At 37.2% G+C, this 57,671-nt stretch carries 39 protein-coding genes, 2 rRNA genes and 1 pseudogene (2 of these 42 running past the window's edge); 19 read left to right on the top strand and 23 right to left on the bottom strand.

Annotated elements, in window-relative coordinates; translation table 11 throughout:
* Window positions 1-887 carry the 5' end (the start) of a serine/threonine-protein kinase gene (locus UABAM_RS18280; protein ID WP_151969451.1) on the bottom strand. 1,243 nt of this gene lie to the left of the window's left edge, so 887 of the gene's 2,130 nt are visible here — the first part of the coding sequence; it begins with the start codon at window positions 885-887; the stop codon falls past the left edge of the window.
* Between the two features lie 128 nt (window positions 888-1,015).
* Here UABAM_RS18280 and UABAM_RS18275 point away from each other — a divergent pair, with 128 nt between their 5' ends.
* Both UABAM_RS18275 and UABAM_RS18270 read left to right on the top strand, forming a co-directional pair.
* The gene (locus UABAM_RS18275; RefSeq protein ID WP_151969450.1) at window positions 1,016-2,101 is read left to right on the top strand and encodes a glycoside hydrolase family 3 N-terminal domain-containing protein; all 1,086 of its coding nucleotides are present in this window, start codon (window positions 1,016-1,018) and stop codon (window positions 2,099-2,101) included.
* A gap of 84 nt (window positions 2,102-2,185) precedes the next feature.
* Window positions 2,186-3,277 carry a leucine-rich repeat domain-containing protein gene (locus UABAM_RS18270; protein ID WP_151969449.1) on the top strand — a complete coding sequence of 364 codons (1,092 nt, stop codon included), beginning with the start codon at window positions 2,186-2,188 and terminating at the stop codon, window positions 3,275-3,277.
* A gap of 105 nt (window positions 3,278-3,382) precedes the next feature.
* Here UABAM_RS18270 and UABAM_RS18265 read toward each other — a convergent pair whose 3' ends face one another.
* The 3 genes from UABAM_RS18265 to UABAM_RS18255 all read right to left on the bottom strand — a co-directional run bounded on the left by UABAM_RS18265 (window position 3,383) and on the right by UABAM_RS18255 (window position 5,822).
* Window positions 3,383-4,351, bottom strand: a complete 969-nt coding sequence (locus UABAM_RS18265) for a hypothetical protein (protein WP_151969448.1) — start codon at window positions 4,349-4,351, stop codon at window positions 3,383-3,385.
* A gap of 122 nt (window positions 4,352-4,473) precedes the next feature.
* A complete protein-coding gene (locus tag UABAM_RS18260) occupies window positions 4,474-5,388 on the bottom strand; it encodes an ORF6N domain-containing protein (protein WP_151969447.1) in 915 nt (304 codons plus the stop codon).
* Window positions 5,389-5,483: 95 nt separating this feature from the next.
* Complete coding sequence (locus tag UABAM_RS18255; protein WP_151969446.1) at window positions 5,484-5,822, bottom strand: hypothetical protein; 339 nt, start codon at window positions 5,820-5,822, stop codon at window positions 5,484-5,486.
* Between the two features lie 99 nt (window positions 5,823-5,921).
* On the opposite strand from UABAM_RS18255, the gene UABAM_RS18250 reads away from it, so the two are divergent.
* Window positions 5,922-7,073: a hypothetical protein gene (locus tag UABAM_RS18250; protein WP_151969445.1), complete on the top strand. Its 1,152-nt coding sequence runs from the start codon at window positions 5,922-5,924 to the stop codon at window positions 7,071-7,073.
* 68 nt (window positions 7,074-7,141) lie between these two features.
* Here UABAM_RS18250 and UABAM_RS18245 read toward each other — a convergent pair whose 3' ends face one another.
* From UABAM_RS18245 to UABAM_RS18230, 4 genes are all read right to left on the bottom strand, one after another.
* A complete protein-coding gene (locus UABAM_RS18245; protein WP_151969444.1) occupies window positions 7,142-7,708 on the bottom strand; it encodes a hypothetical protein in 567 nt (188 codons plus the stop codon).
* A gap of 23 nt (window positions 7,709-7,731) precedes the next feature.
* Entirely contained in the window at window positions 7,732-8,175 is a 444-nt protein-coding gene (locus UABAM_RS18240) for a MarR family winged helix-turn-helix transcriptional regulator (protein ID WP_173013401.1), read from the bottom strand.
* On the bottom strand, window positions 8,172-8,756 hold the full coding sequence (locus UABAM_RS18235; protein ID WP_151969442.1) for an NAD(P)H-dependent oxidoreductase: 585 nt from the start codon (window positions 8,754-8,756) through the stop codon (window positions 8,172-8,174). The genes UABAM_RS18240 and UABAM_RS18235 overlap by 4 nt, the downstream gene beginning before the upstream one ends.
* Window positions 8,757-8,935: 179 nt before the next feature.
* Entirely contained in the window at window positions 8,936-9,940 is a 1,005-nt protein-coding gene (locus UABAM_RS18230; RefSeq protein ID WP_151969441.1) for a hypothetical protein, read from the bottom strand.
* Between the two features lie 175 nt (window positions 9,941-10,115).
* Between UABAM_RS18230 and UABAM_RS34215 the strand changes: the two are divergent.
* The 3 genes and pseudogenes from UABAM_RS34215 to UABAM_RS33980 form a co-directional block, all read left to right on the top strand.
* Window positions 10,116-10,238 (top strand): annotated as a pseudogene (locus UABAM_RS34215) (hypothetical protein); the annotation flags it as partial.
* A gap of 111 nt (window positions 10,239-10,349) precedes the next feature.
* On the top strand, window positions 10,350-13,445 hold the full coding sequence (locus UABAM_RS18220) for a bifunctional serine/threonine-protein kinase/formylglycine-generating enzyme family protein (protein WP_151969440.1): 3,096 nt from the start codon (window positions 10,350-10,352) through the stop codon (window positions 13,443-13,445).
* Window positions 13,446-13,459: 14 nt separating this feature from the next.
* Window positions 13,460-13,588 carry a hypothetical protein gene (locus tag UABAM_RS33980; protein ID WP_261343887.1) on the top strand — a complete coding sequence of 43 codons (129 nt, stop codon included), beginning with the start codon at window positions 13,460-13,462 and terminating at the stop codon, window positions 13,586-13,588.
* 133 nt (window positions 13,589-13,721) lie between these two features.
* Here UABAM_RS33980 and UABAM_RS18215 read toward each other — a convergent pair whose 3' ends face one another.
* Window positions 13,722-14,351 carry a PEP-CTERM sorting domain-containing protein gene (locus UABAM_RS18215; protein WP_151969439.1) on the bottom strand — a complete coding sequence of 210 codons (630 nt, stop codon included), beginning with the start codon at window positions 14,349-14,351 and terminating at the stop codon, window positions 13,722-13,724.
* A gap of 295 nt (window positions 14,352-14,646) precedes the next feature.
* On the opposite strand from UABAM_RS18215, the gene UABAM_RS18210 reads away from it, so the two are divergent.
* A complete protein-coding gene (locus tag UABAM_RS18210; RefSeq protein WP_151969438.1) occupies window positions 14,647-18,597 on the top strand; it encodes a serine/threonine-protein kinase in 3,951 nt (1,316 codons plus the stop codon).
* Window positions 18,598-18,691: 94 nt separating this feature from the next.
* Here the strand turns inward: UABAM_RS18210 and UABAM_RS18205 are convergent, their stop codons facing one another.
* The 6 genes from UABAM_RS18205 to UABAM_RS18180 all read right to left on the bottom strand — a co-directional run bounded on the left by UABAM_RS18205 (window position 18,692) and on the right by UABAM_RS18180 (window position 25,168).
* A complete protein-coding gene (locus UABAM_RS18205; protein WP_151969437.1) occupies window positions 18,692-19,597 on the bottom strand; it encodes a regulator of G-protein signaling domain-containing protein in 906 nt (301 codons plus the stop codon).
* Window positions 19,598-20,157: 560 nt separating this feature from the next.
* Complete coding sequence (locus UABAM_RS18200; RefSeq protein ID WP_151969436.1) at window positions 20,158-20,910, bottom strand: thioredoxin domain-containing protein; 753 nt, start codon at window positions 20,908-20,910, stop codon at window positions 20,158-20,160.
* A 27-nt stretch (window positions 20,911-20,937) separates the two neighbouring features.
* Window positions 20,938-21,117: a hypothetical protein gene (locus UABAM_RS18195; protein WP_151969435.1), complete on the bottom strand. Its 180-nt coding sequence runs from the start codon at window positions 21,115-21,117 to the stop codon at window positions 20,938-20,940.
* Window positions 21,118-21,166: 49 nt separating this feature from the next.
* A complete protein-coding gene (locus UABAM_RS18190; RefSeq protein ID WP_151969434.1) occupies window positions 21,167-21,832 on the bottom strand; it encodes a hypothetical protein in 666 nt (221 codons plus the stop codon).
* A 10-nt stretch (window positions 21,833-21,842) separates the two neighbouring features.
* Window positions 21,843-24,116: an NAD-dependent epimerase/dehydratase family protein gene (locus UABAM_RS18185; RefSeq protein ID WP_151969433.1), complete on the bottom strand. Its 2,274-nt coding sequence runs from the start codon at window positions 24,114-24,116 to the stop codon at window positions 21,843-21,845.
* 38 nt (window positions 24,117-24,154) lie between these two features.
* Entirely contained in the window at window positions 24,155-25,168 is a 1,014-nt protein-coding gene (locus UABAM_RS18180; protein ID WP_151969432.1) for a hypothetical protein, read from the bottom strand.
* A 362-nt stretch (window positions 25,169-25,530) separates the two neighbouring features.
* Here UABAM_RS18180 and UABAM_RS18175 point away from each other — a divergent pair, with 362 nt between their 5' ends.
* From UABAM_RS18175 to UABAM_RS18145, 7 genes are all read left to right on the top strand, one after another.
* Window positions 25,531-28,149, top strand: coding sequence for an SUMF1/EgtB/PvdO family nonheme iron enzyme (locus UABAM_RS18175; RefSeq protein ID WP_151969431.1), 2,619 nt, complete (start codon window positions 25,531-25,533; stop codon window positions 28,147-28,149).
* A complete protein-coding gene (locus tag UABAM_RS18170; RefSeq protein WP_151969430.1) occupies window positions 28,142-29,152 on the top strand; it encodes a fatty acid desaturase family protein in 1,011 nt (336 codons plus the stop codon). Before UABAM_RS18175 ends, UABAM_RS18170 begins: the two co-directional genes overlap by 8 nt.
* A 175-nt stretch (window positions 29,153-29,327) precedes the next feature.
* Window positions 29,328-32,264: a tetratricopeptide repeat protein gene (locus UABAM_RS18165; RefSeq protein WP_151969429.1), complete on the top strand. Its 2,937-nt coding sequence runs from the start codon at window positions 29,328-29,330 to the stop codon at window positions 32,262-32,264.
* Between the two features lie 13 nt (window positions 32,265-32,277).
* Complete coding sequence (locus tag UABAM_RS18160) at window positions 32,278-33,831, top strand: hypothetical protein (RefSeq protein ID WP_151969428.1); 1,554 nt, start codon at window positions 32,278-32,280, stop codon at window positions 33,829-33,831.
* A gap of 2 nt (window positions 33,832-33,833) precedes the next feature.
* Window positions 33,834-34,550: an RsmE family RNA methyltransferase gene (locus tag UABAM_RS18155; RefSeq protein ID WP_151969427.1), complete on the top strand. Its 717-nt coding sequence runs from the start codon at window positions 33,834-33,836 to the stop codon at window positions 34,548-34,550.
* A gap of 4 nt (window positions 34,551-34,554) precedes the next feature.
* A complete protein-coding gene (locus tag UABAM_RS18150; RefSeq protein WP_151969426.1) occupies window positions 34,555-35,268 on the top strand; it encodes a hypothetical protein in 714 nt (237 codons plus the stop codon).
* A 29-nt stretch (window positions 35,269-35,297) separates the two neighbouring features.
* Window positions 35,298-36,596, top strand: coding sequence for a hypothetical protein (locus tag UABAM_RS18145; protein WP_151969425.1), 1,299 nt, complete (start codon window positions 35,298-35,300; stop codon window positions 36,594-36,596).
* Between the two features lie 5 nt (window positions 36,597-36,601).
* Here UABAM_RS18145 and UABAM_RS18140 read toward each other — a convergent pair whose 3' ends face one another.
* The 4 genes from UABAM_RS18140 to UABAM_RS18125 form a co-directional block, all read right to left on the bottom strand.
* The gene (locus tag UABAM_RS18140; protein WP_151969424.1) at window positions 36,602-38,371 is read right to left on the bottom strand and encodes a hypothetical protein; all 1,770 of its coding nucleotides are present in this window, start codon (window positions 38,369-38,371) and stop codon (window positions 36,602-36,604) included.
* Between the two features lie 9 nt (window positions 38,372-38,380).
* The gene (locus UABAM_RS18135) at window positions 38,381-41,794 is read right to left on the bottom strand and encodes a T-complex 10 C-terminal domain-containing protein (RefSeq protein ID WP_151969423.1); all 3,414 of its coding nucleotides are present in this window, start codon (window positions 41,792-41,794) and stop codon (window positions 38,381-38,383) included.
* 15 nt (window positions 41,795-41,809) lie between these two features.
* Complete coding sequence (locus UABAM_RS18130) at window positions 41,810-44,620, bottom strand: serine/threonine-protein kinase (protein WP_151969422.1); 2,811 nt, start codon at window positions 44,618-44,620, stop codon at window positions 41,810-41,812.
* Between the two features lie 764 nt (window positions 44,621-45,384).
* On the bottom strand, window positions 45,385-46,122 hold the full coding sequence (locus tag UABAM_RS18125) for a bacteriorhodopsin (RefSeq protein WP_151969421.1): 738 nt from the start codon (window positions 46,120-46,122) through the stop codon (window positions 45,385-45,387).
* Between the two features lie 546 nt (window positions 46,123-46,668).
* On the opposite strand from UABAM_RS18125, the gene crtY reads away from it, so the two are divergent.
* Genes crtY through UABAM_RS18110 form a run of 3 tightly spaced genes read left to right on the top strand, consistent with a single transcriptional unit; the run spans window position 46,669 to window position 50,269 of the window.
* Window positions 46,669-47,811 carry a lycopene beta-cyclase CrtY gene (gene crtY, locus UABAM_RS18120; RefSeq protein ID WP_151969420.1) on the top strand — a complete coding sequence of 381 codons (1,143 nt, stop codon included), beginning with the start codon at window positions 46,669-46,671 and terminating at the stop codon, window positions 47,809-47,811.
* Window positions 47,808-49,301, top strand: a complete 1,494-nt coding sequence (locus tag UABAM_RS18115; protein ID WP_151969419.1) for a phytoene desaturase — start codon at window positions 47,808-47,810, stop codon at window positions 49,299-49,301. The genes crtY and UABAM_RS18115 overlap by 4 nt, the downstream gene beginning before the upstream one ends.
* 5 nt (window positions 49,302-49,306) lie before the next feature.
* A complete protein-coding gene (locus UABAM_RS18110) occupies window positions 49,307-50,269 on the top strand; it encodes a phytoene/squalene synthase family protein (protein ID WP_151969418.1) in 963 nt (320 codons plus the stop codon).
* Here the strand turns inward: UABAM_RS18110 and UABAM_RS18105 are convergent.
* Window positions 50,187-51,521, bottom strand: coding sequence for a carotenoid oxygenase family protein (locus tag UABAM_RS18105; protein ID WP_151969417.1), 1,335 nt, complete (start codon window positions 51,519-51,521; stop codon window positions 50,187-50,189). The two genes, UABAM_RS18110 and UABAM_RS18105, sit on opposite strands and share 83 nt — an antisense overlap.
* 236 nt (window positions 51,522-51,757) lie before the next feature.
* Here UABAM_RS18105 and UABAM_RS18100 point away from each other — a divergent pair, with 236 nt between their 5' ends.
* Together UABAM_RS18100 and UABAM_RS18095 are read left to right on the top strand one after the other, a co-directional pair.
* Window positions 51,758-52,807 carry a polyprenyl synthetase family protein gene (locus UABAM_RS18100; RefSeq protein ID WP_151969416.1) on the top strand — a complete coding sequence of 350 codons (1,050 nt, stop codon included), beginning with the start codon at window positions 51,758-51,760 and terminating at the stop codon, window positions 52,805-52,807.
* A gap of 231 nt (window positions 52,808-53,038) precedes the next feature.
* A complete protein-coding gene (locus tag UABAM_RS18095) occupies window positions 53,039-55,624 on the top strand; it encodes a serine/threonine-protein kinase (RefSeq protein ID WP_151969415.1) in 2,586 nt (861 codons plus the stop codon).
* Window positions 55,625-55,680: 56 nt separating this feature from the next.
* On the opposite strand, the gene UABAM_RS18090 is transcribed toward UABAM_RS18095, so the two are convergent.
* The 3 genes from UABAM_RS18090 to UABAM_RS18080 all read right to left on the bottom strand — a co-directional run.
* Window positions 55,681-56,628, bottom strand: coding sequence for a pentapeptide repeat-containing protein (locus UABAM_RS18090; protein WP_173013400.1), 948 nt, complete (start codon window positions 56,626-56,628; stop codon window positions 55,681-55,683).
* A gap of 378 nt (window positions 56,629-57,006) precedes the next feature.
* Window positions 57,007-57,116, bottom strand: a 5S ribosomal RNA gene (rrf, locus tag UABAM_RS18085).
* A gap of 93 nt (window positions 57,117-57,209) precedes the next feature.
* Window positions 57,210-57,671: ribosomal RNA gene (locus tag UABAM_RS18080) — 23S ribosomal RNA — on the bottom strand (it continues 2,572 nt past the right edge of the window).

Below are 57,671 nucleotides of genomic sequence, written 5' to 3'. Positions count from 1 at the left end.
CATACCACTTTGTGCTTATACAAAATATTCTTTAGCAAATCCCAAGACGTATATCTTTTGGCGAGTATCGGTTTATGAGCCTTGAAGTTCTCAAATTCCTTAGCCAACTGCAAAAAATTCCCGTATCTTTTGTGTGGATTGCGCTGTAAACATTTCAGACAAATGGCTTCCAAATAAACAGAAATATCCGGATTTAATTGCCGTGGTGGAATGGGTGTACTGTTGGTGATTTGGTAGATCACATTAATTTCCAATGCTCCCTGATATACTGGACGATAGGTCAAACACTCGTACAAAGATGCCCCCAGCGCATAAATATCGCTTTTCATATCGGTATGTCCTTCTACCTGCTCGGGGGCCATGTAGTGTAAAGTGCCGAGCATTTGCCCAGATTTTGACAATTGTTTTGTCACATCGGAACGTCGTGCGAGACCAAAATCCATCACCTTTACACCGTTTTTTCCCACCATAATATTGCTGGGCTTGATATCACGATGGGTAATCTTATTTTTGTGCATGTAATGTAGTGCTTGACAAACAGAAATCATCACTTCCACTAAATATGCCTCGGAAACGTTGCGTTCCTTGATTTGTTGCGTCAAAGTCGTTCCTTCGACATACTCCATCGTAAAATAAGGACGCGGAGTATAACCGTACTCATAAAAGCGTACAATATTCGGGTGATTGAGTTTGGCCACTGTGGTGATTTCACGAAAAAAGCGCTCCAAGTCCTCTCGGTTGTTCCCTAAAATCACTTTAAGCGCCACAATACAACGCAATTGTGTATCATACGCTTTATAAACAACGCCCATGCCACCACGCCCTAACTCCTCGTGAAGTTGATAGCGACCAAATGTCGTTGACACTCCATATTTTTTGTCTGTCATAACTCGATTCCATTCCAAAGTGTTACATGAATATTACATTTTCCTAAAAAATCTATTTTTTTACAAGCCGCTTCCCTATAATATTCAGAATAACATGTATACACAGAACTCTTCATGATGGAGTATTTATGAACCCCCATAAGCGTCTAATCACAGGTATCTCGACAACCAAACTAACCAACGAAGAAAAAACTATTTTACAAGATATACAGCCAGGAGGGGTCATACTATTTGGCCGCAATATCGAATCGCAACAACAACTCGCCGACCTCATCGCCGAAATTTACGACATTCTAAAAACACCACTCATTGCTATTGACCAAGAAGGTGGACGAGTTGCAAGACTGAGAGAAATAGGCGTAGAACCGCCTTCGGCACTAGAACTACGTACCCATGGCAATACACATCACATCACCCAACACGGCAAACTAACCGGTCAGTTACTACAACAATGGAATATCAATCTAGATCTCTGCCCTGTAGTAGACCTTTCTTACCAAGGAGACCAGCACAACTCCCTAAAAAATCGCACTTGGGGTGAAGACTTTCTCACGGTAATTCAAAATGCGCAAGCCTTTATCACAGGATTACAGCAAAGTAATGTTCTGTGTTGTGCCAAGCATTTCCCGAGCTATTCCCAAGCAAAAATAGATCCCCACCATCAACTACCCACAATGCACCCCACCTACGAAGAGATGCGCAACAACCATTGGCAGCCGTATATCCAACTCAAAGACCACTACGACTCGATCATGGTCGGACACGCTTTTTATCCGCATTTGGACAACTCAGGTGTTCCATCCTCTCTATCTAAAAAAATCAACAATTACATTCGCGAAGATGTGGGATTTGAAGGTGTGGTCGTCAGCGACGACTTGGACATGGGAGCAATTATCGAGAACTACGATTACAAAGAGGCCGTAGACATGGCCCTAAAGGCAGGAAATGATTTACTACTACTTTGCCATCAATTTGACAAGCTAGAACTTGCCGCAAACGTCGCACAACAACAGTCGAAGGAAGAAAATGAAGCCTCACTACACAGAATAGACAAGTTGTTGAGTCGCGTCGCACCATTCACAACAACAAATTTTTCGATTGTTGAACAAATTAACCAAGAAACCTTTGAGCTAAGAGCTTCGTTAATTGGTGCAGAAAAGGCCAAACAGCACAGTCCTGAAGACGCCAATCGCTCACCAGTGGAAGATTTTTAGACAAAAAATCTTATGAGATTATGCTAAAGCTTGTTATGAAAAAGTCACTACAATAAAATTTACACTGAAAAATGGATATTCAAAATGCAAGTAAAATCGAAGTCGCTACAAACAATAGAAAATAACACTTCATATTATGGCTGCGCTTTCTTTCTAAAAGAAAAAGCCTCTCAGATAGAGGGGTGTATTTTTGAAAATTGCAGTTTTCGTACCGATGCTGATTTTCAAAAAATAAAAAACTGTCAATTTATCAATTGTAATTTTTCTAATCGCTTTCGGTTGGAAATAACAGAGTTGTCTGAAGAAATCGGGCAACTGACCTCTCTTACAGAATTACATTTGTCTGGCCCAAGAATAAAAGAATTACCAAAAGAAATGTTTCAACTACCTTCTCTTACTCACTTATATTTAACTCACACACGTATAGAAAAATTGCCTAAAAAGATTGGGCTACTCACTTCTCTTACTAAATTACATTGTTTTTTTGCCAAAATAACAGAGTTACCAAAAGAGATCGGGCTACTCACTTCTCTTGCTCACTTAAATTTGACCCATGAACCAATAACAGAATTGCCTAAAGAAATCGGGCTACTCACTTCTCTTACTTACTTAAATTTATACAACACCAAAATAACAGAATTGCCTAAGGAGATTGGGCAACTCTCTTCTCTTACGGAACTAGATTTGAGTATCACAGAAATAACAAAGTTACCAAAAGAGATTGGGCAACTACATTCTCTCACCCAATTAGATTTGAGCAACACGAAAATAACAGAGTTACCAAAAGAGATCGGACAACTCTCTTCTCTCACTCAATTAAATTTGAGTGACACAAAAATAACAAAGTTACCAAAAGAGATCGCGCTACTACCTTCTCTTGCTCGCTTAAATTTGCGTAACACCGAAATAACAGAATTACCAAAAGAAATCGCGTTACTACCTTCTCTTACTCACTTAAATTTGAATGACACGAAAATAACAAAGTTACCAAAAGAGATCGCGCAACTATCTTCTCTCACTCAATTAGATTTACATGGTGCAAAAATAACAGAGTTGCCAAAAGAGATCGCGCTACTGCCTTCGCTTACTAAATTAAATTTGAGCAACACGAAAATAACAAAGCTACCAAAAGAGATCGAACGATTACTTTCTCTTACTTACTTCGATTTGATATAAATCTATATTTAACTACAATATTCGTTATCCGTGGTTTCTTCAAGCCGGAACGGTTAACTCCAATAATAATATATCGTTGCTTTCCAGCAACGATAGACACAAAATCTACGATGTTCTAAAGTCGAATGTCTTGTTGAATGAATCTAAAAAAAGTTGTAGATTTTTATCTTTGGCATACTCTACCCGGTCAACAACGATTTCAATGGTCAATGCGACTTGTCTTTTTGTATATGTTAGCACCTTCACCCAAAACTTTTTATTGTCATTTTCCCCGTGCAAGTAGTAAAGCTTTGCTTCTTTCCCGCGCAAATTCTGTTTTCCATTTAACGACTTATAGGTAATCTTATCTATACTGTGTTGTTTCTTTATCGATTCAATCATATTGCGTACAATTTCAGATTTTGACTTTACCACAAAATTACGGCTTAATTTTGCCCAACGGATAAACACATATATCTTTCGTCCTTCGACAAGTATGACACTACGATGTTCGGGCTGTGATCCCGTTGTTAATTTTTGACTGTCAACAACCTTTACAACATCAGGATATACAAAAGAATATTTTGGATTGGCAAATTTTTTCATCCTGATTCTTCTGGGCTTGTTCTTTTCCCGTTTAGGTTTTACGTCTTCTTTTGGCTTTGCGTCTTCCTTTGGTTTTGGATCTTCCTTTGGCTTGGGTTCTTCCTTTGATTTTGATTTGTTGCTTTCTTTTTGAGCACTTGTTTGAGAATCACCTTCAGGAAAAAAAGTCTGCTTGACGATATATAAAAGTAAATCTTTTCTCATTTTCAAACGAATGATAATACGATGACTTTTCTCGGAGTATTGCAGTATCTCCGGCGTCCCCATTAAATAAGAACGCCAATTCTTTTTGACATACTTACTGATGTCTCGTTCCTTTGCCTTAAAATTCTCCTTCAGATTCTTTGCGAGAAATTTCATCATCGCTTTGTGCACCGCTTTCTGAGCAGCACTCTTTTTACTCGATCCCTTCGCTGCCGATATTGTCTCACCGTAAACTACAGTACCTAACAAGGTGCAAATCACAGCCGTAATAAAAAATTTTCTCATAGTAATCCCCTAATAATTACGTGGTATTTTATTTGGTTAACTTCTCGTAAAGTACAAAATAGAAACAAACTGCACCGTACTTTCTATTCTCAAAATTAATTGCGCCACAATTGCGCCAAGTGCTATCTCGATTCGTTTTGCAAATGTGACATGACATAATGTACACTTCTGCCTTTACCTTCTTTTACAAAAACACCTTTATTAACCAAGCTATTCAAATCTCGAAGAGCCGTTCTTCTTGGAATATCAAACAATTCTCTGTAGTTTTTATTTGTAATACGCCCATGTTTTTCCACATAACAAACCACTTGTTTTTCTCTATCTGTAAGATCCATTTTCTCTGTGATTAGAGAGGTAGTCGTAAAGTTATCCACACGCAAGTTGTCTTTATCCACAATGACTTTTGTAAACTCATCTTTGATTTGTAGCAAATCGTCTTCCATTTTAGAAATACAGTTCGTTAGGGAAACATTGACTTCGCGGATTTCTTCTATTCTACTACTGTTTGCGCGCTCCTCACTCATTTGAACAGAACACTCTTTTTCTATATTTGCAATTCTATCTTCGACAGAGGTAATTCTTCGATCAAAAGATATGCGAACATCATCCAAGCGATTGTTAATAGCAGCGATTATCTTTGCCGTAATAATATCCCACTTGTCATCTCGAACACCTGTATTTTCTAGCTCTGTAAAGGCACGAATGATATCCACCGAACGCTTAACCGCCACTTCTGACTTCAGCAAAGTCGATAGCATATTCATCCCTTTTGCTGTAAAAGCTTTGGGAGCAAAACCTCTGTCCCAGAAGAGGTGCCAAATTGGCACCTCTTTCAAAAGCCTTATTTCTTCTCGGGTTAATTCGAAGTAAAAGTCACTTGGAAACCGCTCTCGGTGTCTAAGGACAACTCTATTTACTTGTTTTGTCTCTGTTTGATAAATTTCGGCAGCTGTTCTATCCAAAATCGCTTTAGGTCTACCAGGTAGAGTTAGTATGGGATAGTACCGCTCACCTACTGATATTGCAAGGCTTTGCATAGTATTTCCTTTTGTGTTCTAAAAGAATTACGTCTAATTGCGCCACATTATATTATAAATTGCGCCAACACCACATCAACCGTGAGCAGTTTCACTTACAGCGGCAACACGGTTTTATTCATGTATTTTGCTCCCAAGAAACCAAGAATAGCCCCAGGTATCAGGCTTATTCGTACTACAATATATTGCAAGCTGCTATCCGGAAAAAATAACACTACGATTGATCCGGCAATTGCTCCGACAAAAACAGCAAAAGTAGGAATGAAGAAAACATACCTCAAAAAAATTTTTGCACGAATACTTATTTGAATTTTTGCAAAACAACTGTATAAAACTGCACCAAAAATCATTCCCAATAACAAACCAATCACTATATTTATCTGAACTTCCACATAGTGAATCAAAGACATACTTATCAACGCACAGATAAACATACATTTCCAACATACGTAATAATTAAAATTTGAATTTCCGATAACCGTATCTTTCTGTAAAATGGATTTCATCAAAAAAAGTGGCAAGTAACTTTAGATATGATAACAACTATTTTTATTGTTGTGGGGGAAAAAATGATACGCTACCGTCACGGAAAATTTAAAGCGTTTTTAGTCGGATATGATTGGAACAAAATGTTTCAGGCAATCACAACGATACTCATAGGCATAGGTGCGGGACTATACCAACATGAGCAAGGAGAATTTCTCCAAAAATCACGCCCATTTCTTTTGATAGGAGGGGCGCTTTTAGTTACATGTCTACTTATCAAAATCGCTCTTTATCTAGGATTATGGGATGCCAACAAATTAAAAGGAGCTGTAACCGGTAAAAAACAACGCAAAAAGAAACGAGGTATTGATATCAATGGGATTTTACAAGAAATTCTCACCGTTCTTTTAGGTATTGGTATCGGAATGTGCTCGACACCAGTTGTCAATAACGTGGTGATCTTTGAAAGCACCGAGTATCCCGACCCCACCCCTGGACTTATTCTAATTGCCGTTTGTGTCTTTCTACAAATTATTCTTTACTCCAAAGCTCTTGACTTTAGCCAAACAAGCTTTCTACAACTAGGAAAGATCAAAACCTTTTTAGCCCGCTACAATTGGAATAGTGTCACCCATGAAATTTCCTCTACCATGATTGGTATTGGCGTCGGTTTTTACATGTACGAAGCCGGATTTAAATTGATTTTTGATAAATGGTTTCCAGGTCTAACGGAAAAACTTTGGGGAAGTGGAGTGGCCCAATCTTACTTAGCCGATGAGTTGGGAATTTTTGGTATTTTTGCCTCAAACCAACTCGATGATATGTTCACAACAAAAAAACCACTCGTCATGACCGGCCTCATCATCATTGGGGTATGTGTTCTCGTTAAAATTTTATTGTATCTCCGGCAACTCAATATGAACAAAGTACGCGATAGCTTACTACGCCAACGCGCAACAAAAAAAGCAAGTAGCGTAGATTATAGAGGGATTGCCGACGAAATGGTGAGCTTGGCCTTCACTTTATTTCTGGGCGTTCTACTAACACCTTATATCAAAAATGCCGTAGGAGAAAGCGACCCTTATGGATACCAAGTTTTTGGTATTTGTGGCACCATTCTTTTTGGATGGATGAAGTTGGCCCTTATTGTAGGTGCTTTACAATTTGGACAACGGCGGAAGTCTAGAAGTAAACGTTAACAAAAGACATACAATATTCAAAAAAGGGAGCTGTAACGAAGCTCCCCAGAAACTCAATAGATTTGAAATCATACAAAATAATCTCCAAGATAATGACTTGGAGAAATTGTCTCATTACGAACCTCAGTAATATTGTATTTCTCATCAAGTCTCACAGTAACAAGATATTCATTATCTGAAAATAAATTCGAATAAAATTTAGACCTTGGCATTCTTGTAAAGTTGAGCGGATAACTTAGATAAAGACCTCGAATATAGCCTCCATACAATAGTGTTGGTAGTTTATGTAATTTTTCATAGGGAAGCTCTATAAGCTTTTGTAACTTAGGATACCCTGCAAAAGCTTTTGTAATTTCTTCACTTTGTCGCAAAACACAAGAGATAACCTTCCACTGGTTCGCGGTCATCTCAAATTTATCTAAAAATACACTCAAATTGACATTGACAAAATTATTCACAAGGTCCATTTTCACCAGTCGTTCCAATTCATCTAAAGGAATACCTATTTTGAAACCTGTTCCGTCTGATAGAGAAAATGAAGTACACAAACCTTGACTTTCCACTTTTGTCACATGACAACCTTCTTTGTCCCAATAAAAATTTATAGGCATTTCTAAACTTTCCAGTAAAAACATCCAGCACATTTCTTCAACAAGTATTACTTTTCCAATTTATTGAGTTTGACAATCATATCATTTAGCAATTTAGCGTTCTTCTCGCCATATACTTCATTATAACGATGAAACAATTGCTTCCAGCACTTATGAATACGAGGGATGAGATCACGTCCTTCGGGAGTAATTGAGGTATAAGAAACACGCCCCTTTAATTCCCGAACACAAAACCCCTCTTTTTCCAGTTTGTCAATAAAACGCGTAATCGTAGAAGGTGCTAGTCCAAGTAATTCAGATAAATAACTCGCTGTACACATTTCATTCTCATTAAGCGCCATTAACAAAAAAGCATGACTGGGGACTAAATTAATTTCGGAAAAAATATCCTTGGCCAATTTGTTTATATGCCTTTGTAAACGAGACAGTGAAAAATACAAGCAACCATCGAAATAATCGTCGATTTTAGCATCGATGTTTTTATCACTCATGTTAGTTTTACCGCTTTTTCTTCGGCTTTTCTTTGAACAGCCCATGGATCAGAGCGGTCTGGATCATCTAAAATCTCAAGCCACTTTTTTCCTGTATTCTCAATATCTTCATAACTGGCTGCCACAGAATCATGCATCCAAAGAGCAGGTAAGAATTTCATACGGCAAAGTGTCGCCGTCTGTTGCAACGGCTTTAAAAATTCCTGAATAGAAAAACTATTATAACCTCCAGGCATATAGGATTCGCTGGGTCCGCCAACGGAGATCATTAGCTGAAGCTCTTTGTCCATAAGCTTATCTCCTTTTGTTCCATATGCAAAATTGTAAGTCAAAACATCGTCCATCCATTTTTTCAATAGCGGAGGAACGGAATACCAATAAAATGGATATTGCACAATGATACGATCATGTGCGACTAAATCCGCTTGTTCCTTTTCAACATCAATGCAAAAATCAGGATATTCTTCGTAAACATCCCGCGACTTATTCACTTTACCACTATCTTCTATCTGTTGTTTCCATGTTTTATTGACACGAGACTTAGATAAGTTTGGATGAAAAACTAAGTGTAAAATTTTCATAGTCATCCTCATAATTTCGTATAGATATGTATAAGAAAACGTACATTCGTGCAACACTATGTTTTCTTCGACTTGCCAAAACACTTGTATATACAAATATAAAATACCAGAAAAGATTGTATATACAAATGTTTTTTGAATTATTTTTCCACAAAGGAAAGATACGATGGTTTACGAAGTCAGTGTTTAATTGAACTTAGTCTTGATTTCACTCCTGCCAAATTTTCTTCTAATACCTCTTCTAAATACTCTAAACCACTTCGATTGTTTTCATAGATTACGGCTCGATGCGTTCTCCAATCAAAAGGTAAAGAATCTACAAGTTGAGATAAAATAAGTAGCGGTTTCTTTTTTAATTTTGCATATGTTGCTTCGGTAACAACATTTGGATTGGGATGTTTTGATGCAGAATCAGGAGAGAAGTCGACAATAACAATATCTGAATTATCAATCTCTTGAAAAATAGTATCGTGAATATTATCAATCTGAGGAAGTTGATCTACACGACAGCAGTCTAAATCATTCGCTTTGCAAGTCTTTTTAATCACTCTCCATACAGGCAAAAAAACAGGATTAAAAGGCATTGCTACAAAGACTTTTACATCACTTGATTGGTTCAAGGACTCTTGGTTTGTGCAGCGTTCTTTTTTCTCTTTTTTTGGCCTTATATTTTTTTCAGGTTTGTCGTTTGTTTCTACTACCTGATCTTTATTGAATTCGGTGGAAAGTCCTAAACTATCTAAGATATCATCGTGCGTTGATTGCGGAAAATAACAATTTAAAACTTCTTTAATCACTTGATGGCAAAAATGTTGATCTTCAGATAATAGCCGATGAATTTCTTTGGGAAAACCCGCCATTATGCTTTTCGCTGCAAAATAAGATTTAGAGGGACATTTTTTGGGATATTTATCTCTGTTTTCGATTTCCCACACACCATCATTTGCTAAATGCCAAAATGGTAACTCTGGATAGTATGATTGACGTTTAGGGCCGAACTCTTTGAGTAGTTCTACAAGTTTCTTAGAAATATCTGAAAGTAAAAATTTTCGTTGAGGTAATTTTGATATTGCGAGAAGAATCAAAAGTGGTTTATGAGGTGCCCTCACTCCATTTCTTTTGGCAATATTGAGATTTTTAATTTTTTGAAAAACATACTCTTTTGTCATCAGGTCTTTTTTCATAGGATTTACCAATCATATAAGTACTCCATAACAACTCAATATTTTACCATAGAGCTTGTTGTCTATGAATGGAAAATTAGCGACATTTTGTCCGTACAACAAGGTAACAGCCATTAGTAGCCAGTGCACTAACTAGTTAGAGCTTTAATAAAAACACTAGGCAGAGCTAAATAGTTTCCACACAAGGCCTGGTGCTCCTTTGGATAATAATATTTGCGAACGCGTGCTAAAAAAAGCTATCTACCACCGCCAAAATTCGTTATTCTATAACTCGTTTAAAAAAACAAAAATTCTTTAACTATTGCAAAAAAGTCCATAAAGAATATTGCTGTGCTAAAAAAGCAAATGCAAAAGAGTCGAAGTTGATCACATAAATCAGAACGAAAATATAGTGACTGTAAGGATTGATATGGATTTAACAAAAGTAGGTAAATGGCAAATTCAAGATGGTAGTGTTCTCAATACAAGAGAAGTATTTGCCAAAATCATTTTTAACGAAATAGATAGTTCACAGTTATGTCGCAGTGAAACCAGCAAAGACTGGTATCCAATCCAAACTGTTTTTTATGTGATCCATCGTTATGGTATTTTGAAAGAATTAGGCAGTGGGGCATTTGGTAACGTTTATTTGGCATTTGAAGCTAGAAAAAGAGGCGACAAACAGGGTCGATTGGTGGCCATCAAAAAACCAACCCAAAGTGTTTTAAAACAGTATGCAAAAGAATCAGGTAAGCACAACGACGAAGTGTGGGCACGGATGGCTATTGGACAAGCTTTTTCACAAGAGGCACTACTAACGGCTCGACTCGCAATGTCACCTAATGTGGTTAAGGTTCTCGACCACAATGTAACAGTTCCTTACGTGGTTTTGGAATTCTGCAATGGTGGCACTTTGGCAGAACGTTTATCCTTGCCTTATGATGCACCCAGCGCCATTTCGTGGGCTACTGAAATAGCTCGTGCTTTGTCCGCAGCCCATAATCTACAACCAGATAATCTCGTACATCGCGATCTTAAACCACAAAATGTTCTCCTCCACAACAACCATGCGAAAGTATCTGATTTCGGTACTTCAAAAATGGCATACCAGGCACAATCATTGCGTTCTTTGGAAGGAGGGTATACTCCCAAATACGCTGCTCCTGAAGTATTAGATGGTAAAGCATACCCATCCACGGATATATGGTCATTTGGAGTGATCTTATACCAAATGCTGAGTGGCCGTGCCCCATTTGAAGGTGAGGGCATGGTACAGCTCATGAAAAAAATTACCTGTGATTCACCAACTCCCGTCTCTACAGTGGCAAAACTACAGGTAGATTCATCCATCCACCATCTAATTGATCGCTGCCTCACAAAAGATCCCCACCAACGACCAACAGCAGAGGAGTGTGTGCAAATACTACAAAAAAACAGCGCCACACCTTCCACCGTGAATATAGTTTCCAAAAAGGAAACTGTTGGAAATACGAAAACCAAAATTCGACAACCATTGCGCCATTCTAGAACGCGAACAAGAAACATTTCACCAGCTCCACGTCGTAAACCAACAAAACCACAACCAAATAACTCATACGCCGCCATGATGATATTCTGTGTTCTTTCGGTAGGTGCGTTTATCTTTTTTTTAACCTACATCGCAACCAATTCTCACGAGTCGATAGACGTAACAACAGATGACAAAATCGATAACACAAAAAAAACTGTACCAAATAAACCTACTGACAAACCTGACTCGAAACTAGAAAATACACATAGTACTAAGACTCAAAAAACTGTTGAAGAACCGAACAAACCTAAAAAAACTGACAATACTGACTCTAAACTAGAAAATACGCCTAGTACTAAGACTAAAACAGTTGTGGAAAAACCTCAAAAAACTGAGAAGCCTGAATCTAAACCAGAAAATACGCCTAGTACTAAGACTAAAACAGGAAAATCTGAGACGGAAAGCAGCCAATCTGATACTAGTAACAAAACAGTCATCAATAAACCAGATGTCAATAAACCAATCAACAAACCTAAACCTGACAACGGAAAAAATCGCCAAATTCTACTTCACGAGAAAAGCTTTGCAAAACAAGTAATCGTAAAAGACAGAAAGCCACAAGAAATATACAGTTATTCCGCAAATTTAGAAAAGTGGGACGTTGATAAAATCGACATAGTTTTCGAAGTGGAGTTTCAATTTACAAACAGAAATGGAACTCCCATACACCAATTCTGGTCTTTAAAAGTAGGAGACCAACATGTCCACGAATATGGTCATTTATACGAAAAAGACCGTGGCCCTTACAACCGAAAAGAAGTTGTTCGCGCTACAATCCCCAAGAAAGATCAACTTAAAATAACACTTGTACATTACGTGATCTCCGGAATTTTTTATATGAATGTCTCTGCTGGTAAAATATCCATTTTGACCCACTCTAACGCCGACATTGACATCCCAAACAAAAAAGTTGTGGAAGAAAATAAACCCCAAGATGACAAACGCGAAAGCAACAAACAGCAAAAAATAAAAGCCCAAAAATGGAAAAAATGGCAACAACAAATGCAAAAAGATTTTGACTATGCACTTACAATTCACAAAAAACGCAACTCAAGTACCAAAAAAAAGCAATGGAAGAAATTTGTTGAAAAATACCAGGTGCACAACAATCCCTTCAGTGATGAGGACCAACAGTTGTTGCAAAAGGCAAAAGAGTACTTGTCAAAACTAAACACATCGCGAAAAGACAAATTTAGTGGTTTTACCTACAAAGGTAAAAAAACCTATAAGTGCAAAGGGATAAAATACAATGTGGCGCGCTATAAACACAACAAAACAGGTATGATGTTTGTTCTTGTTCCCGGTGGGACATTCAAAATGGGAAGCGAATACAATCGCGAAAAATACCCGGAAGAAACACCGGTGCACACCGTAACACTCAAGAGTTTTCTGATCGCGCAAACAGAAGTAACACAGCCTGCGTGGCTAAAAGTTATGAAATCAAAACCGTGGCGAGGTAAACCATATGCGAAGGAAGGTAAATCATACCCTGCTAGTCACATAAGTTGGTACGACGCCAACGAATTTTGCCAAAAGTCAGGACTAGAACTTCCCACCGAGGCACAATGGGAATACGCATGCCGCGCAGGCTCCAGCAGCAATTTTTACTGGGGAGAGAGTGCCGATTTTAACTATCTGTGGTTTTATGAAAACGCTGAGGCAAAAGGAAGTATGCACGCACAGCCAGTAGGGTACAGACTACCAAACGCTTTTGGTCTATTCGACATGTCAGGTAATCTATTAGAATGGTGTCTGGACTACTACGATGGTAACTATTACCAACGTAGCCCACAAGTGAATCCACTTGAGTCCGCAAAGGGGGGGAACCATGTTTACCGCGGTGGGTGGTGGAGTGCAAATAGTGACAGCTGTCGCTCATCGATGCGAAGTGGTAAATACCCTTCGACCCAACGAGCAGCTGGTTTTGGTTTTAGACCTTGTAAAAACATAGATTAAAAAGGAAAAGCGATATGCTTGATTTGACGAAAAATAATAAATGGGAAATAGATAATGGTAGTGTTCTAGACACCCGAGAGATCTTTGCCCAAATAATGAGCAACCAAATAGATCAATCTCAAAAGTGCCGCGCAAAAGAATAGACTTTTTTTATGGAAAATCCTACGGAATGTAATATTCGATATCCAACTTTCAAATCTTGAAGTTTATCATAGTTTTTTACGAAAGTTGGAGTTATAGCGCGATCCTCAAAACATGTTTATATGTCGAGGATCTTTATTTTTTGATCTTGCGGCGGCAGCCAAAAAGCATAGCGATACCAAAAATGAAAGCGAAGTATGTGCTTGGCTCAGGAACTGTAGTTTGATCAACAGTCCCACCTAGCTGAAAAAAAGTGCCATCACCAGTTGGTGGGGTCGTGATTTGAGCATCGAACGAAATGCTGAGGAAAGAACCTGTTAGCTGTACAGAGCCTTGAGAGTCTGATCCACTATTTGGTGTGTTGTCAAAAACTTGATTACCCACAACATCAAACTGGCTATTGCCAGATAATCTAGTTAATGTAATCGAAGGATCAAATGTTAAAGATGAATCTAGATCAGTAAAGTGGAAAATAGGATCAACAACTGCCTGGTCAAATGTTATTGTTGTTGTTGTGTTAAAGAGCTCGATGCCTAATGCATCAACACCAGACATTTGTGGTGCATAATTGGGATTATTGAAAATATTTGAATTAGTGAGCAGAGAAAAAATATTAGTTGTTGTTAGAGTAACCCCTACTCCACCGAGATCACCCGTCGCTACTGTCGTGGATGGATTGTCCCAATCTACTGCATCGACAACAATGGGAGCGGCAAAGAGAGGGATAGATGTGAATAGTAAAACCAGTAATAAAAATTTACGCATATAAAATCCTTTTGTAATGGTTGTAATTGTTACAGTACAAGCTACCTGACCTTGAAAACAATTATATTTCCCATAAGTATTTTGGCGATATTTGGCATACCGGTTACGTCTTTTGTAATATAGATATTACTTTAGTTGTTTAGTTAAATTCTATCAAAGTTGAGCCAAAATGCTTAAAATTTAGCATATCATAATGTGATAAAAAATAAAACTCTTTTGTTTGTCACATGTGTTTGCATAGCTGGCTTTGATTTCAGGCCTTGTAAAAACATAGTTGCCATTCGGGATAGTAAATATGAGTCAAAAATATCATATCATAAAAGAAATTGGACGCGGGGGGATGGGGGTTGTTTACAAAGCCCAGGACAACCATCTTAAACGTACTGTCGCAATAAAAACTTTGCAAAATATGTCCGTCCAAGCCGTCAAACGCTTTTTTCGCGAAATGCGCTCTATGTCAAAAATTCAACATCCTAATATTGTGCGTTTTTTTGATATGGGCAAACAAGGAAATTACTATTACTATACAATGGAGTACATTGAAGGACAGGATCTCGCAAGTTATATTAAAACAAGTGAGGTAAACTTTGAAGAAATTGCCCAAATCATTACAAAAGTTGCCCATGCCATTCATGTTGTTCACCAACACGGTATCGTCCATCGTGATTTAAAGCCACAAAACATTCTTATCGATCAAAATCAAAATCCATACATAGTGGATTTTGGTTTAGCAAAAGCAATGGACTGTGATAGAGATGTCACAAAAACAGCGGGCATTTTAGGTACGCCTTTTTATATGTCACCAGAGCAAGCGGAGGGAAAATTAGAACGTATTGATTACAAAAGTGACATATATGCGCTTGGCATTATCCTATACGAACTTCTGACAAAAAAGCGCCCTTATCAAGCAGGTTCTTTGATAGAACTTTTTTGCAAGATAATAGAGAATCCCATTCCACCGCTACGCGAACAAAATCGAGATATTCCTCCTGCTCTTGAGTATATATGCCTGAAAGCTGCGGCAAAGAAAAAGCAATCACGTTATCAAAATGCACAACAGTTGGCAAAAGATTTAGAAAAATTTCAACAAGGGAAAACTTTTACATCGCAACGAGTAGCCCGCAGATGGCTTTCAAAAATTACCGTGTGTGTTGTTGCTTGTCTTATTTTAGGTATGTTCATTTTTCATTCTCAAAAGACAAAAATGATCATTGAGCCATCGCCTGCAATCACTGCTTATAATTTAATGCGCACGGGATTGTATCAAGAAGCGCAACAAATTCTGAAAAAGGAATATGCCAAAAAACCAACACCTGAAATCCAACGACTACTATTTATTACTCATGTTGACCTAGAGCAATATGCTGAGGCACAAAAAATTTATAGTGCTACTTTACCACAAGTTTCTCTATATCAAGGCAAAATGTATCTCAGAAAAAGAGAATTTCTGCGAGCAGAGAAATTCTTTCTCAAAGCAACAAAAAACCCGGCAGTGAAAAATGAAGCATACTACTCTTTAGGATATTTATATTTTTTACAAAAAGACTACCAAAAAGCACAAATGTTCTTTGACAAAGTTTCGCAAACAAATCATACATTTTCGACAAAAGATTACTACTTACTACTAGGAAAAACGCTTTTTCACTCACAAAATTATTCTCGTGCGTCACAGTGTTTCGAAAAAGTAATAAAAATATACCCTTCGGTAAATACTTATGAATATCTTGCCAAATGTTATATGCAAACAAACAAATTTTCTAAAGCTCAAACACTATGGGAAAAATGTATCGTTTTCCAACCAGAAAATAGTACATTTATTACAAAATATGCCCAAAGTTTGTACTTACAAAAAAAATATAAAACAGCAAATGAACAGTTTTTTAAAGCCCTACAATTCAATCCTCGAAATTGGGAGGCTATTAGTGGCGTACTTAAAATAAATTACTATTCTCCCACTTTAAACTGGCAAAATAATTTGCACCTAATGAGACTGAGTAACCATACACTTTTTTTTCATCAATTTGATCTTCACAAATACTATATTGCTAAGGTGGAAAATGAAAATGAAAAAGCTTACTTGGCTTGGCAATCTCTAAAAAACCGTCAAGAAAAAGCGCATGTCTTTTTTAAATATCTTTCTTCGAAAACCCAAGTTCCACAAAAATCTCAACAAAATGCCATTCGCGGACTATTTTCCCTACGTCATACAAAAACAATTCAACAAACAGCGCAAAAATATTTGGCGCAAGAGAAAACAAATTCATACATGGCGGAAATATGGACAATGATTGATAGTAGGCGTATTCTCGAAGCAAAACAAACGTTATATTATTTGTTGGCAAGATTGTTTTTGTACAAAGACGTTTCCCATTTAGAGTTTTTACGAGAGCAAGCACCTACCATAGAAAAAATACTCCATGATCACAATGAACAGGTCGTCCATCGATATCTTGCCGCCAAGTATTTTGCAAAAATGATGAAACTTACCAAGTTAAAAATGCCAACAAAAAATAAAGATGATGCTATTACCACTTTAATAAAAGCCTTAGTTCTAAAAGAAAGTGGGTTTTCAGAACACATATCACAAACGAAGGGAATGGGAAATTATGATGAGTTTCTTCGCTATTTATTTATCAAAAACACTTCGGATAAAAATTGGTTACTTTCGGAGATAGAACAAGATAACAAGGTAACAATTAAAATTTCGGCTCTTTTCCAAGTGGTGGAAAGTGCCCAACATGCTTTAGCAATGGAAAAGGTACAAGAAATTCTCATTCAATGCCTTGAGAAAAAAATGCCAAAAGCTTTCCAAATTTGTGCATATGCGACGCTTTGGAAATCCATGGCAATAGAACAAAGTAAAACAAAAAATTCAAGATCAAAACCCTTACGCCATAGTAAAATATTGTTCAAAGCTCTCAATCACAAGGACAAAAAGATTCAATTGACCGTTTTAAGGTATCCGTTGTTGTACAAAATTCCTGGATATCAACAAAAGTTAGCGCAACTCGTAAATCATCCAACACTTGAAATAAGCCATGATGCGTTGCTTACTTTATCTTCTGTACATCCAGGCCACCCAATCTTCCTTAAAGTCCTTGATGGTGACAATTATTCTTTTTCTCTTCGCAATCTTGCGTTTATATGTTTATTTATCCGGGAAATGACCCAACTCGACATGTTCAAAATACTCGCCAAAATTAATCTACTCGATCAAAAAATACCATTGTGGTTACAAAATCCAAGTCCTCACTTTCGCGGTATGGTCGCTCTATATTCTAGTTTTTTAGGCGTTCAATCTATCTCTCGTATCGACAAGGAGCAAGATCCTCAAGTAAAAGCTTTTTTGCTTTTTGCCTTGCATCAACAATCTTTCATACCTCAGTATCAAATTTCACAACAAAAACGTTATCAAACAGCCATGAAGTATACAACATCTCGCCACAAATATCTGAGAATGACAGCACATTTAGTAAAAACATGTTGTACACCACAAAAAAGTTGGCAAAAATTGTTTCGCGAAGCACAACAAGGAAGTGAAAATCTAAAAATGGCGACGGCTTATGGTTTTATGGTTACTGTGCAAAAAACAATCATGAACTCAATGTCTTTAAACCAAAGGTTTAACTTTCACAAGACAAATGAATATAAAAAGAATTCCTTTAAGGTATTTGGTAAGCTGATTAAAGAAGGAAAAAGCCTAAAACAAGCTCTTGTTTACGCTGATAAGTTAATGTTTTCACATGAGGTAAAAACTCTTTTGGCTTTGTCATACATGCAAGAAAAACAATACAAAAAGGCGCTCACTTATCTTCAGGAATCTATAGAGAATAATCACCAGAACCCTTTTTTAGAAAAATGTTATCTTGCGGCTATGTATCAGGGACTCGGTATGAAAAAGGAACTGCGCCTTTTTTTGCAAAAGCATTTTTCACACGAAATTTCTTCTGAAAATTTGCAGTTTTTCCGCCCATCGATAAAAAAGATCGCAAAACAAGCTATTCGAGAAAAATGCTACACAGTAGCCACAAATATCTTACAGCAACTTCTAATGCAACCGGGAAAAGATAAATCAGCGATATACGTACAACTCGGGCGTTGTTATGCTCATCAAGATCAAGAAACAACTCTACATTTATTGGCATATGCTATTGCTGACAATGCAAAGATAACACTTGACCGACTCAATCAATATCCAGAGTTTTCGGTTCTTAGTTCTAAAAAATTAACGGCTCTTTTTAAGTGAAAATAGTACCAGACTCCAGAATTTGGCCGTGTAACGTGTTGTTACTTACGATCAAAATTACAAAGCCATTTTGTTTTGTAGTTTCATACAACCTTTACACTTTGAATTTATCCAAGAACTTATCTATCTTCTTCAGTCTTTTTTCTAAAATATTTAACTGCTTAATGAGTTCTTCGACATCTTCTTTTTGCTCACCATCGTCCATTTTTTTCGCACCGTCAACTAGATCATCCCGATGAACGGCAAGATTATTTAGATAACCCTTACAGATCGTTGTAGCATCGCTTAAATAGACATTAACTTCATCTTTGTTCTTTAATTTAATCTTTTTTTCTTTAAGTAGTCTAAATCTAAACTTTGATTTAATTTCTTCGCTAGCCGAAAAACGCGCCAGTACATCATTGGTATTTACTTCACAATATTTTTTGGTAGCTTTAATAACTTTTTTGACTTCTGCTTTATCAGCAAACGCGCTATCTTTTAAATCATTCCAACGTTTGAGTAACTGCCCCTGGATATTTACCTGTAGTTCTGCTTTTTCATCTATATAATTTTTGTAAATGTCCTCAGGCGCTTCTTCGCAACCCTCTGTAATAAACTTCCAATTTTCATAATTAAATTCTTTTTTGCACCACTTTGAAAACAACTCTGAAGCTAATTTATCTTCTTGCACTTCATTGATTTTTGCCGGAACTTCACCAACCCTAATTGTCTTGTACACTCCCAAAGCATCCAGTTTGGTAATGAATTTTTTGTTAAATTTTATGTAGTCGCCTAGTTCATATTTACCATATTTCAACCCCAGTGATTTTAGAAGTTTTTTGGCTGACTTTTTATTCATGCCAAGAGGAATATCTTTCGCATACTTTTCAAACTGCTTTTCAACTTGCTTTTTTGTTTTTTCCCATTTTTTGCAAATTTTACTTTGCCCAGCATAGGCATAGGGAGCAAAAGTGAATAATAATGCTATCAGTATTGTAAATGTAGAAAAATGCTTCATTGTTTTTCTCCTCTTTGTACACTTGTCAAAGCATTGTTTTCTAGTTCTATTTTAATACGCTTCAAAATACCACAAAACATGTGCAATTGGAACTTAATATTTCTCCGCTTGCAACGGCCACGTAATCAAAACCTCAGTTTAGGAAGAAAGCTCCAGTATTTGTGAATTTTGCAGACGTGTCTGCAAATTGTCACAATGATAACTTTAAATCGCTGGGTCCCGCATCTATCCAAAAATCTGCGATTTTTGGGTGCGGGATGACAGGTGTAGGTGGATCAAAACTTTGTTCTCTGAAACTACAAAACAAAATGGTTTTGCAATTTTGACCGTAAGTAATAACTGTACAACACTTTACACAACCAAATTGTACAATCCCAACAGCAAGTTGAAGTAGTTTCATTTTAATAAAACAACAGTGAGTTGTCGGGCACGGTCATCCCTGGCTTGACCAGGGACCCAGCGATATAAAAATGACTTTAAATCGCTGGGTCCCGCATCTATCCAAAAATCTGCGATTTTTTGGGTGCAGGATGACGGGTGTAGGTGGGGCTTATAGTAACTTATGGCCAGCTACTTTCCAGTGTCTTTACCCAGCCAGCAGCATTTTGTGCGGCTTTGGTTCCACTATATTTTTTCATAAACTTCTTCAGTACTAAAGCCAATCGTGCTTTGTCCTTGCTTTTATTTGGAAGCTTTGCCACCATTCGCTCTAGTTGCTTCGCAGCGCTGTATTCTTTTTTGTTCTTGCTACTCTTGCTCTCTTTTTGGATCTCTTTGGCTTGCTTTTCGAAATCCGTTCCTGACCATTCTTTCTTGATTTGCGAAGACAGAGTGTATGCTTGGAACACTTCGCGATCTCGGAGTAATTTTTTGGCGTGTTGTATTTGTCGCTCAGCGATCTTATCTAAATAGCTTACCATCGACTTTGCGGAATCTATTTTCTCGGCATTTTTTTGCGCGTATTTGTAGGCTTTGCCGTATTTCTTTTTTAAGATATTGTTCACAGCGGACTTTGAGCTGCCGTTGAATTTTTCGTAGAAAAACTTGGCGCGGTCGCGTAGTAGTTCTTCTATTCTTTTGTCATTGACACCAGAGGGATGCCCCGACCATGCGATAGATCCGTCGGCTGCGATGATGTGTACTTGGGGAATTCCTCTTCCTCTCGGAAAACCATATCGCGATGATTGTGTGTATACCTTATAGTCTATATTGGTATGGTGCGCGGAAAAATTTTGTACGGTGCTTAGTTTTTCTCCTGTAGAGGCGATAACAGATAGACCTTGTTTTCCGTATTTCTTATGTAACTTATTCAAGTGCGGCACGGCACTTCGGCACGGGCCTCACGTGGTGGCGAACATTTCGACGAAAATTACATCGCCTAAGTGATCGGCAAATGTGGCGCGATCGTCGTTATTGAAAATTTGGGAGCTTGTTAGGGAACTTTTGGACTGTATTTGCTGGCTATCGCACCACGCCATACTACAGGCAATTAGTAGTAAAACCATAAGTAAATTTTTCATATGTGCTCCTTAAAATAACGTAATTTAGTTATACAAAATCAGTAAATTTTTATAGATTTTCCGCCCATACTTTGGACCAACGTTCGATGGCATCTTTAAAAGACTTGAGGGTTTTTTTGCGTACGCTACTTACAAATATCCCCGTTGGTTCATACCAATATCCTTCGACCTGGTAAAAGCGCCAACAGTAAACGCTGTAGTAACCACGTTCTTTGTCTTTATGATAGCGATAAAAACTACGAAATGATTTTACGCGCTTCTTGTCCCCTGTTGATTCCAATACTTTTTGTGACACGGATTCGATGATGAGAACATTTCCGGGATCGTGTCCGATGTAAGCGTTTAAATTCATCTTGATCATTCCGGTGTCACTTTTGTCGATGTTGGTGTAGTTGATGGTGATGGCATCTATCTTAACTTCTTTGCCGCCTCGCTTAATGGTAAAGTAGTTTTTGACTACTTTCCATTTTTTATTGGTGGCTTGATCCGCAAACCACTTTTTCATATATTTGACCAACCCTGGGAATCCTGCGCCTTTTAAAGCAGACACTTTTCTTTTGGCAATAATAGATCCTTTGTAATACGAATTTTCGTATTTTGATTTAGATGTCCAGTATGGATCTTCGGTGTATTTGGCAGAAAATGTATTCGTTTTCCATTGTTGCGCCTGAAGTAGCGCCATTGCCAGAAAAACACATGTAAATATTTTGTACATTGAGAACTCCTTATTTTGCATTTCCTAAAAGCCACTTGAGCAACATGGTACTGAATTTAGACGACAACAACTTTTTGACCATTCGAATGCGTAGGAATACGTATTTTTCGCGACGGCTTGCTTGAGATTCTAGTAGTTGAGAAAGTTGTTCCAAGTCGTCTGAGGTTTTCATTAATTCATTGACCATCGCCAAAAAAGAGCTACTCACTTTTGATATTTTTTTATGAGTAACTGCAAAACCCAGTTTTACTTGCGGTTTATTATCAATAAAAAGGTAATAAGTATTCATACTCTCGTGGGAAACTTTTTCCACAAGCGCATCGATATATTTTCGTTCTAGTTCTTGGATGAAGTAATATTTCCCTAAGTTGTACAATACGCGTTTTACGAAATCACTTGCCAAAGAATCGCGTAGTAATGGCTTTAAATAAAACCCCACTGTTAAATATAGGTTGGCACTTTTTTTGAATTCATGCAACTTTTTTTCTAAATTCCACGCGCGTGGAAAAGAGTCGATCGCTTTGCGAAAAGATTGTATGGAGATTTTATTGTTTTTTATCTTAATTTTGAGAGCGATATCTCCCAAGTCGGACTGGATGAATACGCCAATATTTTTGTCGGGCACTATTTGCAACAACTCATCGCAAACACTCATATGCTTGTTTAACCACAAAAAAGTTTTACTTAAGATGGCGAGATGACAATAAAAACGCATCGTTTTAGGACTGAACTCTCCTAGTTTTTGTGTGAGATTAAATATTTGTTGACTGGTATTTAACGGGTATTTTCGTTCGACAACACTGTGTTCGTAGCGCAGTATTTGCAGTATGGTCTGTAAAATTTCGGGAAGTAACTCAGGGATAAATTGTTTTTTGCCGCTTTTTCCCACTATAGATGGTACGCTATTCCATACTTCTTGGAAAAATATATGCAGACTCTGTATATCGATATATATTTTGGGCAAGTCGAGTATTTTTAAATCGAGATATTTATTTGTTTTTTCGATCATTTGCGCATAAGAAGATAGTTCCTGTGCAATATTCGCCGCATTGTCGTATGCAGGTAGTAAGGTATTTTTGGTGTACTCATCGTACTTTTGAATGTGTTTAAAGTAGTTCCAGTCTCCTTCTTCACACCAAGAAATAATTTGTGCGAGGGATTTCTTTACGTCATTTTCAGGTGCCCATCCCAACATATTTTTAAGACGTTTATTGCTCATCACCGCTAAACTCAATATGTAGTCGGCGACATTTTCATTTAGAGAACTTTGTTTCTGTTGAAAGCGCAATTGATTGATAAAATCGTTGCTGTATTCAAAAAAACCACATAGATAACGAAAAGTGTTTTGCGAAACAGCGATTTGGTTTTGGTAGCCCACCCCCAACACATTCGCCAATTTACAGTCAATCCCCAGTAATTTCTTTTTAGGTATTTTTTCGTCGAAGAAACGCAACAAATTATGTAGAGATATCGTTCCATCTGAGACATTAAATATTTGGTAGCCCGGTTTAGGAGCGACCATAACCAAAAAGGAAACAAGGATTGCATCGCTAGCATTTAAAACGGAAATATCTTCAATACCTTCAATGGTTCCTAAAAAATAACCATTGGCAAATAAGTGTACTAATTTCATCAACCCATCATTTACACCGATACCGTAAACAGGAGCTAAACGCAAACAGTAAACTTCCAACTCCTGAGAGTTATGATACAATGTGGCGACCTGTTCCATTTCTTCAAAGCTTTTTCCCAAAGGGGTTGTAGGAACAATCATCTCATTTTCATCGCCTCGTCCCGCTCCGCAAACACAATTATCTGAAAACAAAATGAGGCGGCTTGGTGGTAAACTAGAAAGAATTTTGCATATTTTCTCTACTTGCAGAACATTTTTAGTGTACAACTTTATAAAATTAGAGTCTCCAATATTACGCTCATAATCGCTATAAAAGACCGTCACTGGTGAAAACTGTTCTAACAAACGACCAAGATCTTCCATATCTTTTATCGCGACCAAATCAACCGATTTATAACGCTCTTCTTCATAAAAAGACGGCTTAGAAAACGTAATAAAAACAATGGGGGTACGGTGTTGGTATTCCGTAAAGAAATGTAGTAAGTAATGTGTTAACCAGTTGTCATTTCCAACAATGACAATGGGGCGTGTTTGCTGTTCCCAAAACTCTGCGGTTTTCACATATTCAAGTTCGCTAGCCACTTCTTCAAGTTTGTAGCAAACATGTTGTAACCGGTGATCACTTAGCGTATTTTTTACAAAAAAAGTCATTGAACTACCTGAAGATTTAAACGCGGTATGGTTGTAAATTACTCGTTGTCACTTTTTTCTTCTGTGTTGTTATCTTCGTTGTCACTTTTGTTTTCGGTGTTGTTATCTTCATTGTCACTTTTGTCTTGTACGTCATCAGGAACTACAGCATTATTTTTTTGAAGATCAGTTGTCTCTGGTATAATAGTATCCATTGCAGGTGCAACGTACCGCTTTGCTTCGTCTTCAGGAGTTAGAATTTCTGCTTCTTCGGCGCTAAAACTTTTGCCTTGGTACTTTTGCTGTACGTGATTCCACTTTTCTTCCAAACTATTTTTAAAATCTTCATTATTTACCAAGTAAGGATACACATCGATATCACCATTGGCAAAACTCAGACGCTGGTATCGCAAGAAGAAAAATTTAGAAATAGACTTTGTTGTGCGTAAATGACGAAGAGGATATGCCTTTTTCTTTCCTAAAAATAAAATATCGTTATGGATGCACAGAGGTTTTGGAAACCATGGGAACCATAAAATTGTCAAAACGGGTAAAAAACAAAACAAAAATGCAATAAACGGGTAACTTAATAAAATAAAAGCTGGTATCAGAAGTACACCACCGACAATGACAGAAACCCATGTGTCTTCCGCAATGTTTTCTTTTTTGTCATTTACTTTTTTACGACGATAAATAAAATAAACAATAGGAATAATTAGTAATAGAAAAGACATGAACAGAGAATAGGCAGTACAAAAAATAAACGCAAATAGATAGCGTAAAAACCGCAAGATAACTTTTGGGTATTTGTACCAGGTTTGAGATAATGCGGGAACTTTTTTTTTCTCTAACATTTCGCTCACCTCTTCAAAACCTTTAAATGTAGAGTTTATACTAATCGGTTTTGAGTTAGGACGATGAAGATAAATCCCCCGATAACGAAGTGGTGTAAAAGGAATACCAATGGGACCCCATGAGCTGTATGACTGAAAATCTTTCCAAGAAATATTTTCGTTTCCATAACTAATTCCAGAGGTTTGGCCGGCAAGATTAAGGGCCATAGGTTTACGCATATACCACCGAATCTCAGCCATCATACAACCAATGGTAAAAAGTATTGGTATTAAAGAGTAAAACTGTGAAAGATAAAGTAGTATAATAATTGAAAAAATTACAATAGTACCATTAAAAAAAAACCTCATGGTAAGAGGGTTGTATCCTATACGAATGCTTAAGGATTCTTCAGTCACAGTAATACCTCCGCTTATTGGACTCCAAATTTATTTCACTAGGAGTTAAAAAGACATTGCTATGGCGATTATTTGTTGTAAAATTTTAGTATGGGATGTAATAACATCCTAGTCACCTCAAAATTTTATACCAAAATATCAAATTTAAACAAGTTAAATTTATTAATGATAACGGTTATTTTCATATGAATACTTCTCTACTTCACCAAGAAATACATGGTTATTTTGTCGATCGCTTAGAAAAACAAGATGACCAAGGAACTACTTACTACGGTTTTGATGTGGATGATAGCTACCCCGTAGCCATAAAAACTATAAATTTTATTTCAGACGATCATTTTCATCATCTTGCAAAACTCAAAGATTTATCACACAACAATTTGACAAACGTGCACGAAGTAGAAATATGGGAGGATGATAGTTTAATCATCATACGCGACTGGGTGGATAGCAAGAGTTTACACCAAGTTCTACAGGAAAAAAGCTATAGCTTACTCGAAAGCATCAATATACTCAAAAATAATCTGTTGGGTATTAGCTATCTACACAAACAAGATTATTTTCATGGTAATCTCACTTTGCACAATATCTTTGAATGGGAGTCAAACAGTATATTACTCACAGATTTTGGTCTGCGCTGTACAGAGGATTATGCCTTTCAAGATGATATTAATTTTCTACACAAACTTTTCTACAAACTTATTGTTGGTGATCCTGATGTCGAAGAATTTGATGATATTCTTTTAGAGAAAAAGTTATCAGAGCATATCCCCATGGAAAAAGTAGAGTCGCGCATTACGGTAATGAAGTACTATGAAAACTTAAAAGATATGGTTTTCAAAGATATGCGCAGCGCGCTAATTGATTTACAACCGGTTATTGGCTGCGTATACGATTTGCAAGAAAATGACGACTCTGACAACGGGCAAAAAATAGAAACAGGTAAACTTCGTAGAACAAGAACCCTTAAAAAAGTAGGTCGGACATCGACATTAAAGAAAATGCAACGAACAGGGGTAATGCCTCAAATAGAAAGTACGCGAAAACGCAAACGCAAAGATTACGGCATACAACGTAACAAAGAAGAGTCGTCAGGAATACTGGAAAACAGCGCCAGTGATTTAGAACTCAGCAAGAAAAAAACCGTTTCGTTAAACAATGACAGTGCCGAATGGGAAGAGTACACCAAGGAAGTTAACGAAGAAGACGACTTTCCAGACTTTCGTCTATCCACAGAGGTTTCAAGTCCTCTAGACCCAGAGGTTGTATCAAAAGCCATCGGTGATTTGAATGAACCGGCAGAGGAAAGTCCACAAGAGACTTCTGAGCAACAAAAATTTGTGGATGAGGACTTCTCCGAGTTTCAGCTCTCGTCACAAGCAACACAGCAACTTCCGCAACAAAAAAAGTTTGATGACGAAGACTTTTCGGAATTCCGTCTTTCGACAGAGAAGAATAGTGTTGCCGAGTTGTCTGCTGTAGAAGAGGAAGAACCACAATCTTCTCCCGAAGAGGCAAAGGAAGAAAAACCGTCGAACACCGATGTGGTTTTTGAGGACGCTCAAAGTAAGGACATCAGCTTTAAGCACATCGACTTAAATAAAAATGATGTACCGGTTCAAAACCCAACGACGAAAAAAAGTATCAAAAGCTACATCCCGAATGTTGAAAAACAGCCCAGTCAAACTGCGCAACAAGAAAATGAAAAACCACGCACGGTAAAATTAGACGAAAAAGCAAAATACGAAGTATTACGTCAACACACATCGAATTTATTAAAAGATGTGGACGGCACAGGCACATATGTTATGCCAAAGCCCGTCAAAAAAGAATACCAACGTAAACGTGCTAAGTATGTGTGGTTCTCAGGCATCGCTATTTTTATTATGGCGTTTACCTATATAAAACTGCAGACAGATTTTGACATTCATACAGCGATGAAAGCTGTTTTTGGCAATGGGGGTAACGATCCGAGTCAAACTGTTGACCCAAAAACAAAAGGTTGGTTTGATGAGATCATGCCAAAAGGAATTATAAAAGGTAAGAAAAAAGGCGAGTACTTATGGACCGCTGATCAAAGTATCATGGTATATATTCCGGCAGGTAAGTTTTGGCGTGGATCAAATGCAGGCAAGAAACAAGAACAGCCAGAACGACTTATATTTCTCTCCGCTTACTATATTGATAAGTATGAACTTTCCAACGCGCAATTTCGGCAGTTTGTTGCCCAGACAAAACGAAAATCAACAAAATATTTGTCGCACAAGAAGTTAGGAGAAGATGAGCGTCCTGTGGTGTCCCTAAGTTGGCATGATGCGCATGCATACGCGCAGTGGGCAAAAAAACGCTTACCGACGGAAGCAGAATGGGAAAAAGCCGCAAAGGGAGGTATTAAAATATCTCGTTACCAAGAAGGTCACTTTATGACGATAGACAACACGATTGCCAAGAGAGTATATCCGTGGGGAAATCGTTATAAAAAAAATAATGCCAATATGCGTAAGAAAAAAGGTGGACCTTCTTTTGTGAGCTCTTTTTTGACAGGACGCTCTCCTTATGGTTGTCATAATATGTTAGGTAATGTTTGGGAGTGGTGTGCAGATTACTATCAAACCGGATATTACAATTCATCTCCGATAAAAGATCCACAAGGGCCAGAGAAAAAAATGAAATACCGCGTTTGTCGCGGAGGAGCTTGGAGCTCAAACAAAGTATATACTTTTACTAGACGTGGTTTACAACCAGAGCAGACTAAAGTATATGTGGGGGCACGATTTGTCGTGACAGGAACCAAGAATGAATAACTACCATGCTCATACTAAGGATTTACGCTGCGAACTTAAACAAACAATTGACAACAACATCCTAAAAGAGTTACACAAAAAAAAGTGGTGGAAACATTTTGCCATTCTATTCAAACAGCTTGGTATCCTCATTCTTTGTTGCTGGGGAATTCTCACATACGACAACGCCGTGGTGTGGTTTCCATGTTCCATCGTTATTGGATTTGTTACCTTTGCGTGGAACCCAATGCTCCACGAAGTTATTCATGGCTGTGTATTTCAAAAACAGCGCCCTATTCTAGAAAATATACTTGGTTACTTTTATGCGAACATGGGTGGCCTGTGCAAAACGCAATTTACCCGATGGCACTTAAAACATCACAGTGAACTAGGCTCCTTTGAAGAAGATCCTAAACGCGCATATCTAACTCCTAAGGTGATCACTCGTTGGTACAAATTTCTGTACCTAACCCCAGCATTGTTTTTGATTTACTTTAAAGCAGCTGGTAAAGAAACAAAGAGTTACCCTTGTGATGTACAAAAAAAAATCCTTTGGGAGAAAATAGTTTTATTTTCTTTTCATTTGCTAATTTTTCTAGGAATTACTTTCGTTATAAGTTTTAGCCATGCATTAAAACTACACATAATTCCTTACGTATTTGTGTTTCCAATCGCATTTACAATCAATAGATTGGGACAACATTATGCGATAGACCCTAACGACCCAGCACATTGGACAACTTTAATACAGTCCAATTTTGTTACCAATAATATTTTTGCATATTCAAATTTGCATTTAGAGCACCATTATTTTCCGCGCGTTCCCTGTTACAATTTACCTAAATTGCAAAGTTGTCTCGAACCCTTATACCAAAAACACAAGATAAAATCGAAAAAGTACAGTTGGCTTTTATATCAGTGGTTTATACTAAATCAGGAACCCCATACAAACTGGGACAACAATCAACCTGTAAAAAACCATCATTTCCCACATAAAAAACAGTTGAAAAACGCGAAAATATGAATTATCTTAATCTGTTTAGAATATGAAGTAAATCGATACAGTCTTTATCCTTTATAACTTGATCTACAAATGTAGATGTGGTTAGAAAAACACACTGAAAATTAAACCATGGTAAAATTTGCCTCTATTAGCCGCCGCAAAGAAAGCTAGGATAAAATAGCTCAAGGAGAATTTTATGAGTTTAGAACAAGATCTAAAACGTTTACGCGATGAGCGACAACAAAAATTCAATGAAGAAGATTGGGAAGGTGCCCTTCAAATTCACGACCAAATTTTAGAATTAAGTCCATCGCCTCTGCGTTATGCAAATAGAGGTTCCATTCTTTACAGACTAGGACGTATAGAAGAAGCAATTGGAGCTTATCGCAAAGCCCTAGAATTAGATCCTAGCCTGAAACGCGCCAAAGCTGATTTAGAAAGACTTGAAGGCCAATTAAAAGAGCAGAAAAAAGAGCCACAACAGCCAAAAGAAACAAATTTACCACTACCTAACCAAAATAATAAAATTCCGCAATCGCAACAAGAAAAGCTCAACCAACTACGCGATCAAAGGCAGGCGTGTTTACAAAACGAAGACTGGGAAGGTGCTCTACAAAAACACGATGAAATTCTTGCCATAGAGCCTACAGCATTGCGTTATGCCAACAAAGGGTCTATCCTTTATAGGCTAGGACGTCTTTCGGAAGCTGCTGACAGCTATCGCAAATCTTTAGAGCTAGATCCTTCTATGGAGGCCGCCAAGCGCGACCTCGAAAGACTGGAAGCGCAAATGGAAGAAGAAGGTCTTCTCGGAGGCGGCGGAGGAAAACAAAACGAAAAAGAAGTATATGAAAAAATAGAGCGTCTACGCAAACAGCGCCAAGAAAAAGTTGAAAAGGGCTTATGGGAAGAAGCGCTTGCCATTCACGACCAAGTTTTGGCCTTAGAGCCTACAGCATTACGCCATGCAAACCGCGGAGCCTTGCTGTACCGACTAGGAAAACACCACGATGCTATTGCTAGTTACAAAACAGCTTTGGAACTCGATGACTCGTTAGAGCAAGCAAAAGAAGCTATTACACACCTAGAAGGTTTACTAGAAGAAGAGTCACTCCTTGCAGGTTCCGAAAACGAAGGAGACATTGCCCAAGAAGAACTCGCGCAAAAAATTGCTGAATATCGCGATCAACGCCAAGTTTTTATCAAAGAAAAAAATTGGGAAAAAGCCCTAGAAATGCACGACAAAATTATCGAGTTGGAGCCAACAGCTTTGCGTTACGTCAATAGAGGAGCGATGTTATATCGCATGAAAAAGTTACATGAAGCTATTGATGCACATAAAAAAGCTCTAGAAATGGACCCTTCACTTGAAAATGCGAAAAAAGACATCGCACGAATGGAAAAAGAGTTAGAAAAGAAACGCAATGCCGCACAAGAAGAAACAATTACTCCACTTGTGGATAATGAAGTCGACCAAAAAGAAATAGAAGAAAAATTAGAACAACTCAAGGCTAGACGTCAGGAACAAATAGAACTCAATAACTGGGAAAAAGCTTTACAATATCAAAATGAAATTATCCAGTTAGAGCCCAACGCTCTGCGTTACACAAATAAAGGATCTATGTTATATCGACTAGGTAAAGTAAATGAAGCGATATTATGTTACCGCAAAGCCCTAGAGCTTGATCCTGAATTAGAGCGCGCAACTAGCGATCTAGAAAGACTCAAAGAAAACGAGATGGACCGCTTACGCGAAGAACGTCAAATTCAAATGGAAGAGGAAAACTGGGGACAAGCACTCTATCTACATGATATAATTTTAGCATTAGAAACAACAGCACTGCGTATGGCAAACCGCGGATCCATTCTTTATCGCATGAACCGCTTCCAAGAAGCCATGGAAAGTTATAACAAGGCCCTAGCATTAGACCCTCATTTAGAAAAAGCCAAAGAAGACATCGCGCGTTTACAAGAAGAAATGAACCAACCACAAGAGCTTTCTGCAATTCCCGAAGAATTTGAAGAAGTAGAGGAAGACGAAGAATTTTTTGATGCCGTTCCAGTCGACGAAGCCGAAGAAATGGAACAAATGGATGAATTCTCCGTGGAAGAAGAGGTACTAAGTAGCTTACCTGTTAGTGTATTAGAAGGGCACAAAGGCGAAGTTACAGATATACAAATAGTGCCTAATACCTCCACTCTCATCACTGCAAGTAAGGACAAAACAATAAAAATATGGGACATTGACAGTAAAGAATGCATCCGAACACTTGAAGGTCATGATGATTGGGTACGCTTTCTAACACTCAGCCCCGACGGTTCACGCCTTTTTTCATGCAGCGATGATTGGAATGTTCGCGCATGGAATTTTGAATCTGGACAGTGCGAATACATATTAGAAGGCCACACGATGCCTGTACTACATGTCTCAACTTCACCAAGTCACCGTTTCTTGTTCTCTACTAGTCGTGACAGAACAATCAAGATTTGGGACTACCAAAACGGAAAATTACTTTCTACCTTAGAAGGACATGAAGACTGGGTTAATTACTTTATTCCCACCCCGGATGGAAATAAAGCGATCTCATCGAGCTTAGACGGAGACATTCGTATCTGGAACGTTTTAGGTTGGCGTTGTACTAATACTCTAAAAGGCCACCAAGGCTGGATTGAATTTTTGTACTTAGTTCAAGACGGCAGTAAAATTGTATCTGGTAGTAGCGATAATACCATAAAAGTATGGAATTTTTCCGAAGGAACCGAAGAAAAATCGATTTCGACCAATACAGCACTTACAGACATGATTCTAACTAAAGATGGTACGAAAGCAATTACCGCGACAAAAGACAATACTATTCGCATTTGGGATTTAAACTCAGGTGAATGTACAAAAATAATACGCGATCAAAATTCAATTACGGCAAAGCTTACTCTCATTAACAACGATGAGTATATAGTGTCCTCATCTTTAAAGGGAGATATTAGTATTTGGTGTATGGCTTCCGGTGCCAAAATTGCACAGTTTGATGATAATACAGTTACCAATAAATTCACGATCATTCCAAATAAAAACCTACTAATAGGCGCTTGCCGCGATGCGACAATAAAAATTTGGAATACCGAAAAATGCTAATGTAGGAGTTAACATGCGTATAGTTATAGGATTCATCCTTGTACTTCTAGTAGGATGTTCAGATTCTTTAGAACAAAAAGCCAAAGAAGCTGTTAAGCAAAAAAAATATCTCAAAGCACACTCGCTTTATAAACGTGCCATAGCCAATAAACCGAGAAAAGAAAAGCTATATACTGGCCTACAAGAGACAATAGCACTCGTCATTCATCAGGGTGTCAAACACATCAAAGAGAATAAATTTAACGAAGCGATAAATACCTTAAACCCTGTCGCTTTAGACAAAGAATACCCTTCTGTAGACGCTAAGGTGGGACTAGGCATAGCATATTTAAACAGCTATAAGATGAATAAAGAAAATATTTTCCGTGGTTTTCTATTGTTCATGTCTGCTCTAAAGCAATCAAAAATGCGTATTCCCATGACGGGCATACATAAAGATATCTTAGCATGGCTTGTTGAAAAAGGTTTGTCAAAAGAAGATATCCTACACTACAACTTTCGCAAAACCTATGATGTAGGCACTGTTTATCGTCAATTTTTGTTCTACAACATCGTGCAAGAAATTATGAAACAAAAAAGCGCACCACGTCCAGAGTTTCTCGCACAAGAACAAGATGAAAAAATATTGCATTTACATAATTTATTGGTGTGGTGCGTTCACAATATGAAAGTCGTCTCTCCACAAAACAAATATTGTGCACCCGTCAGTAGCGCCTGGAACATATTACGCGGTTATGGTTCAAAGGAACAACGCGATGTGTGTTTCGCTTTTTTATGCCAACAGCTAAAACTACCTTGCTATTTTCTACAAGCAAATGGCACCATTTATCCAATAGTGAAGGTCAATGATAAATGGATTTGTATTGATTTTTCAAGCCATAGTTTTTTACTTCACGAAAAAAACTACACATTTTCGCTACCGCAACTTCTAAAAACACTAAAGGCAAACGAAACGGGTAAAATTTGGTTGGTTTTCCCACCGCGTAGTATTGTTCCGCGCATGTCGATTTTAACAAGATTGCATTTGTTTTACAAAATTGAGTCTCCCGAATTTTACTATGACATCAATCAACATGCAACGAGAGTCTACAAAGATTTGGGTACGGAGTTTTCGGTGGCTAACGTACAAAACCTTATTACAAATAGTGACAAACTCAATGTGCAAATCTATGAAAAACCCATCGAAATATGGAGTAAATACAATCACAATAAAGACGAAAAATTCATAAAAAATTGGCAGGATAAGGCACCTATCGATGGTATGACAATACAAATGATTCTGTTATCTGTCACTGGGCAAAAATTTTACACAAAGAACTTTATCGAAGAGATAAAAAAACCGAAGAATGAAGAATTTTTCTTATACTACAATGCCTGGGGTTTAAAAAACATTGGTGAAATTGACGCGGCACAAAAAAAGTTTCTTCTCTATCTAGAAAAATATAAAGGTGGCTTTTGGGAAGAAAATGTCAAAATGCATTTAGGACAAATTGATTTTTGGCAAGAAAAACAGGAAAGTACCTATTACAAAGAAACATTTCTCAAAGATAGCTACTTCGTCAAATAACCATGTCACACTTTTTCGTAGAAAAACAGCCTCAAGATCAAGACAACCAAATTACCATAGAAGGTCCTGAGGCTAATCATATAATAAACGCCCGACGCGCACAAATAGGAGAGGAAATAAAGCTATTTGATAAGAGCGCTCACTGCTACCACGGTAAAATTATTTCCATTGCGAAAAAAAAAGTTTGTGTAGAGATTGTGTCTCGCTATGTTAATGAAAGTACATTTCCCATCAAATTAAACTTAGCCCAAGCATTGGTAAAAAGCAAAAAATGGGACATGATTCTACAAACTTCAATGGAACTCGGTTTGCAAACCCTGACACCGATGATGAGCGAACGAGTTGCTGCTGGAATCAATACCGCTGGGCGACGAGAGAGATGGTCCAAAGTTATACTCGCGGCGGCCAAACAAAGCGAAAGGCCATATTTACTTGATATAAAAGAAATGCAGACGTTTTCTGACATTCTGCAAGATAGTTCACCAACATTAGTCGCACACACAGATCCACAAATTCCTTCTATGCACACCGTCCTCAAATCTTTAGAAAATGTCGATAAACTGACGGTAATCATCGGTCCAGAAGGAGGCTTTAGCAATAGTGAAATACAACAAGCGCAACAACATGGAGCTAAACTTTTTTCTTTAGGGAAACAAATTTTGCGTGCAGAAACCGCCACAGCAGCAATTATAGCCAACATTCATTTTTATTTTTCATAAGTAAATGTTAGAAAAATTCCAAAAAAACCTCACCCTGTATAAGATGGCGTTCCACAGTAAAATGTTACTAGACCGCTACCCTTCGCTATATATAAATACACTAAAGTTCCATCGTCGTGGTAAAGAATCCTACCACGATGTGGTAAATAACAATACAGATTTAGTGATAGATGGCTATCCACGTTCAGCAAACAGTTTTGCATTGGCTGCCTTTCGCCTTGCACAAACGACAGATTACAAAGTAGCAACCCACGTCCATACTTCTTCACAAATAGCCATTGCTTGCCGCAGCGACATTCCCACTTTGGTACTCATCCGCCCCCCGCGCGATGCCGTAGTATCACACAAGAGCCTTTCACTAGAAGTGAATAATGGAGATCTCCACGTTAAAAATATTCCATTGTCGTTGTATTTAAAGGCATATATCCAATTCTACACTTTAATCTATCCCTACCGCGACAAATTTGTTTTGGGCAAATTTGAGCAAGTTACCAGTAATTTTTCGGTTGTCATCGAGGAAATAAACCATAAATTTAACACAAAATTTGCTGTATTTGATCACAATGCACAGAATGTGGAGAAAATATTTAACTCCAGCGGATTTCATCTGAGCCCATCAAAAAAAAGGAATTCTTACAAGAAAGACGTTTATAAAGAGTTGGATCGTTTTCCTAAATTGTTAGAAAAAGCGCAACAAGTTTATGATCAGTACCTCTAAATAGGGCTGTAATTCCTAGAGAGAAACACATGAAATTTATAACCATTGTTATTTGTTTATTTAGTTTTGTTGTAGCGCAAAACATCGATTTCAAGATGGAAGAGGATAAGAGAAATAACACGACGTGGACATTTCGTTATCCACAAAAAGTATCAGGAACATATACATGTCGTTTGATATTTAACAATAAAAACGAAATTGTCAATAGTCGTTTGTGGTTACAATTCCATCAGCGTCATTTTTCATACGTATACACCAGCAAAAGCCGTAAAATTCTAAAAGGTAAGTATACTCTTGAAATTTTAAAAAGCCCAAATAGTGATACGCAGTCTATACCACAAAAATATCATTTTTATATTGGTGCACCACCAGAAATTGCAAAACAACATTATAATTACCTTCACCTATTCCTCTTACTTGACAAAGAAAACGAATGGTGCTCCACCCTACGCAAAGAAAGATCTGATTTAATAGCAAAAAATCCCAAGGAAAACACCATCGAAGAATGGTATAGAAAAAACATAGAAAAACTAAACGATTGGAGACAAAAAACCAACAAGTTTTTTTCTCCCAATACGATTGTTACCTATGATTTATTTGTGCAGCAAAGTACTCTCTCGCTATTAAAGACTTACCAAGAAATTATGGATATGCATAAACGGTGGCTTTTATCAGGCGGGGATTTAACAAAATTATCACCTCAATTTACGAACATTTTAATGAATCTAGAGAAACAGGTGACTACATTACATCAACAAATTCGTACTCACATACTACAGTTCAACAAAAAGGATATAGGTAATTTACTAAAACAAATTGCACAGATCGAATCTCTAGAACCGATAGATCATTGGAAAATCGAACTACAAATACACCAATTAATTTTAACAAACAATCAATATCCCAAAGTTGCGAATTCTCTACAAAAAATAGAACGTGTATTACGTGAAATAAACGATCGGCTAACGCAAAAAAATGTACAAAAAATAAAAACCTTAATTTCCCAAACACAAAAGATCATTGAGACGAATTCATTCGAAAAAAATAACAACGACAAAATTTATGTAGCAAACCTGTTACAACAAGTATCAACCGAAAAAGGGTTAGACCAAATAACAGACAAACAACTTGAAGCCACAGAAAAAAAATTACTACTGATGAAAGAACATAAATGTCATCGTTTATTGACGGGTTTAGTTTACTGGATTAAAGTATACAAAATGTATAAAAAGCAAAATCCACAAAAGGAAATACATTTGAAAAAAACGCAACTCAGCATTCAACTCATTGTTGTAGAACTAAAAAAATGTATAAAAGAGTCTCAGTAAAAAAGTCATTCTCTAAATTCCACATAAATACGTCTTTTCAATTTTTTTTCCACCTTATCATCAAGCGTTTCTAGAATACTTTGGAAATTAAATAGCGCAATTTGAAACGATAGATTTTCTTTTTCTGAATCAATAGCGAGAGAGTCCAACTGTTTTAGTAAATTTTTTAATTGAATGATAGGTTTGACAAAAACAAACGTATCTTTGTTCAGTCTATTTTGTAGAAAACGAATTTCGCTCTCGGGCTTTTTTCCTGTCTCTTTCCATTTGTGGTATACAGAACTTATTCTTTGCGAAAATGCTTTTAATTTATTGATTTGATTACGACGTAATTGCTGTATTTGCCATAGACTTCCTATTTGAACCCACCTAGTCCAAGTATATGGCTTTTGTAAGCCTAAAAAATAACGTAAAAAATCACTTTGTAGTTGTGGCAAAATATTTACCTGTAAACGATAAAAACCAGGCTCTACTTTTTTATGTAACAAAAACTTCGTTTTAAATTTTTGCGATTCGCAGCAAGAGGTGATCACATCAGCATATTTTTCTCCTGAGATGGATGTTAATAAACTCACAACTCTCAAAGGCATTGATTTAGGTAGTTTCTGAAGTTGAATAGACCATGCAACAGATAAGTTCTTTTGATACTCTATATTAAAGCCTGAGACAAAAATACGGACTGGGGAAATACTTCCAACGTGACAACTCTTTTGCAAAACATCTGCTTGGGCTTTTTTTAAGACGAATTTTCCCCATTTAACCGTTGTGGGCAATTTCCGTTGTACTATTTGCTGTTGAGTATTTTTCTTACCACTTTCATCCTGAGAACGCTTTGTTGGTTTCTCTGAAGAAAAGTTTTTAACAAATCTTCGTTGTGGTGGTGTATTCATCTTGTGAAAAGTAAATAGCAAAGCAATGGCAAATAAACTATATAAAATCACTGTAACTCTAATAAAACTAAATAGAACAGGTCTTTTTCGTTGTATACTAGCCACTTGTTTGTTCTGTTTCGCTTTACTAGAAATACCGTCAATTAAAGTATAAACAATCTGCTTACCTACCAATTTTGATTCTATTAATAAGGCATCAAAAGAATAACCAATCCCTAATGAATTCATCATAATCAAAATACGCAAAGCCGTTTGTACTTGTTTATGTGACAATATCTCAAACGAACAAAGTTTTTCCGCGAGAAGAAGTTCTACTTTATTTATTTCGTAGGGTTTCTCGGTCGTGTGTATCGTTTTCCCATGTACTTTTTGCAATATTTTATATTGATGCTGGCGTATAAACTTATTTTGGTATATATAATTAGAAACACACGGTATTTCCGATTTTTTGCAAAAACTTAAAAAAATATCTAACATTTGTTCTCTTGATACAAATTCTAAATGAATCGCCTCCCGCATACGCGCTAGGTCGGTTGTCAACTGTATCGAGTAGTGCTTCTTTGCTATTGTTGGATATGAAGAGACTTCTTTATTTATCTTTTGCATTTTTTGCAGACGAAGATTCATTTTCTCTTTTTCTTTTTCGCTATTTTTCGTCCGCTCATTATTTTCAACTTGCTGGTCAATCACCTTGCGAATACGATTCATAATTTGATCTGTATTCGAGATCTTTGTCTGGCTAGGTTTACCTTGCCGTACAGGCTCTAATTCTTGTTTTTCACGAAGAGAGGACTCGATATACCCAGTATTGATTACATCCCCATCCACAACATATTTTTTGTGAATCTCCGGGAAAATACGCGTTTGCAACCAAAAAGTTTTCATAAAAAATTCCTATTTGAATTCGTAGTTGAAAAAGTCAATCTTTGATCGATAAGCAAATTCAATTAACGCGACAGCTCCCCCTTGAAAAAGAGGTTCTCCAATATTTTTCTTAAAACGAATGTGTTTTTCTCCTTGCGGCACAGGTTGTGCAAAGGTACCCGTGACATTAGGTTCCAAACCTTTCATATACTTATAGTATTCGGTTAAAATATTTTGGAATGTCTGTCCACTTTTTGTAAATTCACTTGTGGGCATCGCCTCACCAAAGCTCATCACATCTTGATCCAATTTAAATTCCTCAGTCCCGTCTGCATTTTTCAATGTGACTTGTACCTGTTTGTGGTAATGATCTTCATGATGAAATGAAAATGCAATATTCGTTTCCGCATTTAAATCCAACAGAGATTCAAACTCATTGGGAAGCGGCGTTTCGGGAGAGGTAAAGAAGTGCCATAACTCCTCAAGTGTAATATCTCCTGTAATTTCGCTATTTCCTACAAGCGGAGGGTTTTCAACGTGTTGCGTTTTGTGTATTTTAGTATGAATAGGTTCTTTCCCATTCTCGTCCGTCGATTTTACTTTAAAAAGTCCGTATATTTCTTCTGAAGGCAATTGTCGTGAAGGGTTAAAATCTAACGTGCTAGCCCAGTCGATATTTGGAGTTACGCGCAAATCATCAACAGTTGCTTGCGGAGATTTACTGCGTCCAGCACTCCCTACATAAAAACGATTTTCATTTACCAAATCATCCGCTAGAGGTTCAAATGCACCATTAGATAATTTTCCTTGAGGAGTTTGACTATTTTGTGGGTGCGGAAAATTTTCACTAAAAGCGACTCTGTTTGGCAAAAGTTTGTTATTGTCATCATAAAAATTTCCGTGGATAGCGATAGCTGAATTGCCATTTATTCCGGTAAAATTTGTCAGCGTATTACCATCCTTCCAACGTATAGAAATATGATAATTTTCATGAGCACGTACACCTTGGTTTACGAGTGGATTAACAACAATACCTTGTACAGACTCCACATTTTTGTATGGCATAAGTAAAGGGTGAACTGCCACGGCTGTATTACTTTTTTTATCTTTACAAAAGAATTTTGAATGGACAATTAGCTCAAGCCTGCGCAATAAATTTGCAGGATTATTATCCACAGTGGTAATTTTCACCTTAACTTCTTTTTGCACCCCCACAAGGAATTTATTACCACTAAGAACATCAGTTATTTCAAAAGCCGTATTCACAAAGAAAAGTGTACGTGGTGCTTCATCATTCCACTCTCGGTTAAATTTTAACCAGAACATTATGCTGCCGCGATTTGCATCTCCAGAAATAGGAATTATATTGGGAAAATCTATCAAAGCAGGAAAATTACTATCCTGACTAGGATTATCAAAAGCAGGATTTTCACTTTGCCTAGAAAGATAATATAAATCTTTGCCACTATCTTCCTTTCGCAAAATGATTCCATCTGTTGCTAAATCCGAGGCGAGTTGCTTCACTGTAGTAATTTCGATACCTTTATTTATAGAGACAACTGTTTCCTCTTGCCCTTCTTCGGGAACTGGATTTGGTAATATCTCAACAATAGTACCATCTGGTAATTGTCTTGTAATCGTACCATCAGGGGACTCTTTCTCAATAGTGCCATCTGGAAATTCTCTTTTGATAGAACCATCTGGCAATTCATGTACGATCGTGCCGTCCGCGAGTGCTTTTACAATCGTACCATCCGGCAATGTTTTTTGTTCTATGACCTCTTCATTGGAAGGTTTTGTTTCAGTAACCTCAATCTCTTTTTTTATCACAATGACCTCGGGAACAACCTGTCCCCCCTGATCAACAGCAATCGCTTTACTTCCATTTGCCTGTGGCTGTTCCGCTTTATTTGCGTTCACAGTACTGTTACAATCTGCGCGAAATAGATAGTTACCACCTTCGGTTACAGGCTCGTCTATTCCATCATACCCTGTTGTGGATTCAAACCATAGAGGTTTGACTCCACCTATATTTGAACTGGAGTTTTGTATTGCTTCCTTATTATCTTGTACATTATTTCCGGAAGTAAAAGCGCTTAGATTTACACGTTCTTGTTGATTTTTGTGAATAGCATTTTCTTCAAACTGTTTCTGATTTTTAAAGTGAACAACTCTATAGACTTTTGTCAACGTCGTTAACTCTGACTCGATAAAATCGCCGGCATGCACCAATTTGGCTTGAGAAGTAATTTCAAATTCTCCTGTGGGAAAAAAACAAAATTCTGTGGTGAAATATTCTAAATCTGCTTTATTGACAAATTGATAGAGGTGACTGTCGGGGTTGAGATATTTTAATGAAACAAACGGTGCGGCATTGGCCTTGACAATATTTTTCTTGGTGAATGTATGCGAAGAAAAAATATTGTCCCCTTCTACCCTAAGAAAATCGTCAAACTCATTCCAGTCTTTGAAAAAACTTTGCTCACGATGTAAACATATCCTATTTGCAAGAATAATCGCTTCTTCTCTACTAATCTCAGCATTAAACTCGCCACTACACTTTAATCCCATAAAAATGGCCACAAGAACCGGCCAAGAAGCACTATTCAAATTTATGGGACTGCGGTGTACGGTTTCAAATGTATCCTCTTTGTTCACAATAGGAAAATACATCATATGATACATTTCATTTTGCTGTAATTCATTTATGGACGGAAATGTGGTCAAATAATCCTTTATTATTTCAAAATCTTCTTGAAGAATGGTATTGGTTCCATCACTAATACCAATCATTTCATTTTTGTCATGGAAACCACTTTTGGGGCGTTGTTTCACAATAGTCTGGCCAAGACCTTTTAATGGCCCAAGTTTATCACCATAGACATCTTTATAAGGAGAGCGAAGAGCTACCGCCATACTGAGGTTGTCTAATATTTGTCCTAAAAATTTATCATCCATGTTTAAATTAATTTGCGATGTCGTGTCCAATACTTTGAGTGAGCAAAACTTATTATTTTCGGGCATATAGCTTACTTTATGACCCAAAACATCCTCAGCAATATCATTTGTTGACTCAAGAAAAAAAGATAACGCATTGCTAGAACAATTCTGTAACTGGGAAAGACTAGCCCCCGCTGCGGTAAAATCCTCAGCATATTTCGTATGCTCATATTCAGGATTACCAACTGTATCTTCGTCGGGATATCTTCCTAACCAATTGCAACTGTAAATATCTTTTGTCGCGCCTTCTATAATACGAGCAATGGCGTACTCTATACCTTGTTGTGCCGCATTATTAACAGTATATCTGTCAACATAATTGCTAGACACATTTCGTTCCGAAATAGACAACTTGACAAAACTCACTGCTGATACACTCAAAAACATCATAGTTGTCAAAACAGTAATCATGGCAAATGCCGATTTTTTTTTATACTGAATCACCTTATCATTCCCCCGTTACTTACCTGTAATTGCATACAATTTACTCGTATTATTTGTACCAGACACATAGATTGTGTTATTGGAAAAAACAGGTGACGATTGGGTATAGCCAATCGCTTTTTTCCAAATTTCTTTACCTCGGATAGCGTCTATACAATAAATATTTTCGTCCGTACTCGTAACATACACAACGTTATCAACAAAGATAGGAGAAGAATATATAGCCCCTTTTGTTTGGAATTTCCAAATTTGTTTGCCTTGATGATCTACCGAATAAAGGGCACCATCAACACTTGAAGCGAAAACGCGACTTCTGGCAAACGCTATGCCTGATATACTTTTTTGCGATAACAAAGCTTGCCATTTTTTCTGTTGTTGCGTCGCATCTATACAGTGAATTTTGCCGCTTTTTGTTGTCACGTATAGCAAGTTATCCACCTTTGATATATTCCCATGTATTGAAGAGTCTAATTTTAAATGCCAAATCCTTTTTTTTGGCCTTTTCAAATTTAAAGCGTAGAGGTAACCTGCATTACATCCAACGTATAAGTTTTCTCCATCAATGGTAATCTCGCTAGCTAATTTTCCTTTCAATTTTTCCTTCCAAAATAATTTTTTACTTTTCAAACTAAAAGCGTATATCGCATCATTTATCCCTGCGAAAAGTAAATTTTTGTACACACATGGTGTTGATGTAATATTTCCTTCTTCAGGAGTATTAAACTGATATTCAAAATAAAATTTCTTGGCATTAAACATATAAATAGAATTTTGCAAACCAAAGAAAACGAAGTCGTTAAAAACACATGCTGTCGTTGGCTCAACTCCTGGACGAATTCGTTGATTAAAACTCCTTGACGGATTCACTAAATCGAAAACGTGAAAAACCCCCCCTTTTGTTCCAATAAAAACTTTATTGTCATAAATAATGGGGCTAGACTTTATATGAGGGGCCATTTGCTTTTTCCATTTGATATTTTGATATTTGGAAATAGCATCGCCGTAGTATTCTCCTGTACGCTGCAAATTATTGTGATGTATAGAGGCATTCGGATACTTTTTCTTCTGAGGTGTAGACAACGCAATCTTATCCATATCTTTTTGCAATGCATTTATATAATCTTGCAGTTGTACCTTTTCTGTGATGTGCGCATTAATTTCTCTTCGAAGTTTTATCACCTCTTGATCTTGTTGCTGTAATTTTCTTTCAAAATTATTTTTTGCCATTTTGTGTTGTTTATTTAAAGCTTTCACTTGTTTTTCTAATTTTTGGTTTTGTTTTTCATAGTCGGTATTGGTAGTTAAAACCTGTTTGTAGGCACTATTTATTTTCATATTTTGCTGATAGTTATATAAAAGCAAGATCAGCAACAATAAGGTAACGGGCATCGTTATTGCCATCGCTGTCCATAAAGAAAGTTTACTCTTTTGTGTTTTACTACCAACGTTTCGCGCTATACCGGTTCTTTTGTGTAACACTTCTTCTAAAGCATCTGCCATTATTTTTGCATTGGAATATCTACGATCACGTTGCTTTGACATAGCTTTCAAACAAATGTCTTCGATACCTTTTGGAATTGTCGATACTATTTTACTAGGGCGCATCGGTTCTTGAGAGTTTACCTTCTGCATAACATCAAGAACATTACTTCCACGAAAAGGAACTTGACCAGTTAAAAGTTTATAAAAAGTAACTCCCAGAGAATAAATATCCGTCCGGTAATCGAGTTGTTTATTACGACCGACGGTTTGTTCCGGAGACATATATGCTGGTGTTCCACTAATATGTCCTGTTTGAGATATTTCACTCCCACCTACCTGTCGCGCAAGTCCAAAATCCATTAAGTATGGCTCACCAGTTTTATCGTCAATCATAATATTTTCAGGTTTTACGTCGCGATGAATAATGTTGTTTTGATGAGCATAATACAACGCATTGGCCATTTTTTTTACTATTTCAATTGATCTTGTTAATGACAAACGTTTATTTTTTTCGACTATTTCTTCGAGATTTTTGCCCTGAACATAATCCATTGTGTAGTAATTCATTCTGTTAAATTCACCAACATCATAAGCACTTGCAATGTTAGGATGACGTAACTTTGCTATGGCCTGAGCCTCGCGAACAAAACGCTTAATATTCTCATCTTTGTTCTTTTGTCCAGAGTATAGAACCTTTAATGCTTGCTCAACTTGTAGCTTCTCATTATAGACCAAATAAACTTTGCCAAAATTCCCTTCACCTAAAGAACGGATAATACGATAGTGATCAATTTTATGTAGGCCTGTGTTATCTGAAGCACCTTTCTTGCTGGAAGCCTCTTTAGTTGCAGAAGAATCCATCATTACTGTTTTTTCAAGTTTTTTTGGGTTATTAGCAAACTTGGATGCGACATTCGCCGTTTCACAAGAATCCATCATCACTGTTTTTGCAAGTGGGTTATTAATAACAAGCGTGGATGCGACATTCGCCGTTTCACAAGAATCCATCATCACTGTTTTTTCAAGTGAGTTATTAGTAACAAACGTGGATTTGACATTCACCTTTTCAGAAGATTTCTCAGTATTCACCTGTTCAAAAGATTGCTCTATCGTAAATCGACCTTGCTCATTCTTCTTTAAAACAAACAAACTGTCTTGCTCTGCGACAAAGTCATGTATTTTTTTGAGTTCTTGCATTTGAGACTCTGACAATAAACTGTCTTCGGCAAGAATTTTTATAATATTAAAATTTACTGATGTATTGTATTTACTCTGTAAAAGACTTATTTCTTCTGAAGATAAAATCGAGTAAATGTTTTTCTTTATCCAGGATGAAAAATCCATGTTATGCCCCACATAATGGTCGATTAAATTCTGAAACTAAAAGTTGAGGATGCTACGGCCTTAAAAATCACAATGGCTTATGAATTATTACAGTGGAGTGATATGAAGTGTTGTGAATTGATAGAGTCGTTGTTGACTGTTAAAGTTAATAATTAGTTGCTAAGTATTTTGGCTAATTTATGAACAGCTTATTGGAGATGAACAAAAGTATTTGAATTATCTTTGTAGTATGTAAATTCAATGTTGTAAAACGCAGAAGAAATTCTTTTCTTACCATTTATTAACTTTCAAGTTAAAAAGCCAACAATATGTGTACACAACACATTTCCAAAAAATTTATCATCATTCCTATCATTACCTACTTTAGTGATCTTTCCATATAGATTATAGAGTACGTTTTCACTAATTTCAACCAATATCAAAAATAAAATCATAACAAAATAAAAACAAAATAAAAACAAAGACATATAATATTGATCAAAAATAAAAAAATTAAGTAAAAAAATAATAGCAAAAAGCATAAACAGACGCTATTGAACCCAGTGTAAACCAATGACTTTTGAGATGCCGTTATAGTATGTTTTCAACATGGGTGGGCTGTTCATTCATTTGGCAGGGTGTCTAGGCGTGTTATGAGGTGGGAAAGTGGTACTGATAATAAAATAAGACTTGCGGTGTGTTACACCGCAAGTCTCATTCGTACAGAGGTAAAAGCGGAACCAGTCGGTTCCGCAAGAGCATTATAATACGTAAGGATTATAACTCTAAGCTTCTTTGCTTTGCTTAGCATGCGTTACTGCTAAAGCAGCGCTGTAGGCAACAAGGCCGAAACCAATTTTGTTGATTGCGTCACCAATGTTGTATACAAGTTGAACACCATCTAGAGCTACTGGAGAGTCGCTGATATATCTTACTGCGAAACCTATTGGGTATATGGCCCAGCCGATTGTGACGAAAGCGATCAAAGAGTTGATTCCAGACTGAATTTCTGGGCTTGAGGAGCTTGCTTCAGATTTTACTGTTGTAAGTAATACGCCTACGATTGCAAGCCAGCATAAACAACTGCTACCAAACATAGCCCATTGTAGAGTTCCTGTTGTTACTTCGCCAATATATCCTAGTAGAATCATGGCTACATCGAAAGCAACTAATTTGTATATTAAGCTCTTTGCACCTTGTCTTATACCAAGCATGGCAGGAAACTTAATGAGCATTAGGGGTGTGGTTATGATCCAGTCGATGTAACGAAATTCTGTTGGAAATGTTTGTCCAGGAACATATGTGTTCTTCATTGCATAGTAGTGGAAAGCCGCAACACCCACTACTAGAGCCGATAAGGTTACAGTTCTTCTATATTCTGGCAATACATTGCCTCTCTCTGCGAGGAAGAATACGAAGGCGGTTCCCATCGCAATGTAACCTACGAAAAAGGTATATTTTACAAGCTCTTGTAACACTGTTGCTTCTGTTATGACATCTGAGAATGCTAAGAAAAAACTCATGAGGTAACTCCTTTAGTGTTTGTTTTTTTGCAGTGAAATTAACATTTATTTAATTATCGGATACTTGGTCAAGGTAATCTTACGTGGTAGCCGAAAGTTAAATTGTCAGTGACGCGGATCAAACAATCAGAAACGATTTATTGCGAGTTTGAGTATCCACAATGCTGATGTTTGTCAGCTCAATATTGTAGATTATCAACTACAACAATGTTGGATCTATTAGACCTGCACCTCCAACAAAAAAGAATATATTCAACAGCGAATAATTCTCATGTAATATATATACCTCAAAAAAAGTCATTTTAATAGCATAAAAAAAATTTTTTTTCAATTTTCTGAAGTAATGACCAAAAACAAAAAACCTTAACATATTAAAAATAAACAACTTATGACCCCAAAATCCTCTCCAAAAAAAATGTAAAACATAGACAACATTTTTATTATATTTTTGTAGAATATATACACGAGATAATGTAGAATATATACTAACAAATAAAATTTACACATACGTATCCATTGTCTATTAACACATCTTGGGGAGAAAAAATGTACGATTTCATCTTTGCAGGCGCAGGGTTGGCAAACACATTGATTGCTTATGAAATAAAAAAAGCAAGGCCTCAAAGTAAGATTTTAATGATCGATCAACGCAAAGAGTTCAAGAGTAACTCGCATACTTGGTCTTTTCATTTAGGAGATCTACCGGCAGAAAGCTTCGAGTCCATAGCCCCGTTTGTAGACTGTAGGTGGGAGAAGTACTCAGTTAACTTTCCGTCTTACACAAGAACGCTGGACCTCGGTTATTGTTCTATACATTCGCATAACTTTTACGAAAAAATGCTAACACATGTCAAAGATAGTTTACAGCTAGATACTCGCATTGTGAGCGTATCAAAAAATACAGTAACACTACAAAACGACTATAAGTTACAAGCGAAATATGTGTTTGATGGTCGCGGTCCACAAAAGCAAAACAAGTCTCTAGGCTATCAAAAATTTGTGGGTTTTGACGTTACTTTGAAAAGTCCGACTCCTCAAATTCCGATGATTATGGACAACTGTTGTTTGCAAAGCGACGGATTTCGTTTTTTCTACACCCTACCATGGTCAGAAAAAACCATGTTAATAGAGAATACTTATTACAGCACCAATCCTAAGCTTAGTTTAGAAAAAGAACGCCAACTTCTTTATGAATATGTACAGCAAAAAGGATGGGAAATACAAAAAATCAATCGTCAAGAATCTGGTGTTCTACCCATTATCGCAAGATATCCATCCCAGGAAAATTTATTTGCCTCGGGGTGGAAAGCCGGTTTTTTCCATCCAACGACAGGCTATTCATTTCCCGTCGCTTACAAGTTTGCACGAGAACTTGCCGCTGCGTGGAATAATGATGAAAATATAGAGAAGTTTTATGCGAATTGGGTGCAAAAAAATAAGCGAAACAAAAGCTTTTTCTTTTTGTTGAATCGATTGCTGTTTAAAGCGCCTCCACAACAACGTTATAGAATACTGGAGAAATTTTATAAGTTACCGCCTGATACAATCAGCAGATTTTATCGCGGCGAAATAATGAAAAGAGATATTGCGCGCATTTTCAGTGGTCGTCCACCGATGTCAATTTCCAAAGCAATGAAATGTTTCTTCGAACATATGATAATTAAACCATTTATGAAAGGTGCATCATGAAAAAAGCAATAGTTATCGGTAGTGGATTTGGAGGATTAGCAGCAGCGATCCGACTTCAGGCGTCTGGTTTCCAAACATCCATATTTGAAAAAAGAGATATCGCGGGTGGTAGAGCATATGTTTACAGAGACAACGGCTTCATTTTTGACGCCGGGCCAACTGTGATAACTGCTCCGCATTGTTTAGAGGAACTTTTTGCCATCGCTGGCAAAAAAATGGAGGACTATGTAGAGCTACTAGATGTAGATCCCATGTACCGTTTACTCTGGGAAGATGGGTTTGTATTCGATTACACAAACGATGAAAAAAGACTCATGGAACAAATTCGTCGCAAATCCCCTAAAGACGTAGACAATTACAAAAGATTCTTAGAATATACGCATCAAGTTTTTGAAGAAGGCTACATAAAGTTAGCGGATGTGCCCTTTCTGAATTGGTGGAGCATGATTCGTGTCACTCCACAATTGACACGTCTGCAATCTTTTAAGTCTACTTATCGTCGTGTATCTGACTTTATTCAAGACCCTCATTTGCGACAAGCATTTAGTTTTAGTGCATTACTAGTAGGCGGAAACCCTTACACAACCTCGTGTATCTATACGCTTATTCATTACATTGAACGAAAATGGGGCGTGTATTTTGCCAAAGGTGGAACCAACCAACTTGTACAAGGTCTCGTGAGGCTTTTTGAAGACATTGGTGGGAAAATATACTACAACAAAGAAATACATGAAATAAAAACCATAAACGGAAAAGTAGACGGCATCCTAACAAAAGATGGTGAAACAGCCCATTGTGACTTTGTTGTTAGCAATGCAGAAATCATGCATACCTATCGCGATCTGCTCAACAAAGAAAAGCGTGTAAACAGAGTACGCAACAAATTAGAAAAGTCGCGTTTTTCCATGTCTTTATTTGTATTGTACTTAGGCCTTGACAGGCAATGGCCCAACCTAGTACATCACAACGTAATGTTTGGATCGCGTTTCAAAGGACTACTCGAAGATATATTTTACGGTAACAAACTTCCTGACGATTTTTCTCTGTACGTACATGCGCCATCCAACACAGACAAGAGCTTGGCGCCACAAGGCGGCGAAGCTTTATACGCCCTTTCACCTGTCCCACATTTAGGTAACGCCAATATTGATTGGGAAAAAATGGCCAGTAAATACGCCGACAGAATAATTGACTATATGGAAGAGCGCTATATGCCTGGGTTAAGAAAATCGATACAAACTCAAAGAGTGTTCACCCCTAACGATTTCAAAAATATTTTGAACTCTCATTTGGGCTCCGTATTTTCATTAGAACCCACATTAACGCAAAGCGCATATTTTAGAGGCCACAATCGCGACCCTCATATCGATGGACTTTACTTAGCCGGTGCTGGTACACATCCTGGAGCTGGTATGCCCGGTGTTATTAATTCGGCAAAAGCAACGGTAGAGGTCATACTACAAGATGCTCATTCATTAAAGGTAGGGTAGAAAAGATGCACAACAACGACAACTTCGCAGACATCATTGCCAAGGGTAGCAAAAGCTTTTCGCTAGCAAGCAAGTTTTTCCCCAAACACCTCCGAAATGACATACATATTTTGTATGCTTGGTGTCGTTATTGCGACGATAAAATAGACAATCAGATTCTTGGGCATTCGAATTCTCAGAAAGAAATTTCGACAAAAGAGGTTTTACAAAACATATATCATAGAACTTTCCAGAATCTGGATGTCTCGATTACATCGCCCGAAAATATTTTTGAGCATTTTTCTGTATTGGTAGGAAAATACAACATACCGCATAAATACATTCGTGATTTTTTAATGGGTATGAAAAGTGATGTTGACGGCAAATCATATCACAGCACAGAAGACTTAATTGAATACTGTTACCAAGTTGCCGGTACTGTCGGAGTGATGATAACGCATATTGTAGGGTGTAGAAACCGCGAGGCTCTAAACTACGCTATTGATTTGGGAATTGCCATGCAACTTACCAATATCGTTAGAGATATTGTTGACGATTTTCAACAGGGAAGGCTATATATTCCTGGTGAGATCATGGATAAACACAACCTACAACCACAAGACATTTTGTCGCCACAACACAGAAAAGAACTTTTTTCCATCGGCAATGAACTTTTATTTCTTGCAGATCAATACTATCAATCTTCGCGCAAGGGAATGAAATTTCTTCATTTTAATGCACGTGTTCCTATTGCAATGGGGTGTGAGATCTACCGAGAAATAGGTCGCGAAATTTACCGTCGCGGCGACAAATCATGGAATAAGAGAACAAAAGTCAGTAAGTTGAGTAAATACTTAAAAGCTTTCAAAGGCCTATCATTGGCCATCAGTATAGAATATCAAAATTTTAAACGTAGTATTGCGCAAAAAAGTTACCGTGAAATCCCAAAGGAATATGAAAAGGTAGATTTATTCGAGCAAGCTCTTTGAGAGTCTCAGCGTCTATGATTGCAAGAAAAGAGGCATTGGTGTGACTGTTATAGACTAACGAAACAAGGTAACCATCCACTTCGTTAGTTCCACGAGGAATAAAGATTGGTTCCCCAGCGTAACAAGCACGGCCAAAATCAAAAAAGCGACATGTCTTTTCATGTACATCTATAGAAACAAGACGCGAACTAGAAAAGTTATCTTTGGAAACTTCTATTCCGTAAACATATCGATGTTCACGACATAAGAAATTTTCATTGATGCGAGGAAGTTCGACTCCTACATCAGACAAAAGTACAGAATCACAATGATCTTTTCCTATGGTAATTCTCGTAAGTTTTCCTGGAGATGCATTTGATTGTTTTCCGTGAAAGAGGTCCTTAACCAACTGCATTCCACTATCGTCGGGGTATACAATGGCATCTACACAAGTAGAACCGTTTTTTTCAAAAGCGTTGGCAACGTGCATAACGAAAAAGCGTTCCATTTCCAAATACTCCACGTTTTTTGAGTGGATATCAAACACGTAAATTTTTGTTTTTTGCTCATTATCCCAAGTACAACAGTCGAAAAGGCTATCTTTATTTTGAACGTATCGCCAAATTTTTTTTCGGTCAATAAAGTATGGACTACAAAAAATGATGATTTTATTTTCACTAACAGCAAAGTCGTGTACAACGTAAGGCTTGTCCATTTTTAAAGACATAACTTTTTTTAGCTTTCGGCCTTTTTTCCACTGCCAGAGATTCAACTTCGGTTTACCCAAGCCAATGCTGGGAGCGAAATACCCGATGTTATAGTAACATTGTTGTGGAACGTGCATGTGGGGATGTGCACCGAAAAAATTCCAAAAAGCTAGTTTTCCACGAAACGTCTCTATGGAAAATTTTTCAAAATTATTGTCCGTACGATAAGGTCTTCCCCCCTCGTACAAAGTAATAATAGAAGATTCATCTAAAAAAATATTGGTATTACTAGGGTTTTTGATTTTTTTACAGAAAGAAAACGGACCAAGTAGCAAAGTTCCAAAACAAGGAAACATTCTCTTGTTCTTCCTGCTTTCTTTGATAAAAGCCGGGGTTTTGACATAACAATTTTGAAATTTAATTTGTTCAGAGGAGAAAGTAAAAGAATAGATCATGCCGTCTCCATCAAACCAATGATCATTTTTTTTACCGGCCACCTCATTTTTCCCAGGTCCGATTCTTAAGAGTGTTCCTTCAATATCCTTAGGAATATCTCCTTCAATCATATTAGGAGAAATGGTAATTTTTTGTTCCTGGTAAATTCCCTCAAAGCCTTTTAACCAAGGCTTTTCAGAAATTTGAGGGAAACAACTATGAGATTCAAAACTTTGATTTTTTATAAGATTTTCCTTAACTAAGTTTCACAAAATTTTAATTACCTTGGTGGTAAGAAAAAGTTTCTCCAGTAAAACCAGACTTACACATTCTTGGACATTATAACATCTTACAAAAGGAACAAAACATGGCAAATATAAAATTACAAACGGTGAATCAATCGCTACAACTTCATGAATATGCAAAAAAAACTCTACCAACGTTCCACAAAGAGATCTACAAATTTATTTGTGAAACAACAAACTACGATTTTTTGCGAAACGCAGCAGTTTACAGCCTAGGTATTGGTTCTGCCAACGCCGCTCAACAGGGAAAACGAATACGACCTATCTTGGGCCTACTGCTGGGAGAAAAAATGGGCGTCGCACCTAGCACACTAATGCCTTTTGCCATAGCAAACGAAATATTTCACAGTTTTTTACTGATACACGATGATATCGAAAACAACGATGAAATACGTCGAAATCGTCCAGCGGTCTGGGTTAAATATGGAAAAGCGCATGGAATAAATATAGGTGACTACCTTTACAGCAAGTCTTTTGAGGCGCTACTTCAACTAGAGAACAAAGTAAGTGCTCCAACTCTAATCAAACTAATGAAGCTATTTAACACTGTGTCTTTATACACCGGTGAAGGACAAGCAATGGATCTAGACGCAGAACAAGCACACACAATTAATTTGAAAACGTATATTGATATAGTACTGAAAAAAACCGGCTATTATATGAGTTTACCTATCGTTGGTAGCGCTATTCTCGCACAGGAAAGTAAGGACACACAAGACAAGCTGGCCGAATTTGGAAAAAGTGTAGGAATCGCATTTCAAATTATTGATGATATTGTCGATGTCTTCGAAGAAAAAGGCAGGCCCATAGGTTCAGATATTCGTTCCGGAAGTAAAAGCATTATCGTGATATACACACTAAAAAATTGTACGAATTTTGAAAGAAAAAAGTTAGTCAACATCCTACAAAAGAAAAGAGAAGAAACTCTAGACAGCGAAATAAACTGGAGCATAAAACTATTTCACAAACACAAAGCCATTGAGTTTGCAAAAGACCTTGCGCGTCAAAAAATAAAAAGTGCACAAAAATTTTGTGGCCAAGTTCCAAAAACACTCCAAGACCCTCTACAACAAGTAACAACTTACATGCTAAACAAATTACATAAAATCTAGACCTGGTACAATGGCATATCAAACACAAAACCGTAACCGTACATTGAATTCATAAATCCAACCCTAATACGGTTACGGACAGCCTCATCAAAAAATCCCCCCACAAACATCATTATCCTACATTCAAGTCTTTCGAGACAAAGATTCTGTCCTATCAGACTCTCAGTAGAAATAAACATAGAGATATTGTACAATTGTAGTCTGTCTTGCGTTTTATCGAGAGGAAAAAGAATGAGCTCTTCTATCAAAGACTACTTTTTTAATTTACTAAAAGTAAAAAACATAGATACCAGTACACTAGAAAATATTTGGAAACAAAGACCAGCAAACAAAAATGAAAAAGAAAGCCTCAAATGGCTCATTGATCAATTTTTGCAAAACGAGAGTGTCGACAAAAATACTTTTGGTCTTGCTGTACAAGAGTTTTATACAAAACTAGCCGAATACGAAACTTCGCGAAAAACCATCTCCCAGAACAACGAAAAAAGCAATGTTGCCATCAAACATTTTGCAAAATATAAAATCATAAAAGAATTGGGAAGTGGCAATATGGGACGTGTACTTCTTGTACATGACCCAGATAAAAATATGCAAATGGCCTTAAAAATTATGCTGGCTGGAGAACATGCAGGAGAAGAACAAGAAAATCGTTTTTTCAAAGAAACATCAGCGATGCAAAGATTACAGCATCCAAATATTGTGCAAATACACGATGTGGGACGGCATAATAATATAAATTTTTTTACCATGGAATATTTAGAAGGTGATGACTTAGAGACGTTTTTAGAAAAACGTAAAGTAAGTTCGCGCCGCGCCGTTGAAATTTTTATCAAAGTAGCGCAAGCCATTCAACATGCTCACGAAAAAAATATTTTACATCGTGATATTAAGCCAGGCAACATTATCATGCGCAATGACAAAGAACCAGTGGTCACAGATTTCGGCTTAGCACGTTCCACACGTGAGGCATCACGAATAACTCAAACAGGTGCTCTCATTGGAACACCAGCATACATGGCTCCTGAACAAGCACGTGGAAAAGTAAAAGATATAGACGAACGTACGGATATTTATGCATTGGGAATTACTCTGTATAAGATACTAACACAACAACTTCCTTTTAATGCGGCAACACCTCTAGCAACACTACATAAAGTAGTGAATTCCCCACCAACCCCGGTACGTAAAATAAATCCACTAATTCCCCAAGACCTTGAAAACATTTGTATGAAAGCCATTGCAAAGAGTAAAAAAGATCGTTTTAACACCGCTCGCAAAATGGTAGATGAATTACAACGCTTTTTGGACGGAGTTAGCACCAATACGGCTCAAGCATCATCACGCTTTGTAAATTTCAAATTTTGGGCGAACAAATACAAAACGTATATTCTACTAACAGTCTTACTCCTCTTTAGTGTAACGGGTAATGTCTATGCCTTACTAAAATCAAACACCTTAGTAGAGAACACACTCAAACAAAGTATCCAAATCATTTCCCCAAATTTTCTAAAAAAGGGCTCTTCAGACGCCATTCCATCAGTAAAAGGTAAGATCGCTCTAAAAGTGAGTTTACCTATGGGAATCACAGAGATCCACACCACAAAACAAAGAATATCCTGGGATCGTAAAAAAACTAACTTCACTCTGGACATACCACTAAGTTATGGTGCAAACACTATTGAAGTAATTTTTTTCAGTGCTTCGGGACAATACTATAAACTACGACGTAATGTACTTCGTGCAAAACCGCAAAACTCTGTATTCTTTCATGGTAATTTACAACGACTTTATAAAGCCAAACCTCACTCTCCCACCCCTCTCAAACTAAATTGGCAGTTTCCTGTCAAAAATACGCGAATTACCTTCTCCCCTTTGGTGTTGGGAAAACGCATTCTCTTTGGCTGTCGCAATGGTTTTTTTTATTGTATAGATGACAGCGGCAATTTTTTATGGAAATTTAAATCATCTGCCACGATCAAAGGTTATGGAGCTATCTACAATGGGGTTGTTTATTTTGGCAACGTCAACGGAGATGTTTATGGTTTAGACATTTACAGTGGCAAAAAATTATTTTACTACAATGTGATACAACCACAACGCTTTTCACCAATTATCGTGGATGATGTCATATATATAAATACAGAAAAAAATCTTTTATTTGCTGTTGATCTAAAAACGTCAAAAAAGAAATGGCGTTTCAAAGGAGATAAAGGCGACGAGTTATATTCATCTCCAGCCCTTTACAAAGATTTAATTATTCTCAGTGAATACAATGATACAGTGTATGCACTCAATCGTTCGAATGGAAATATCGTGTGGCAAAAAACAGTGGCTGCTCACAGTTACAATTCTCCCATTGTCATTGATGACAAAGTTTATGTAACCGTTCATGGTAAATTTTATGCCTTTGATGCACAAACAGGAAAAGAATTGTGGGATTGTGAACTACAAGGAAGGTTTTATTCCACAGGTGTGTACTATCAAAATATGATTGTAGTAATAAATCGTCGCGGCGTTTTACAAGCAGTTGATTTGAAAAAACACAAGGTCAAGTGGAATTTGAAAACTAGTCCACCTATGGTCACTAAAAAAAATCAGGTATTGTCTTCTCTGATTATAGCTGGAGATGATGTGTTCATCCATAGTGTCGAAGCGTTTTACTCATTCAATATAAAAACGAAACAAAAGACAATATATCACCAGATACCAGAGTCAACAAAACATTCAGACAACTATTCTACCCCTAAAATTTATGGGACTTCTCTGTATATTACTACGATCGACGGCTTTTTAAAAGCTTATCACACAAAAAAATAAAAAAGGAGTTTCGTAACCGTATATAACAAAATGAATACGGTTACGAAAAATAAAGACTAGCGAATACAAAGGAGGTTATTGCGAAGAAGATAAAAACCTCCGCCGCGCATATACCAACGTTCATCACTTTCTTCAAACTTAATGTAGTGTTCAACTAAACTTTGGGAAAGATAGTAAAAAGCCGTTTTTTGTGCCATAGACCATACTCTACTTGGTATTTCACTCTTAGGTACCGACATTTTAAATTTGTGCATCAATCTTTTATTCGTACTCAACGAATCTGCAAGAGAGATGTGGGAAACATCCCTTTCTCCCGAAAAAACTTCTTGCATCTCAACGTAGTAATTTCCAAATCCTTCAAATACACGCTCATAAAAATCGTCACGGTCTTTTTTATCCATCAATTTGATCATTTTGAGATCGTCAAGTTGAAAACGAACCATTTCCTCCGTAGTACGTGGATTTTTCTGAAGATCTTCGAGAATTTCCTCTAGCCCAGAAGAAAAAACATAGCCATTGTTCCACGGATCATCACCGATCCCCACTGACAAATCTTTAGGCCATTTCAAACTTTTCTTACCAAATAATTTTACAAAAAATGCACTATTATCACTAATTACATTTAGGCCGCATGCTTTAAGTTCTTTTGCTATTTTTTTACTCAAACCATCGATGTTTTCTAAACACGCACATTGTTGTAGTTGTTCCAGCTTAATTCTACTTTTTTCAAAATAGGCATTTTTCAGATTGGCAGAATCAAAATTTGTTTTTTGTAACTTTACATTGATAAACTGAGCGTTTTCTAGATTTGTACCACTAAAATTCACTTCACTAAGATTTTCGTTAGAAAAAATGATACCCGATAAATTTAAGTCAGAAAAATCAGCTTTAGCAAGATCGTAACTTTTCATATTTTTAAGTACGTTTTTAGGTTGACGTACACCTTCAATTTTAGAAAATATCTGAATTTTATTTATGGCTTTTATTGTTGGGTCTTTACTCATTAGTTCTATACTCCTTGAATTAACAGTTTGATTGTGTATAAGCATGTTCTACCAAACAAAGAGTAAAAATACACCCAATTCTGAATATCTTAATTTTTATAGGATACAGAAGAGGAGTCTTAACAAAGTGTTTTTTTATCTGGGGATTTAGATTGGCGTAGAAATACCAAAAACAACAAATCGGTGTCAGACTCAAAAACGGTGTCAGACTCAGGAATGGGTGTCAGACTCAGAAACGGTGTCAGACTCAAAAACGGTGTCAGACTCGAAAATGGGTGTCAGACTCAGGAACGCAGAAACGAAGGAAAGAGTGAAGTGGAATGGGCATAAAAAAAACCCTGACAGCCTTTTGAGCTACCAGGGTTCGTGTTGATTGGAATCCGGCGACGACTTACTCTCTCACCGTGAGGCAATACCATCAGCGTGAAAAGCTTAACGGCCGTGTTCGGGAAGGGAACGGGTGTGACCTTTTCACTATGATCGCCGAATATAATTGATTCCGTATATATCTATTTCTATATAATATTGCAATCTTGACAAATCAAGAGAGGAGGAAGAAAAGAAAGCAAAGAGGAGTATAGAGAGATAAGTCGAACGGGATATTAGTACTGGTTAGCTGAGTACATTGCTGCACTTACACATCCAGCCTATCAACCTGGTAGTCTTCCAGGACCCTTCAGGGAGATCTCGTCTTGAAGAAGGCTTCGCGCTTATATGCTTTCAGCGCTTATCCTTTCCGAACGTAGCTACCCAGCTATGCCGCTGGCGCGACAACTGGAGCACCATAGGTTCGTCCGCCCCAATCCTCTCGTACTAAGGGCAAACCTTCTCAAATCTCCTACACCCACAGCAGATAGGGACCGACCTGTCTCACGACGGTCTAAACCCAGCTCGCGTACCGCTTTAATTGGCGAACAGCCAAACCCTTGGGACCTTCTTCAGCCCCAGGATGCGATGAGCCGACATCGAGGTGCCAAACCGCCTCGTCGATATGAACTCTTGGAGGCGATAAGCCTGTTATCCCCGGAGTACCTTTTATCTGT

The organism is Candidatus Uabimicrobium amorphum, assembly GCF_009002475.1.
Lineage (GTDB): Bacteria > Planctomycetota > Uabimicrobiia > Uabimicrobiales > Uabimicrobiaceae > Uabimicrobium > Uabimicrobium amorphum.
This window is presented reverse-complemented; position numbering and strand designations above follow the sequence as displayed.

Coding starts and splice junctions, on each gene's coding strand:
- UABAM_RS18275 (WP_151969450.1), top strand. CDS start 1,016: ATGAACCCCCATAAGCGTCTAATCACAGGTATCTCGACAACCAAACTA.
- UABAM_RS18270 (WP_151969449.1), top strand. CDS start 2,186: ATGCAAGTAAAATCGAAGTCGCTACAAACAATAGAAAATAACACTTCA.
- UABAM_RS18265 (WP_151969448.1), bottom strand. CDS start 4,351: ATGAGAAAATTTTTTATTACGGCTGTGATTTGCACCTTGTTAGGTACT.
- UABAM_RS18260 (WP_151969447.1), bottom strand. CDS start 5,388: ATGCAAAGCCTTGCAATATCAGTAGGTGAGCGGTACTATCCCATACTA.
- UABAM_RS18255 (WP_151969446.1), bottom strand. CDS start 5,822: ATGTTTATCTGTGCGTTGATAAGTATGTCTTTGATTCACTATGTGGAA.
- UABAM_RS18250 (WP_151969445.1), top strand. CDS start 5,922: ATGATAACAACTATTTTTATTGTTGTGGGGGAAAAAATGATACGCTAC.
- UABAM_RS18245 (WP_151969444.1), bottom strand. CDS start 7,708: ATGTTTTTACTGGAAAGTTTAGAAATGCCTATAAATTTTTATTGGGAC.
- UABAM_RS18240 (WP_173013401.1), bottom strand. CDS start 8,175: ATGAGTGATAAAAACATCGATGCTAAAATCGACGATTATTTCGATGGT.
- UABAM_RS18235 (WP_151969442.1), bottom strand. CDS start 8,756: ATGAAAATTTTACACTTAGTTTTTCATCCAAACTTATCTAAGTCTCGT.
- UABAM_RS18230 (WP_151969441.1), bottom strand. CDS start 9,940: ATGAAAAAAGACCTGATGACAAAAGAGTATGTTTTTCAAAAAATTAAA.
- UABAM_RS18220 (WP_151969440.1), top strand. CDS start 10,350: ATGGATTTAACAAAAGTAGGTAAATGGCAAATTCAAGATGGTAGTGTT.
- UABAM_RS33980 (WP_261343887.1), top strand. CDS start 13,460: ATGCTTGATTTGACGAAAAATAATAAATGGGAAATAGATAATGGTAGT.
- UABAM_RS18215 (WP_151969439.1), bottom strand. CDS start 14,351: ATGCGTAAATTTTTATTACTGGTTTTACTATTCACATCTATCCCTCTC.
- UABAM_RS18210 (WP_151969438.1), top strand. CDS start 14,647: ATGAGTCAAAAATATCATATCATAAAAGAAATTGGACGCGGGGGGATG.
- UABAM_RS18205 (WP_151969437.1), bottom strand. CDS start 19,597: ATGAAGCATTTTTCTACATTTACAATACTGATAGCATTATTATTCACT.
- UABAM_RS18195 (WP_151969435.1), bottom strand. CDS start 21,117: ATGAAAAATTTACTTATGGTTTTACTACTAATTGCCTGTAGTATGGCG.
- UABAM_RS18190 (WP_151969434.1), bottom strand. CDS start 21,832: ATGTACAAAATATTTACATGTGTTTTTCTGGCAATGGCGCTACTTCAG.
- UABAM_RS18185 (WP_151969433.1), bottom strand. CDS start 24,116: ATGACTTTTTTTGTAAAAAATACGCTAAGTGATCACCGGTTACAACAT.
- UABAM_RS18180 (WP_151969432.1), bottom strand. CDS start 25,168: ATGCGTAAACCTATGGCCCTTAATCTTGCCGGCCAAACCTCTGGAATT.
- UABAM_RS18175 (WP_151969431.1), top strand. CDS start 25,531: ATGAATACTTCTCTACTTCACCAAGAAATACATGGTTATTTTGTCGAT.
- UABAM_RS18170 (WP_151969430.1), top strand. CDS start 28,142: ATGAATAACTACCATGCTCATACTAAGGATTTACGCTGCGAACTTAAA.
- UABAM_RS18165 (WP_151969429.1), top strand. CDS start 29,328: ATGAGTTTAGAACAAGATCTAAAACGTTTACGCGATGAGCGACAACAA.
- UABAM_RS18160 (WP_151969428.1), top strand. CDS start 32,278: ATGCGTATAGTTATAGGATTCATCCTTGTACTTCTAGTAGGATGTTCA.
- UABAM_RS18155 (WP_151969427.1), top strand. CDS start 33,834: ATGTCACACTTTTTCGTAGAAAAACAGCCTCAAGATCAAGACAACCAA.
- UABAM_RS18150 (WP_151969426.1), top strand. CDS start 34,555: ATGTTAGAAAAATTCCAAAAAAACCTCACCCTGTATAAGATGGCGTTC.
- UABAM_RS18145 (WP_151969425.1), top strand. CDS start 35,298: ATGAAATTTATAACCATTGTTATTTGTTTATTTAGTTTTGTTGTAGCG.
- UABAM_RS18140 (WP_151969424.1), bottom strand. CDS start 38,371: ATGAAAACTTTTTGGTTGCAAACGCGTATTTTCCCGGAGATTCACAAA.
- UABAM_RS18130 (WP_151969422.1), bottom strand. CDS start 44,620: ATGGATTTTTCATCCTGGATAAAGAAAAACATTTACTCGATTTTATCT.
- UABAM_RS18125 (WP_151969421.1), bottom strand. CDS start 46,122: ATGAGTTTTTTCTTAGCATTCTCAGATGTCATAACAGAAGCAACAGTG.
- crtY (WP_151969420.1), top strand. CDS start 46,669: ATGTACGATTTCATCTTTGCAGGCGCAGGGTTGGCAAACACATTGATT.
- UABAM_RS18115 (WP_151969419.1), top strand. CDS start 47,808: ATGAAAAAAGCAATAGTTATCGGTAGTGGATTTGGAGGATTAGCAGCA.
- UABAM_RS18110 (WP_151969418.1), top strand. CDS start 49,307: ATGCACAACAACGACAACTTCGCAGACATCATTGCCAAGGGTAGCAAA.
- UABAM_RS18105 (WP_151969417.1), bottom strand. CDS start 51,521: ATGATTGAAGGAGATATTCCTAAGGATATTGAAGGAACACTCTTAAGA.
- UABAM_RS18100 (WP_151969416.1), top strand. CDS start 51,758: ATGGCAAATATAAAATTACAAACGGTGAATCAATCGCTACAACTTCAT.
- UABAM_RS18095 (WP_151969415.1), top strand. CDS start 53,039: ATGAGCTCTTCTATCAAAGACTACTTTTTTAATTTACTAAAAGTAAAA.
- UABAM_RS18090 (WP_173013400.1), bottom strand. CDS start 56,628: ATGAGTAAAGACCCAACAATAAAAGCCATAAATAAAATTCAGATATTT.